This window comes from Microbulbifer agarilyticus, from assembly GCF_019800665.1.
Classification (GTDB): Bacteria; Pseudomonadota; Gammaproteobacteria; order Pseudomonadales; family Cellvibrionaceae; genus Microbulbifer; species Microbulbifer agarilyticus_C.
On record NZ_JAHVKO010000001.1, the window covers coordinates 979,175 to 1,036,845 of the forward strand.

Sequence of the window (57,671 nt, forward strand, 5' to 3'; positions counted from 1 at the left end):
CCACGGCAATGTGGAATCCACGACCTTCCTCACCGCCCACCAGCTGATCGATGGATACACGAAAGTCTTCGAACACAACCTCGGCGGTATCAATCGCGCGATAACAGGTCTTCTTGATTTTATTGATGGTGATGCCCGGCAGCAGATTACCTTCATCATCCTTGGTGCGGATGATCAGCATGGACATGCCCCGGTGACGCGGCTCGGCATCGGGATCGGTTTTTACCAAGAGCGCAAGGCAGTTACCGTTGAGAGCATTGGTGATCCACATTTTGCTGCCGTTCACCACATACTCGTCACCCTCGCGGCGCGCCACACAGCGAATAGATTGCAAATCGGTTCCGGCATTCGGTTCAGTGAGTGCAATACCACCGCGCAGCGTACCCTCGGCCATCAGCGGCAAATACTGCTGTTTTTGCTCTTCAGTACCGAAACGCTCGATTGCAGCGGCCATGATGAGATGTGAATTAAAGATACCGCCAGGTGCCATCCACGCTGCGGAAATTTTCTGCACGATGCGGGCGTAGGTCGATGCCGACAAAGAAAGCCCGCCGAACTCTTCGCCAATGGTGGCACCGAACAGGCCGAGCTCCTTCATGGTCTCTACCAATTCGTGCGGATACTCATCGGCCAGGTCTTTTTCCCGTGCAATGGGTGCGACATCATTGGCAACAAATTTATCAATGGTATCGAGGATCGCGGCCTCGTCTTCTGCACTCCAGCTCATCGCCGTCTCCTGAAACTATTCGCACTCAGTAATTTACTTTGTCTTCCATTTCCGCGCCGCGCTTCCAAACCAGCACCTTGCGGACAAAAGAGCACACCTCGGTTCCGTCTTGATTGAAACCACGGGTTCGCACGGTAACAATGCCCTGGGTTGGGCGAGACTTGGATGCGCGCTTTTCCAACACTTCCGATTCAGCGTAAAGTGTGTCGCCAACAAACAGTGGCGCAGACATGCGGATATCGTCCCAACCGAGATTGGCAATGGCTTTTTGGCTGATGTCGGTCACGCTCATACCCACCATCAGGGCCACGGTAAATGGGCTGCAGACGAGCGGCTTGCCAAATTCGGTACCTGCGGCGTATTCCTTATCGAAATGCGCAGGGTGGGTATTCATGGTCAGCAGCGTAAACCAAGTGTTATCGGTTTCGGTGATGGTGCGACCTGGGCGGTGTTCATAGGTATCACCCACGGTAAAGTCGTCAAAGAAACGTCCAAACGTTTCCCGGTACCGGTTTTCACCGACCTGTTTTACTTCTCCAGCCATAGCTATTTTCCTACTGCGATTCAGACTAATTCTTTATCGACGTCTGATCGGGCGATCAAACGACGAGCACTATCAACGATGGGCTGATCAACCATGCGGCCATCGACAACGACCGCGCCACCATTCGCCTGTTCAAAGGCATCTAGCATTTTTCGAGCAGTTGCCAGCGCTTCCTCAGAAGGCGCAAAAGCCCGGTGAATGGGATCAACTTGTGCGGGATGGATTGCCGCTTTAGCGGAGAATCCTAATGCGGAAACCCGGCGGGTTTCCTGCTCCAAACCCTCAGCATCCTGCACACTTAAATACGGAACATCGATGACTGGTAAACCGTGTAAGGCTGCAGTCACCACGATCTGCGAACGCGCCCACAGCAATGGTTCCCAGGAAAACTCGGCACCTATTTGCGCGGCGAAATCTGCGCCGCCAAACATAACCGCGTCCAAGTTGGGGGCCTGGCAAATCGCATCCAAGGACAACAGACCGGAGGCGCTTTCTATCAATGCGATCCAACGTACCTTGCCGGCAAGTACACTGTTGGCTTGGGGGATATCATTCTGTGATTCCGTCTTCGCCAGCATTAAGCGCGCAGGCAGTGTGCCCTGAGACAGGGCCACCAGATCGTCCCTGCCCGCTTCCGTGGCCACGGCATTAATACGCACGCAAAGACGCGCCAAACGCGCCGCGTCACAGCTTGCCAGAAACGCACATACCGCCGCGCGCGCATCCGCCTTGTTTGCAACCGGTACGGCATCTTCAAGATCGATACACACGACATCCGCCGAACTGGCGAGAGCCTTTTCAAATCTCTCCGGGCGATTGCCCGGTACGAACAGCAGGCTGCGAATATCAAACATTAGAAACGCTCCCAGCCGCGCAGCGGTTCGCGAATTTGATTGGCAGGCACCTGTGCGGCAAACGTATCGGCAATTTCCGCCCGGGTCGCAAACCAGACGCCATCCTGGGCGCGGGCATACTTCAGGAATTCATCGAGTGCACCGATACGTCCGGGCCGCCCGATGATTCGCAAATGCAGCCCCAGCGACATCATGCGCGTTTGCTCTGCACCTTCCTGCAACAGGGTATCCAGCGTGCGGCAGGCATAGTCGAGCCAGGCATCCGGGGTAAGTGACGGAGCCGTCCAGAATTTCATGTCGTTGGAATCAATGGCATAGGGCAACACCAACATCGGGTCGTCAGTGCCTTGGACCGGCGCCCAAAAAGGCGCGTCGGCACTATAGTCGTCCATGTGGTAATCGAAGCCCTCTTCCTGCAGCAGGCGACGGGTGTTGTCCGTGTGCAGGTAACGGCTCAACCAACCGCGGGGGCGCTGTCCGGTAGTCTCGGAAATGGAGGTAATGGCATCGCGGATAAAGGCTCTCTCCTCATCCTCGGCCATGGCAAACTGATGCTGCCAGCGATAACCATGGCTACAGACTTCGTGCGCGCCTTCGCGAATAAATTGGGCAATCTGCGGCGCCCGCTCAAGGGCTACCGCCGCCGCACAAAAAGTTGCCGGTACCTGGTAGCGCTCCAGCAGTGCCTGGATGCGCGGCCAACCCTCGCGAATACCGTACTCGTAATTACTTTCATTGGCGTGGGCACGAATGGGCTTACGCGGGGCAACCCCCAGCTCATCCACGGGCTCCGGGCCCCGGTCCCCATCGAGCAGCGTGCTCTCTGAGCCTTCCTCGACATTAACAACAATCGACAGTGCCAGCCGTGCATTGTCCGGCCACGCTACTTGCTTGCTCATACCCGATAATCTCTCACAAGCGGATCAGTGATATTCCTCACCGCCGGAGACATTCATCGCCTCTCCGGTGATGTAGGAAGCTTCGTCGGAACACAGGAAGGCACAGGCTTTGGCGATATCTTCCTGCAACCCCGGACGCCCCAGTGGAATACGCGCACGCATATCTTCCATGTAGCGGTCGTGCCCTTTCCCGGTGACTTCGGAAAAGTGCGCGTTTTGCCAGGCACCGAGGCCGGTAGTTACATGGTTCGGGCAGATGGTATTTACCGTAATCCCCTCGGGACCCAGCTCCTGGGCTGCAGAACGCGTGAGCCCGACCATTCCGTGTTTTGATGCGGTATAGGCAGCGGCATGGGCAAAGCCGGATTTGGAAGCCTGGCTGCCGATGTTGATGATTCGCCCACCGCGCCCCTGCCGCAACATGACTTCTGCGGCGTACTTGATGCCGAGAAACGTACCGCGCAGATTGACGCCCAGAACGGCATCCCACTTGTCTACAGCCATTTCAACGATGGGTTCCATCAGGTAGCCAATGCCGGCGTTGTTGACCCAGATATCCAGACTGCCGAAATGCCCGAGGGCAAATTCCGCTGCGGACTGCACTTCCTGGGGCTCCAGTACGTTGCAGGAAAAGGTGGCAACCTCACCGCCGGCATCGCGAATTTCACGGGCGATCTCTTCCATTTCCGCCGTGGTTCCAACCGCGTTTTCCGGCAGGTTCTCGCCCTGCCCGCGGCCGATATCCGTCAGTACCACTTTGACGCCTTCCGCTGCCAGGCGCCGCGCCATCGCTTCCCCCAGCCCCTTCCGGCGGCCGGCTCCCGTAATCACGGCAACTTTGCCTTTCAGCTCCGGATACTTGCCCATTGCTTCCATCTGCCACGCTCTCCGTTGTCTTTGATCAAATAGATTCGGTCAAAATGAATTGCGGGTTGTCGGCAAACTGCTGGAACTCCGCCGCAACGCGCTGCATCGTCTCGCTGGATACATCCGCCCCCAACTTTTCCATGCTGTTTACTTCGAGCAGTTCGACGTATTGGTACGGAGCGGGCGCGTCGGCACCGAGCAGGCCGGTGGTACGCAGTACAGAGAATTGATTGACCGATGCGAGATCGCGCACCGTGGGTAAATCGGTAGTGTTAGCCCACTGCTCGTAATCGGACGGGTTAACACCGGGTTTGAGGTTAAACAGCACAACGATCATGGTAGCCATGGCAGGCGCTCCGACGGTTAAGTGAATGTCACCAACATCCTATTCTTGAGATATTGTTATGTCAATATAACATTTGGTACGCCAGAGTCCCTGTAAAGCGTATTTCAAGCTTCCAAGAAAACGCCCTTTCGCACCGAGAAATCGAATCGCGAGGACCAAACTGAGAGCCCCAAACCGGGAGACCTAAAAAAGGGAATACGCCACCCACGGACAAACGCCGCCGCAGGTGCGACAAACAATACGATCAGGCCTTGGCGGCTAGTCCTTCTGCGAACTTGCGGTAGGCCACCGCCATTTCCTGCAAGGTCTCACTGATGGCATCTACGGCGTTGACCTTCTGCCACCAGGCGGAAAGCGCAGGAAACGCTGCGAGCGGTGCATCCACCCCCACTACCGGGGACAGCTCCTCCAGGTAGCGTATGGTGGGCGCCAACGCCAAATCGCCCAGGTTCAGCGCGCGCTCACTGCCAAAGTCCGCCATCAAGCGCTCACCTTTCGCCAGCTCAGCGTGGAGACCTTTTGCCATTTCCTCTCGGTCGACATTGCCACCGGACATCACCGCCCGAAACAGCGGGAACAAGGCATTCACCGCCAGATGCAGGTCTGCATAGCGCGCCAACATGCGCATTTGTGCACGTTCAACCGGCGATTCAGGGAGCAGCGCACTGCCACCGCTTACCGGTGTTTCCGCGAGAAATTCCATAATCGCCCAGCTCTCGGCAATCGTCTCCCCGCTTTCCAGCTCAAGAACCGGCAACTTGCCCAGCGGAAACCGCTCGTAAAAGGCCTCGGTGCGCAGCGGCACGGGCGGCGGCAACCCCTCAACAGGCAGGTTATCCAGCCGCGCCTGCATGCGCACACGCGTGGCGTAAGGAGAGTGCGGGAGGCTGAACAGCTTCATGGATGAGAGCTTCATGGGTGAGAGCTTCATGAGTGATTTCCTTGGGTGACTTCCTTGGGTAGCGCCTTGCTGGGTTCAATAAATGAGGTGCAAGCCATAGGCAGCGTTTGCCAGCAGCCCCAGCCAAATCAGATAGACAAATGGTCGACAGGAGGCGATGGAACCACGAATGGTCTGGTTGACAGAATCACTGCTATCACCGGCCATCAACTTGCCCCAGGCAGCGCCAAACGCCACCAGACGCATACGAATCAGCAAGCCACACAGCACCAGCAAGGCAAAAATACCCAGCTTGATCGCCAGCCAATCCGCCGCGAGGATGAAATTGGTTGCCAGTGCGTAGCCTGCGAGCCCCAACAGGCCCACGATCAGGACTACACGCAGGTAAAAGTCGAGACGGGTCAATACAGGAATAAAGGGTTTGCCGTGGGCGAAATGAAGGGTTGCGACCAGCGCAAACCACGCAAGACACAGCCCCCAGGCCAGCCACAGCCAGAACGGAGCCACTGCCCACTGGCCGGACATATACGCCAACTGCAGCCCAAGAGGCAGGATCAGTGGCATACAGAAGCGCGGGCCCTGGTCACACCCCATCATGATGGTAAGTGCCGTACTCCGCGCCTGCGGGGAAAGGTCCGACCGGGTGACGTAGCGACTTGCGTAAAAAGTGCCCAAATCACCACCAAGCCAATAAACAAAGCACAAGTTGTGCAGCAACTTTACAAACAGATAAGCACTCATAGGGATAGCTTCTTATTGGTTTTCCCTCACCATACCGCAAGAAAACCCCCGCGCATTGCTATAAGTCAAAACCCAGGGGCCGATGGATTGCTAACATCCTCCGATATGACGCCGTAAGCCGAACCATGAGCCCCGGCGTCCATCACAGGATGACAGTCACCTCCCAGCCACATTGCAGGTATTCGCTATGGAAACCACAACGAAAACAGCCAAAGAAATCTACCTGGAAGTGAAAGCCAACCCCGCCCGCAAACGCTTTGGTTTCGGCCGCAAGGCCGCTCTCGTGAATGTGGACCCACAAAAGGCCTATACACGCACCGACCTGTTCAAAACCGCGTATGAGACCGACCCCAACCAGATGCACTACACCAACGAACTGGCCAAAAGCTTTCGTGCCAAGGGCTGGCCGGTCATCTGGACCCATGTGGCCTATATGGAGTCCGGTGAAGATGCCGGCATCTGGGGCACGCGCACCGACACCCCGGACTCCCTGCAAAATATCAAATTCGACTCCACCCGCACCGAGTTCGACGACCGGCTGGAGATAGACCGCCAACGCGATGTCATCTACTGCAAAAAAATGCCCAGCGCCTTTTTTGAAACCCAGCTGCAATCCCTGCTGGTGTGGCATCAGGTCGACACCGTGATCATTACCGGTGGCTCCACTTCCGGGTGCATCCGCGCAACCGCGGTAGACAGCCTTTCCCGCGGTTACCGCACCATCGTTCCGGAAGAGTGTGTAGCGGACAAGCACGAGAGCTACCACTTCGCCAATCTCACCGACTTGTCGCTCAAGTATGCCGATGTGGTGGATGTGGCAGAGGTGTTCCAGTGGCTGGAAAACGGCAACAACGAATAAGCAATATCGAGGCTGACCATGCGATCCGACCCCGGCTTCTACGACTACTGGCCCTACCACGAAAGACCCAAACTGCGCTGGCCTAACGGAGCGCGCGTAGCGTTCTGGGTAGCGCCAAATATTGAGTTTTATGAGCTGAACCCGCCAGCAAACCCACACCGCAAAGCGTGGCCGCAACCCAGCCCTGCGGTGCCGGGATACAGCATTCGCGATTACGGCAACCGGGTCGGGCATATGCGGCAGATGGCCCTGCTGGACAAGTACGGGATTCGCGGCTCCATTTCGCTGTCTACGGCACTGTGCGATCACCATCCGGAAATCATCGATCTCTGCCGAGAGCGTAACTGGGAATTCTTCAGCCACGGGATTTACAACACCCGCTACACCTACGGCATGTCCAGCGAACAGGAACGGGACATGATTCGCGATTCGATGGAAACGATTCATCGGCACACCGGCCAGAAGTGCGCCGGATACCTGGCCCCAGCGCTCTCGCATTCGGAAGAAACCCTCGACCTGTTCGCGGAAACCGGCACAGAGCTGTTTGGCGATGAAGGCGGCTTTTACACCTGCGACCTGTTCCACGATGATCAGCCCACGCCAATCAACTTGCGCAGCGGCAAGCGCTTCGTGTCAATACCCTATTCGCTGGAAATGAACGACACCATTGCTTACGTGGTCAACAAAGTGGAACCCCGTCGCTACGGGCAGATGCTGCGAGATAATTTTGACCGTTTGTATCAGGAAGGTGCGGAGAGTGGCACCGTGATGTGCATCCCCACGCACAACTACCAGGTAAGCTGCCCCCACCGCCTGCGTGCCTTTGAAGAAGCGCTCGAATACATCACCGGCCGCTCCGACGTTTGGGTGACCACTGGTCGCGAAATTGCCGAATACTACCTGCAGAATTATTACGACACCGCGCGGGCAGACATCCAAGCAAAAAATGCGACTGCGGCTCGAGAGGTACAGCCATGAGCGGAGAAAAGGCCATGAGTGATACGAAAGCCCTGCCCCCAGAGCACCTCCAATACCCCGAGCGCCACTACGGCATGGACCACGATCTCTACTCCTGGGAAATGCTGACCAATCGCAAACCGGTACACTGGCAGCAGGGAAAACTGGCGCTGTGGGTCAACGTCAGCCTGCAGTTTTTTCCCCTCAATCAACGCGGCCTGCCATTTCCCCCGGCCGGCGGCATGACCATGCCCTACCCCGACCTGCGCCATTTTTCCCTGCGAGACTATGGCAACCGAGTCGGTATCTACCGCATTCTGCGCGCACTGGATAAATACAATATCAAGCCGACGTTTGCCGTGAACGGCGAACTGGTACAGCGTGCGCCATACCTGCTCCACCTGCTGCGCGAACGCGGTGACGAAGTGATCGCCCACGGCTGGAATATGGACAGCCCCCACTACGGCGGGCAATCGAAAGGCGTGGAAAAAGAATTGATCTCCCGCACTCTGAGCTCCTTGCGTAAAGCCAGTGGGCAGGAGGTTCGCGGCTGGCTGAGCCCCGGCAAAGTGCACAGCGAAAACACCCCCACCCTGCTAGCAGAACAGGGCGTTGAGTATTTTTGTGACTGGGTAAACGACGACATGCCCTTCCGCTTCAACACCAACAGCGGTGCGCTGTGGGCGATGCCTCTTTCAACAGAATTGGAAGACCAGTTCATCTTGCGCAACAACCTGCACTCCGAAACTTCCTACGCAGAACAAATGGAAGATGCGTGCCGTTTTCTACTTTCTGAAGCGCAGACCCAGGGTGGTCGCATTCTGGCTCTCAACATCCACCCGTGGATGTTGGGGCAACCTCATCGAATTGCGTATCTTGAACGCGCACTCGAATTTATTACCGCACAACCGGGCGTGTTTAGCGCTCCTGCACACACCCTTCTGCAGCAATGTGAACAGGCGATTGTGGAGCCGGCGTAACCGCTGGCTGGCATTTGATATCAAATGATATATCATTAGCGCTTTTCGCCGGGCAGAAGGTCTCGATGCTATGGATGCCATCAATACGCTTTTCAGCAAGCAGCAGTTAGAATCGCTGTCAGAAGAGTCGCATTCCCCCCTGTATTTCCAGCTTTACACGCTGCTTAAGAATGCCATTTTAAATGGAACCCTTGAGCACGGTGACCAAATGCCTACGGAACTGCAGTTGGCGGAATCCTTCAGCGTATCTCGTATTACCGCCAAGCGCGCCATGGATGAGCTGGCAGCAGAGAGCCTGGTGGAGCGCCGGCGCGGTAAAGGCACGCACGTCATTTATGAATATCAGCAACAGCCCGTAAAGGCCCCGCTGGTAGGCATGCTGCAAGAAATCGAAAGTATGGCGCGGCACTCCGAAGTTGAAGTACGCAGCTGCGAATTCCTTCAGCCCTCCGCCGAAATTCGCGAGGAGCTGGGCCTCGAAACCGGTGACACCGCACTGCTACTAGAACGTACCCGTTCTCGTGACGGAGCGCCCTTTGGTTACTACGTCAGCTGGACCGCGGGCTTGGGACAGAAAGTGACGGCCAAGCAGTTTGAGAAAACCCCGCGACTCGAAGTGTTCCGCAAGCAGGGCTTGGAAATTTCTCACGTAACCCAGACCCTGAGTGCCGAAGCCGCCACGCAGGAAAGCGCGCGTGAACTGGCAACCACCGTCGGCGCCCCACTGCTCAGCCTGACGCGACGCTCCTACGCAAAAGTGAATGGCCAGGAACAGCTGGTGGACCTGATGCACGTGCTTTACCACCCCGACCGCTTCCAGTACCAGATGGACCTGAAAGCGGACGAGTTCTAATCCCGGCGGGCTATGCCCTTCAGGCATAGCCCCAAATTACCGCACCCGGCCACTGCCCCCTGAAGTCTTGCAACTTTACCTGCCACTCTTTTTCACCCTGCACCCAGCGGTACTCCCGCAGCAGGCCATCGCGCAGTAGGTATTCGGAACCATTTTCATACTGGCCGCCGGAATAGCGATAGCGCTCAACCTGCTCGCTGCTACCCCCTACCGGATCCCCTACCGATCCCCCTGCCGATTCCTGCCCCAAGTACTCCAACCTACGACTGGAGACATCCGGCATAAACAGCTTGTCTCGCTGCCCCGGGTCCTGAATCCACGGCACTAGGATTTCCCCGCGCCCGCCAGCGGCGGCAAGCCCCGTAAGTAGCTGGCCCGCGAAGATCCGCATAAGGGGGAAGAAGTGCATTTCATCGGCAGGAAAGCTTTGCGCTGGTGAGCCCGGGCGGCGAAAACGATAGCGCGCGTTACTGGGCTTACCTTGATTACTGGGGTCGCTGCTGTAGGTCGCCACTGCGAGTGGTACGTCGCCACCCTCACACCATTTCAGCAGCCCCCGCATACCGCCGGATTTATCGATGCTTACGCAGGCACTTATGCGCAAAGACAGGGATGGCACCTCGCGCTCACTGGAGATTTCATAGCCGCTACCAGACTGTCGCAGCTGCCATGTCTCCGCAAGTGGTACCGGGTTGCCGTCGCATTGATATTCATAGCGCCCAGTTGCCAGAGAAGAAACGTCGTTCGGTATCATTCCACCGTGTCCGCAACGACTTGCAGTAAGTGATCCGTGGACTGATGCGCACGATCACGTAACAGGTGCGTATTGGAGGAAAGCATTTTGTTGACCGCAGCACGCGGGTGCAGCGCCGCCACCGTCAGCTCCCCATGCTGGCGCGTCATAATCGGCTTGTTGATGTTGCCGTCGAAGTGACGCTCACGCCACGGTTCCAACAGGGTAAATTCCCGCTCCAGGCTGGCAACAAGCCCACCATCGGTACCGGGCATTGCCGCAACCAGACAGATGCGGTTTTCCGCAGCCCGCGCGGCCATCAGTAGCGGCACGTTTTCGTCTTTTCTGCTGCCGCGACTCGCTCGCAGCGAGGGCGCCGCCAATACACAGTGCGCGCCCTTGAGCGCCGCCATACGGGATAGCTCTGGGTAAAAACAATCTTCCCCAACCAAAAGTGCAACCCGCCCCCAGGGCAAGTCAAACACCTGTAACACACTGCCCGCCGGCGCCAACCCCATGGCACAGCGATGCAATTGCGGCTGCACCAGCCTGCGCCCAGTTTCATCGAGCAGAATGCCGACGTGGTGCCAGCCGTGCACACCTTCTTCGATCACACTGGTACAGATGGCAACGCCGTTCTTACGGCTTACCTCTGCCAGGCGCTCTTCTGCCAAGCGGCACAACTGCATGGTGCGCGCCCAATCTTGTGCGGGATCCGCAACCGGGAAACACGCCGGCAATACGGCAAGCGCGACATTTTCCGGCAGATCCACAATCAGTTCTTCGGCGCGCTCTATCGCCTCTACACCAGTGCCCTGCGGGCTTATCAAGGCGATTTTTACTTCTTCCTTTGCATCACTCGAGGGCGTCAACGCACTCTGCTTGAGCCCCTCGTAAAGCGAAGACTGACGGCGGGCAAGCGCGCCCATGCTCAACCGCAGCCGGGCATCTCGATCGGGCAGCTCGGCCATCACCACTTGCTCAACACCCCGCTTGCCCTCAACCACTGGGCGCCCATCCACACCGACGACCTGGCTTTCGCCCGCGCCGTAGAGCAACGACTCGGGGATCGATGTCATTGCACTGACCTGTGCCAGCTCCTGCTCTGGTACCAGCGGCCCAACCTTGTTCGCCGCCACCATAAACAAGCGGTTCTCCGCCGCACGCGCCCGCACATGCAGGCTCGCTTCATCAAACGCAAACGAATTCAGGGAGTTGCACAGCAGATCAGCGCCGGCCAATGCCAGACGTCGCGCAGGCTCAAAGCTGATGCCGTCGCGACAGGCGATAAACCCGATTCTTCCGAGCTCCGTATCCACCAGTCCCGCCGCCCGGGTCGCGGGGGTAAAGAAGTCGTTCTCATGCCCCATCAAGCTCTGCTTGTCTGCCTCACCCAGCAGATCACCATCTGGGCCATAGAACAGCGAGGTCACGGTGATTACCGGCTTCTCTCCTTTCCTGTACTCACGCCGCAACGATACGTTGATCAGCACATAGCTCTTGTGCATCCGTGCGCGCTCCGCGATCGCCCGCAGGAACGGGCCATCCAGGTCCAACGCGTAATCCCAAGCCTGGTCCAGATCCTGATACCAGGAGATCCGGTTACAGAACTCCGGCAACACCATCAGTTTTGCCCCGTCCGCAGCCGCGCGATCAATCATGCGGATACAGGTGGCTAGGTTTTCATCAACATCCGTTCCGGTAGCAAATTGCAGTGCGGCGACCTTAGGCATAGTTCCCCCGGCATGGCTATTTCCCGGCAAAGTTATTCTCCGCCGGGACACTGGATAAATTCCTCTTTCGAGCCAATTGTACTATTGATATAACTTTATTACACTACCCCATCTAGACCGACTAATTTAGACCGGCTTTGAAGTAGCCATGTAGACTCATGGGCGGTCTCGTAATAAAAAGAAAACAGCTGGGAAAATCCGTCAACAGCGAGGCGCTGCACAATGGATACAACAAACCTGACCCCGAACCACCAGGCTTCCCGTTCCTGGCTTGGTGCCCAATTGGCAGCGGGCATTTCCCGCGGCAATTTTGCCACCTACCTGTTCGCCGTATTTATTTCCTCCGGGTATGCGGGAGCCCTTGCGGTGTTACAGCCCGGGCTACTCCACGTAATGGGCATTGCCCAGGACACCCAAGCCATGGTGACTGGTTACCTCAGTGCCATGCAGGAGCTTGTGTTCATTCTGCTGCTTGGCTCTGCGGGAGCACTGTCTGACCGTATCGGCCGCCGACCGGTCTACGTGTTCGGTCTCGCCCTCACCGGAATTGGCTTTGTCCTCTACCCCCACGCCAGTTCGATTACGCAGTTGTTCGCCTACCGTCTGCTGGTCGCCGTTGGCAGTGCCGCGATGATCGGAATGATGGTGACGGTGGTTGCCGACTACGCGAGCGAATCTTCCCGCGGCCGCGCCAATGGCCTGCAAGCCCTGGCCGCGACGCTGGGTGCCTTTATTCCCCCTATTCTCGCCAGCCTTCCGCAAGTCTTCAGTGGGCGCGGCATGGATGAACTGGCAGCGCAACAACTGACATTTGCCGTAGGCGGCGCACTGGGAATCGTCGCTGCGGTTGTGGCGCTGACCGGGCTGGCACCGAGAGTTATTCAGACTGCCTCTGCGGCCAGAGAGTCGCTGGTGCAAACACTGTTCGGCGGCCTCAAGGCTGCGCGCGATCCGCAGACTGCCCTTTCCTACGGTGCGGCTTTTATTTCCCGTGGCGACCTTGCGGTAACCGGAGCCTTTATCTCCCTTTGGCTGGTGCAATACGGCACGCGCGAACTCGGCATGACCGCCAGTGAGGCAATGTTTCAACTGGCGGTACCGCGGGTACTGGCAACCGTCGCCGGGGCCCTGCTGGGCTCGGTGATTATGGGGCGCATTGCGGACCGCACCTCGCGGGTAAACGCTGTCGCCCTGGCGTCCGGGCTCGCCGCGATTGTGTACAGTGCGGTATTCCTGATCCAGGACCCGACCGCCAACTGGGTGATCGGTCTGCTGTTTGTGATGGGTATTGCCGAAATCAGTGCTTTCGTCAGCAGTCAGGCACTGGTGGGCCAGCAGGCACCGGAAGCCTACCGCGGTGCGACCATTGGTTTCTTCGGCGTTGCCGGTGCATTTGGTATTTTACTCGGCACCTCTGGCGGCGGTGTTCTATTCGCGAAAGTTTCACCCAGCGCGCCCTTCGTGCTGTTCGGATTTCTCAATTTTACCGTTTGCATCTGGAGTATTTGGCTCAGCAAGCGGCTAACTCGTCAAACCACAACACCTGAGTCGTCGACCGTCTCTGCCGTTGCAACCAGCCAATAGAGAGCTATTGATATGGAAAACACTGAAAATCTGACAGAAGAATTTGTCGCCCATCTCGCCGGCGATGTAAATATCGACACCAGCGAAACCTTTGACGCGGTTATGACGACCCGCGATCGGATTTGGGAAAAGATTCAGAGCAGCCTGTCGCTGAAAGAAGACCTCCGCTGCGCGGACCTGCACAACTTCGACAACCTGAAGGGCGAACACATTGGCCGCATGCGCACTTTCACCGGCGACCAATCCCCGGTGGACTGGATCATCCACTCCAATATCGGCACGCCGCAGAATACGTTTACCAATATCCACCTGACCATCTATCTGGACGACTCGGTGGATGTACCCCATCTGGGTATGGCGTTTGGCACCCTGCCCGATGCGTTTTTCTATATTGACCCGATGCCACGCTACGAGCCGCTGAGCTACCCGGAGCATTTGCAGAAATACCTGACGCCCCTGAATGACATTTACATGAGCCTGCAGGCAGAACTTTTCGAGGCCGGCGTAAAGCCTTTTAATGCGGCAATGCCGTTTATCCGCGGTTCTCTGTCGCCTGTGGCACTGGCCGGTATCGTTCCGCTGGACTTCTACCGCGAAAAAGTGGAGCCGAAAATTTTCGCCTACGTAGATCACTGGCTGAAACTGGTTCACGAAGCAAAGGCGGTACAGGATGCGGAAACACGCGCGCAACTGAAACAGCGCGACGAATTAATCCGCCGCAATATCGTGCACCTTGACCCGGCCAACCCGATCGCCGAGCGACTGGTCGGCAAGCCGCTGGCAGATCGCCTGGTGCGCATTCTGTGTGCCGAAGAGCGCAGCGAATAACTTTCCTCGCCAAGAGCAGAAGCAAGACCAAGAGTAAGAGCAAGAGGCAAGCATGTCGGATTCATTGAGGCAGTTACTGGCCGGAGATCAGGTACTTTCCGTACCCGGGATCTATGATGGTCTGAGTGCCCGACTGGTGGAACAAGCCGGATTCAAGGCGGCCTTCCTGTCAGGGGCATGCTTGTCTTTCGCCCGTTTCGGTCGCCCGGATATGGGCATCGTCAGCGCCGCCGAGGTGGCAGAATCGGTCGCGGTGATTCGCGAACGCACGCCTATGCCGCTGATCGTGGATATCGATACCGGTTTTGGCAATGCGTTGAATGTTCAGCGTACCGTGACGACCTTTGAGCGCGCCGGCGCCTCTGCGCTGCAAATGGAAGATCAGCTGATGCCCAAGCGCTGCGGCCATATGCGTGGCAAGCAGGTCATCAGCCGACAGGAAATGGTGGGCAAGATTCACGCAGCGCTGGACGCGCGACACAGCGACGAGACTCTGGTTTTTGCCCGCACCGATGCCCTTGGGGTCAATGGGTTTGACGATGCGCTGGAGCGCGCGGAGCACTATCTGGAGGCTGGTGCCGATGCAATCTTTGTTGAGGCACCGGCAAATCTCGAACAAATGCAGATTATTGGCGAGCGTCTGGGCAGCCGAACGCCCCTTATCCATAACCTGGTGGAAGGTGGCCAATCCCCTGTCCAGTCGGCGGATGAACTGCAAGCGCTGAACTACCGCATCGCCCTGTTCCCTGCGTCACTGCTCCACCTGTTCATTCCTGCTGCACAAAAATTGCTGGCGCAGCTAGCTCACAGTGGCCACCTGAACGAACTGCGCAATCAGATGATTGATCTTGCCACAGTGAACGACCTGCTCGGCGCCGACGAGCTGCTGGCGGCGGGCAAAAAATATCAATACGAATAAAAAACGGTACGCAATTATGAGCCGTGACTACTCGCTTCCGGAACTTGCAAACTACATCGACGGTGCATTTTCCACACCGGCTATCGACCGCGAGCGCAGCTTGCACGATGCCAATACGGACAAACCCATTCAGGGACGCCGCAACTCCAACCGGGAACAGATTCAGGCCGCACTTGCCACCACCGACCGCATATACCAGGCAGGTACCTGGGAAGATACGTCTGCTGAGGAGCGCGCAGAGCACCTGGAAGCGATGGCGGTAGAACTAAGCAGTGCGGAATACGCAGAAACCATCAGTATCGCCGACAGCCTCACCTCGGGCGCGATAGTGCGCACCACCCGAAAAATGGCGCAGATGCTGCCGTTCGTATTCCGCGGCGCGGCTGCTTATCTGCGCGAAGGACATCTGGACAAACAAGTCCCCGGCCCGCGCGGCTCGGTAGACTATCTGCGCCGCCCATGGGGCCCCGCACTGCTGATTGCACCATGGAATGGCCCAACCGCGATCGGCTCTCACAAAGTAGCGAGTGCCCTCGCCGCGGGCGCGCCGTGTATTCTCAAACCTTCCGAGTTCACTCCGCATTCCGCCATCATGATGGCGCGCGCTGCAGATCGGGCAGGATTGCCCAAAGGTGTATTTCAGCTGACACTGGGAGATCGATCCGTCGGCGCTCAGCTGGTGGAAGACCCGCGCATCAAGGCCGTGTCCTTTACCGGTGGACTTGCCGGTGGGCGCGCCATCGCGCGTGCATGTGCAGACGACTTCGTACCAACGCAACTGGAGCTCGGCGGCAACAACCAGCTGGTTATATTTGCCGATGCCGACCTGGATCTCGCCGCTACCGGCATCGTTTACGGGATGACGAACCTCAATGGACAGTGGTGCCGTGCGCTTGGGCGCCTTCTGGTACACGAATCAGTGAAAGATCGCCTGCTGGATAAGGTTATGAGCCAGCTGGCGAATATTCGTATCGGCCACTCCCTCGATGAGGAAAGTGATATGGGGCCGCTGGTACACCGCGGTCACTTTGAGCAGGTGCAATCGGACATTGAGCGTTTGCGGAGTTGCGGTGGAGAAGTACTGACGGCGACACCCTTACCACAGCTGGACGGTAACTTTATTGCGCCGACCCTGATCGACGGTTGTCGCCCTGAGGATACCCGCGAGGAGATTTTTGGCCCCGTTGCCACAATTCACACATTCCGTGATGACAGCGAAGCACTCGCCCTGGCCAACGGCACCGACCTTGGTCTTGCCGGCTATGTCTATAGTGAGAATGAAGAAAAGGCCTTTGCGTTTGCGCGCAAGATGCGTACCGGTGGGGTCAAGATTAACGGCTACAGCCTGCTGAGTATCGGTGAGGGTACGCCGCGCGGCGCCTGGGGGCTGTCAGGGCTTGGTGAAGAGGGGCATGGGCAATCCATCGAATTCTTTACTGGAGCCCGGGTGGTTGGCCTTTCTCCGCAGGATCCACTGGGTGGGCGCTAATGCGCCCAACAGCATTAATCGACCAGCGCAATAAATGTCTGCTGCTCGGGCTGTGAAATTTCGATCACTGCCTTGGAGAATTTGGGCGGGCCAAACTTTGGCACATGTCCATTAGACAAGCCCACCGGCTCTTTCGGGATACCGATAAAATTCCGGTCCATTTCACCGTTTGCATTGTCGTCATGGTGGACACTAATTGCGAAGGCGCCATACGGCAGAGTCAATAACACTTCAAGCTGACCGTCTTGCAGGTTTTCCAGGCCGGCTTCTTGGGCATAAACTTTTGTGTCACCAAGAAAAGTGTCTTTGGAATCGTATACGGAGATATACAGCTTCCCGACTTGGGACTGGATATTGGCGATGGTGAGCTTTACGGCTGCGGTGTTCTCATCAATAGACTCACCAGAAACTTCAGCACCAGATTCTTCACCACCAGATACCTCAACAGAAACGTCTTCAGCGGCTTCTGTCGTTTCAGCAACAACCGCGCCGCCGTAGAGGGCGACAAGCCCGGCAAAACAACCACATAGGATTCGATTGATCATTACAGAGCTCTCCTTGGTGTAAAAGGAATATCGATTCAGGGGTTACATCAGCCACACACAGTTTGTCATTCACACGCCGATAAAACCAACACGCATCAACCAACCTCAGGTCAGTGGCGCGCCTTTTTCAACTTGCAATCGTCGCCAGGTATCCGCCCTGCCCCCGGTGGGCACATCAAGCATTGATCCTACCATGCTGCCAACTTCCATCAACGCAGTCAGGTCGATCCCCGTATCGAACCCCATCTGCTCAAGTAGCATAACCACATCTTCGCTGGCGGCATTACCGGTGGCGCCCGGGGCGAATGGACAACCCCCGATTCCGCCGATGGCGCTGTCAAACTTGCGCACACCCGCATCCAGTGCAGCGTAGATATTTCCGAGCGCCAACGCCCGGGTATCGTGAAAATGGCAGGCCAGACGCTGCGTCCCATATTCCCGTGCCAGCGCGCCCATCAAGCTGCGCACAGCCATCGGGTTGGCAGCACCAATGGTGTCTGCAATATTCACATCGTCCGCACCTAACTCGAATAGCCGCCCGGCAAGATCTATTACCTTACCCGGATCCGTAGCGCCCTCGAACGGACACTGCCAAGCCACAGCAATACACCCCACTGCACGGATACTGTCCGCCTGTGCTGCCTGGAAAATACCCTGCGCTTGTGCCAGTGAATCTTCAACAGACATGCGCACATTGCGCTGATTCATGGTCTCTGTGGCGCAGATCACCAGCACCACCGTGTTCGCACCGGCATCGCGGGCCAATTCATAACCCTTGGCATTGGGAATCAGCACCTGACGATCGACACCGGAGTCACCGGTAATTCCGGCGAGCACCTGATCGGTATGGGCCATCGCCGGTACCGCCTTTGGCGACACAAATGCCCCGGCTTCCACCGAGCGGACGCCGGCATTTAGCAAGCCTCGGATTATTTGCACCCGTTGCTCAACCCGCAGAACCCGCTGCTGATTCTGCAATCCGTCCCGCGGGCCCACGTCGTTGATCAGTACCTTTTCACGCATCGGTCAGCTCCGTTGTTTCCGACTCAAGCCGCATCGCCATCGTTTTTCAGTGCATCGATATCGGCCTGGGTATAGCCACACAGTTCACTCAGGATCTGATCCGTGTGCTCACCGATATGTGGTGCGGGCGAGAAGGTGTCCTCATGGGTTCGGGACAGTTTGATCGGATTCCCTGGCGCCTTGGTTTTCTTGCCATTGGGGTGCGCGATATCCACCACCATATTGCGATGCAACACCTGCGGATCGTTCAGTGCTCGCTCCAGGTTGTTAATCGGTGCACACGGTATGCGCTGCGCTTCCAGCTTTTCCAGCCATGCATCCGTGGTGTCAGTGGCAAAAATTTCCGCGAGTTTTTCGTCAATAAACGTTTTGTCAGCAAAGCGTCCCGGCTGCCCATCGTATTTTGGATCGTCAAACTCCGGCACCTGTACCACCGGCTTCAGGTTCTGCCAGAAATTATCGGTAATCACCGCGATAATCACGAAGCCATCGGACGTCGCGAAGCTGTTGTACGGCACGTGCACAAAATGCGCATTGCCGATCGGGTATGGATTTTTGCCGCTCAGGAAATGCATGGTGGCCATGTAATTCAGCATGGATATCTGGCAATCCACCATGGAAATATCTACATGCTGGCCCTCGCCGCTCGTAGCGCGCTCGGTAATCGCTGCCAGAATACCCATGACCGCGAACATGCCACCACCCAGGTCGCCAATGGGGATACCAGCGCGCACTGGGTTTGCCGGGTCTTCACCGGTAATCGACATACCGCCACCGTAGGCCTGTGCTACCTGGTCAAACGCCGGACGCTTGGCCCCCGGGCCGTCAGAGCCAAAGCCCGACACACAACAGGTGATGATGCGAGGATTAATTGCATTGAGTGAGGCGTAATCGATCCCCAGGCGCTCCGGAACACCGGGGCCAAAATTGCTGATAACCACATCCGCCTGCTTTACCAGATCATAAAAAATCTGACGGCCGCGCTCGCTCTTAAGGTTCAGCGCCACACTGCGCTTGTTGCGGTTCAGGGTCAGATAGTAAGCGCCAAACCCATCGATAGAGTTTTCGGGATCACCTGCAAGAAGTTTACGCGTACCCTCGCCCGCCAGCGGCTCAACTTTGATCAGGTCCGCACCCAGGTCAGCGAGCAACATCGCCCCATAGGGCCCAGAAAGCATATGGGTTAAATCCAATATACGAATGCCATTCAGCGCCTTGCCCATAGGACAACTCCTAAGACTATTCTAATGAGTACATAAAAGTAGCTAGGTTCGCCGTACCTTCCGATCCACTATGACTATCGCAATGCGATAGAGGTGAAGATTCTATGGATATGCGGAAGGTACGGGATTGCAGCTAGAGAGACTTGCCGGTTTCCGGATTCACTGGTGTTTTCCAGAAGAAAACCATCAACCCTATATAGGCAAGGAGAATAACGGAGGCCGTCACTGGGAACTCGTTATAGTAGACCCAGGGTTCCCGGAAAATTTCCCAAAGTACCATCTGCTCTGGTAAATACCAGAAAACGCCGCCTACGGCGATGGCGTAACGAATAGCCAGCCCTGCTTCTTTTTGCTTGAACTGTTTGGCAATAATGATCGCAGACCAAAGTACTACCAATGCGAAAGCCACATAATTCACCGGATGGTGTAGGCCGAGAATTCGTTCATCATTGACCGCCAACATCAAGGTGTACATGAACCAGTTGACGAAAAGTAATTCTGTAGCGGCAACGCGGGCATATTGAGGCTTGTAACCTTTTGTAGGTTTACCGGGGCGCAGCCCGAAAATCTTGCGGACCCAAAGAATCAGTCGGCAACGGATATCCTTGTTCATACCCATATAAATCATGAGCATAAAACAGAAGAGCGTACTGCTCTGTAAAAACACGTGCTCGCCCATAAAATAGGGCCTGGGTATGGAGGAATCACCCGCAAACAAGGCGGCGACATCGGATTTCAACAGGTACTCTGGACCAGATTCAGTCATCGCCAGGGCAAAGTTGTTTTCAGCCCCAATAAAGTGCAGATACATCTCAAACCAGAACACCCAGACAAGTGAGCCACCGACAAACCCCATCCAGGTGCCACGAACCTCGTTTTGTTCCAGCCCCTTCCATACCATGATCAAACCGAGCATACCAACCACAAACGCTACAGCGTAGGCGATCGTAGAAGGTATACCGGCGTAAATTAAGGTAACGAGGTACATATGGGCGACCATCTTTTCCAGAATAACCCAGCCCAAGGCGAGCACACCTAATGCAGGTGCACTATATAGTCGCGACTTCTCCAACGGCGGAGATTCAATTGCAGAGATGGTCATTGCAGTTACCTCTTGTAATTACTATCTATTTGTTTTTATACGGTATAAAGCTTGTTCTATTCCAATTTTTGGCTCGGAAATGACGCCCGCAATATACTTCCATGTCACGGGCGCATTCATGTTGCTTAGAACGTATAGCTCAATCGTAGACCGGCGGTTCGTGGGTCTGGCAAAAGCAGCTCTATGCCCTGTGGTGTGAAGGCAGCCCCGGGAAGATGCCCGTAATCCACATTGGTAAGCCCAGTCTTCACTTTGTCGTCATCCAATAGATTGTTCACGTAGAACACCAGATCGAAACTATCGAAGTTCAGGCCTCCCTGAAAATCCACCAGCCAGTATTCCGGCAACCAAGCGTTATTGCCACGATCGAGGTAACGTTCCGATTCATAGTTACCCAAAAGTTCCGTGAAATATCCGACGCCATTGGCAAACTCACCATCGTATCGAGCAGACAGCATGGACGCATGTTTAGCGGAATTTAAGAACTGTGTTCCGGAGTAGTCACCCTCGGCAGTGCCTGTCCACAATTTATCTAGCGTGCCCGGACGGCCCACATCGGCGATCGTATAGTCTTTTACCTCCGTATCGCTCAGTACATAGCTGGCAAGAAAGGTCCAGTTGATCGTCGGGCGATAGATGGCGCTTAGCTCAAGACCCTGCAATTCGCTTTTACCGGCATTGGTAACCACTGAATTTTGGGTGCCGGTATTTGGATCAAATACGAAGTGGGAAATCTGCTGATTCGTATAGTCATACAAATAAATCGCGCCGTTAAGCTGCAGCCGATTATCAAGAACATTACTCTTGAAGCCCGCCTCATAAACCGAAAGCTCTTCCGGCTTGTATTCACCTGTCGTGATGATGCCATCGCCATCTGCGGTAGACATACCGCCGGGTTTAAAGCCCTCCGAGAAGGACGCGTACACCATCAGGTTATCCAGTGCCTGCCAGTCCACACTTACCCGCGGTACGAAGGAACTATCAGTACGGGAATAGGTTTGGACGCCTGGATCGGTGGGCATGAAAGTGACCGGATCCAGGACCGGAATCCCCATCAGGCCATTAAACTGGGTACTCAATGGCACACTGCGGTAATCAATATCTTCTTCCAGATAACGCCCTTCTGCGGTCAGGCGCCAGTTATCCGCAATGTTGTAATTTAAGGCGAAGGCCAAAGAGAGGTGATCGGTATCGCGGGTCATGGGGATAGGCAACGGTGTCGGTGAGGTACTGTGATTCACCAACCCAAAACCGCCCATCCATTGATCGAGATAGGCATCCCAAAAGGTCTTGTCGACGCCTTCGCGTAGCCACCACTGTTGGTTCATCAACGTATCCATCGTTTCAGACCAATAGAGGGCGCTTGCCAACCAGTCGAGCTTGTCGGAACTGCCAGACAGGCGGAACTCCTGACTGAATTGAGCCGAGTCGAAACTGGTATTGCTATTCGCGTTCACCCCATACTGAGTGTATTCACCAGGAAAACCGGGTGGAATAAACATACCGGAACCAGGCCCGAGTGACTGCAACGTAAAGTTAGTGCGATCAAAATCCGACTGGGTGCGGGAGTCATTGTAGTTGGCTCCTGTGAGCGACAGGAACTCAAAACTATCCATCTCGAGTTTCAGTTCTAACGAAGTCCGCGCACCACGTACGGACGTGCCCGCAAAATCGCGACCGGTAAGCGGGTCAGGTGACAGGTCAATTTCACCTTCCGAAGCGCCACTCAACTCTCCCACAATAACCGCACCGCAGGCAGCTGAACCGCCAACGAGGTGGGCATACGGAGAAGACATCGCACAGTCGGCCTCGGTAGTACCAGTGCCCGCGATCGGTCGAATTTCTGCGTAAGGGCTGACGGAACCCAGAAGCGCAAAATCAAAGGGAGAGGAACCCGTATGTGAGACTGACTGTCGTTGGACAATTGGTCGCTGAGAATATTTAGCCTCGCTATATTCAGCACGCCAGTATGCGGAAAATTGTTCGTCAGGCGTCCAGTTCAACGCTGCGGCAACGCCATCAGAGTCTACGCTACCGAGGTCACCTGACGTATTGGGATTCTTGTAATAGCCGTCAAATTCTGTTTTAGCCACATTGAGTGAAGCGGCCAAAATACCCGGCACGATCGGCATGCTGCCGCTCGCCTGAATTTTACTATAGCCATGCTCGGTAGCATCCGCTGCAAAGCGAACTTCCGACTCTTCGCCGGGGCGCTTGGTAATATAATTCACGGCGCCAGAAAACGCTGAGCGACCATACACCGCACTTTGCGGCCCCTTTACAACCTCCACACGTTCCAGATCGAACAGGTCAAGATTAGGACCGTTGCCGCTACCTCCAGTGGTCATGGATTCGGACGATACATCAATTCCATCAATCAATAGCGCAACATTGGAACGGCCTCGGGAATTCGACAGCCCGCGCAGAGAAATTCGAGTATCGTTGGGCAACAGTCCGGTTTCGAAGTCCAGTCCAGCAGTGTACCGGGCAACGCCCTCAAGCGCCGAAATACCTTTTTCCTGCATCTGTACCCCGGTCAGCACGTCTACTGCCACCGGAACCGTTTGCAGAGACTCCTCCCGTTTCCGCGCAGTTACCACAACTTCCTCAATGGCGAAGTCGTCACCACGCGCGGCCTTTACCTGCCGAGTCTGCTCTGTGTCTGCCATGGCGCCTTGCACAGCGACGCAAGCGGCAACAGCGAGAGAGAGTTGATTACGATTGAACATAGCCCCTCCAGATCATTCTTTATTGTTTTACTGCTCGTTACCTGGCTAACCTGATACCGCTAGCGATTGGCCACTCCGAGACTACAAAAGACATCGTAATCCCGGCAAATGTTATTATGTTATACTTTTATATCTTTTCAAGTGTTTTCTGGAGTCATCGGGGCCGCTACACCCCACCTTACGCTATCTGAACACCACAAGCTCCAACAACGGAAAGCCATAAACACAAGCACCACATTGAACGTAGATTTCCTAGAACTGTTCTAGTAAAAAACCTTTACCCGTGATTTTGTCCTCAATGCCACACGCGCGAAGGGCATGCCAAACTGTCGCAATGTTGATCGGGATCAGGGGTTTCTGCAGCACATGCTCGAGGGTGGGGAAAAGATCCAGCGTTGAGAGATTGGTACCACACTGGATGATTGCGTCGACATCATCACCATCCACTTCGCGCACAGCGTCCAATACTTCCTGGATAGGCGTTTCGGCGATCGCAGTCGCCGAGGGGCGATTCATTCCCTTGACGTTCACTACTTCAAAGCCGATATCAGAGAAAAAGCGGCGTACGTTGTCGTCACCCACCTGCGGGTACGGCGTAATCACGGAAATGCGTTTGGCACCAAAGCAATTGAGCGCGTCTTTGGTAGCACCAGCACCGGTGGTCAGGCCGAGATCGCCAATCTGATCGCGGATCTCACGCTCAAAAGCGATATTCCCCTCAAGTCCACCCCAGAAGGTTTCCGCAGACATGCCCAGCATGATGTGGGAGATCTTCGCGGACAGGACGTTGCGAATCGAGACCGGAATTTCACCGCGCATAATGTCGAGAAAACGCTCAAACACCGTATTCTCATCATCACCACTGCGGCTCATTTCATCAGACCAGTTACGCAACTCGATCCAGAACCGCGATGGATGCCAGGTTACGCCATCCAGCCTAAGCTGCTGCAGGTCGTACTCGACGCCGGTATTGGTGGAAGGGATGATGACGCCGATTTGGGCGCGGCGGGCGATCTGATAATTATCCATAACGACTCCGGAAAAACCTTAACGGAGTTATACCGGTCGCCCGTGCTGACCGGCATGATAATTATCAAGAACCTTCTGCGACTGCCACTACCGGCACAGCTTCTTTGGCTCGCGGTGCGCGCAGCGCTATAGCGAACAGCAGCAACAGTCCCATCAGGGCCGTGCCAATGTAGTAAGGCGCATGAATACCGATACCCGCGAAGGCGGTACCGGTGATGGCTGTACCCATACCGCGGCCAAATGTGCCCAGGGCATTGTACAGTCCCATGACCGCGCCCCGGTTATCTGCCTGCGCCTCTTTTGAGGTGAGTGACTGCATGGAAGTCAGCACAAACGCCGCACCAATGCCCTGCCCCACCAGCGCAGCGGCGACTCCAGGGACGCTGGCGTAGCCACCAGCCACGGTAACCAGGATGGCTGAGATGCCGAACAGAATAGCTCCGGCACGCATCAGGCGGCGCTCACCAAAACGCCGGGACAGAGGCCCGATAAGCCCGCCCTGCACAATCACCATGGCAATGCCCGCTGCGATCAATACCGGCACCAGATCTTTGGGGCCATGGGCAATATCCGTGGCATCTGCCCAAATCGGAAAGATGGACTCAACGAACCCCGCAGCCAGGTTGTACACCGTCACCGCACCCAGCAACAGGCACAGGCCGCGCCGCTCGGCCACCCAGCCCAGTAGCTGCGAGAAGGATTGCGTCTGCTTATTGGATTTGGCGGCACCAGACAAACTTTCCTTGAGGAAAAATATCACCACCAGTAACGCGGACAGCGACAAACCCGCAGACACCATGGCCGGAAGCTGCAAGTTGGCATCTTCGAAGCTATCGCCGGCCAAATAACCACCCAGTGCAGGCCCTACGATAAAGCTGATACCAAAGGCCGCACCGAGCATGCCCATGGCTTTCGCGCGATCCTGATCGGTGGTGACATCCGCAACGTAGGCCTGGGCCACAGACAGGTTACCTGCCATCAGCCCGCTAAACAGTCGCGATATGGCAACCATCCAGACAGTTGTGGCAAAGCCCAGCAGCACGTAACCCAGAACCGCACCGGCCAGGCTGACCACCAAAATGGGCTTGCGTCCAAAGCGATCGCTCAAGCGACCCCATATGGGAGTGGAGAAAAACATGCCCACTACGTATAACGCCATACACAGCGTGGCAATACCGGGTGTGGCGCCGAGCTGTAGTGCATAGTACGCGAGGATGGGCAACATGATGGCAAAGCCAATCATGTCCAATAACACAATAGCTACCGCGATATACATGCCGCCTTGTCTCCCCGAAACCCTTGTTACTACTTGTGTCGCTACTTGTATTGCTATCGGTGTTGCGATCAGTGTTCTTCGAGCAGCCAGCCCATATTGTCGAACTTATCGTGAATACCGCAGCTGCGCAGCGCATGCCAGCAGGTGGCCACGTTGATAGGGAGCACCGGCTTTTGCAGCATTTTCTCCATGGCCGGGAACACACCTACCGTCGACAGATTGGTCCCCACCTGCACGATGGCATCCACATCGTCGCCATCAATTTCGCGCACGATATCCAATACATGCGGCTCCGGTACCAGAGCAATGGCATCGTGGGCATTGGCACAGCGCAGGCCAACGAGGTGTTTAATTTGATAACCCGCATCTTCAAAGAACAAGCGAACATTCTTGTCACCCACCGGCTGATACGGAGTAATGATCGACAAGGTCTTGCCCTTGCCTTCCGGCAAGCCCAGCGCCTCCAGCGCCGAGATAACCGCGTTCGCTCCGGTAGTGAGGCCCGTGTCTTCACCCACCAATTCCTGAATACGATCAACAAAGCCGTCATTACCCTTGATGCCACCCCAGAAGGTCTCCGCCGACATCCCCATCATCACGTGGTCAGGCTTACAGGTCATCAGGCTCTCGATGGAGTCACCAATGGTTTCACGCAAACGCTCAAGGAAGCGCATGAAATTGGCATCATCACTAAGATCCGGGTGGTCGATCATAAAGCGTGTGGTATGCCAGGTAACACCGCGCGGCAACAGGCGCTGGCAATCGTATTCCACCGAGGTATTGGTCGAGGGAATCACCACGCCAATTTTCGCGCGATGCCCGATGTAGTTATCGCGGTGGCCATTGCTCAGTTGGGATCTCTCCCGGGTTTTGGACAGATCGATTTTCTCAGGGAATGTCATCAGACTAAGCCTCGTATGCTTTATTGGACGGCCAAACTCTCGCGCACGCAATTGATCATGGAACGCTCCAGCAAAAAGGCCTTGGCCTTGTCCGGATCGGCGGCGGTTTCCATCAGCATCTGCTGGCGCTTGCGCTGGATATTCGGATCGCGCGCTTCCATCAGTTTTTTATTCTCGATGGTGTGGCGCTGCACAAACTGCACCGCCAACTCACGGCGCTGGCGATCGTACAGCGAGAACGCCGCATCCGCGTCAGCGCCCTCCTGAATGACCTTCTGGAGTTTTTCCGCGAGATTGAAGGCATCGTGCAGACCACCATTCATCCCCATACCACCCAGAGGATTATTGATATGGCAGGCATCGCCCACGAGTAGCGCGCGCCCTTGATAGTAGGTTTCGGCCACACGCTGGTTTACCGCATAGATACTGCGGTGATGCACATCATAATCTTCTTCCCGCGGATGCAGGCGCTTGAGGCGCGACTGCACAAACTCATCGGAAAGATAATAATTTTCTTCTGCCTCATTGGCGGGGAACACGGGTACCAGTACCCGCCAGAGTTTGTCGGTACGCAGGATTACACACCACTCTTCTGGGTCGGATACGTAATTCACATAGGAGAAGTCATCAAAGACCTCTTCGAATGGAAAGCTGGTGCTAACCACGAGGAACTTCTCATCGTAGGTGAAACCGGAGTAGCCGATCTCCGAGCGCTTGCGTACCACACTGCGCGCGCCTTCCGCACCGATAAGGTAGGAGCCAGCCAAACGCTGCTCACCCTGGGCCGTGCGTACAACCGCTGTCACGCCCCCATCGTCCTGCTCGTAGTCCACCAGCTCGCAACCAAAGCGTACTTCTGCGCAGGCATATTCTTTCAGCGCCTCGCAAATAAACCCAGTCAGTTCATACTGCTCCAACTGCAGGCGAAACGGAAAACGCGTATCTTCCTCGATCATGGACATATCGAAGGTGGCCACTTCACCGGTGGCACGATCGCGATACTGGTAGCGATCCGCACGCAGGCCGCGCTCGAGCATTTTCCCAATCACCCCTTCATCCAGGTCAGCAATCATTTCCAGTGACGGAGGATGAAAGGTGGATGCACGCAGGTCGACAGGCAACTTGTCGCATTTTTCCAGCAGCAGCACAGGAATGCCCTGCTTCGCCAGGGACAACGCCAGTACGCCGCCGCTCGGGCCGGCGCCAGCAATAATTACGGGAGACTGATTCGACATAATGACTCGCCAAATTCAATTATTGTTATCGATGATTCGCAGTAAAACGCTGCCATCTCCAGCTACCTAGGCTTGCTGTTCCGCCTGCTGGGAAGTGGGCAGCGACTGCAAAACGTCTTGCAAAGACATGACATCGGCATATTTTGCATGCATGTCAAACAGGTTGGCCTCGTGGGCTTCCGGGTTGCGATCCCCCACCGCTTCGCGCGGCACTACCACCGGGTAATCGTGCTGCAAACCGTCGACCACCGTCGCGCGCACACAGCCACTGGTAGTAAGACCGGTCACCACCAGGGAGTCCACCCCTTGCGTTTGCAACCAGGTGTCCAAAGAAGTCTTGAAGAAGCTACTGGCCCATTGCTTGGCGATCACCGGTTCATCATCTTGCGGCTGCAACCGTGGATCGACCTGCACCCATTCAGAATCAGGCGTCAGAACATTCAAGTGATTAATGCGATCGCGAAATACGCGCGCCTGTTGCTCGTGGTGATACACCACGGTGGTAAACACCACCGGCAAGCCAAGTGCGCGAAAACGCTCGAGCAGTTGAGAGTTCGCCTGTACCACATCCGGGCAATCGGTACCGAGGGGGCAACGGGCACTGGTGAAACCGACGATCATATCGACCAGTAACAGTGCAGGCCTGGCGCCCAGACCGAGATTTTTTCGCTCAAGATCCACTTGCAAGCCCCCTTGGCCAAGTTGGCGGAAGTAAAATCGGTCGCTCAGTGTTCTTCGACCACTTCCATAAAAAATCGGCGAAGTAATGTCGCCACCGCAGCAGGCTGCTGCTCGCATACATAGGTACCGGCATCTTGTGGCAAGGCCGATGCCATGCCGCGCGGTAACAGCTTCACGGTAGGCACCACTGCAGAACGCAGTTGATCTTGCCCGCCTGCAAACACCACAGCAGGACAATCAATGGCCGCCAGCTGTTCAGCTACCGCCTGTTCCGTGACCGCCTTGTAGGAGGCCTGGTAATACTCACCGCACGCGAACGCCGCAAGTGTTTCGCGCATACTCAGGGCCAAATCCGCTTGTGGGTCCTTGGCGCGCAGCCGCTGCCACATCGCCTGCCAGTGGCTGCCCTCTTCGTCTGCCGCAATGGTCTTGGCTGCCAGCGGCAGCGCCTGTTTCTGGGCCTCGGATAACAGTGTCGGGCCACTCAGCGCTATCGCGCGCACAAATTCCGGATATTGAAAGGCCAACTGCACCGCGATAGCGGCGCCGGTGTGATGGCCAAATACCAGTGCGGGGCGATCAAATGTTGTGCTCACCGCCTGATAGATCGCTTCCGCAAACCCCGCGATCGAAATACTCCCTGCCAGTCCGTCACTTTCCCCAAACCCGGGAGTATCCACTGCGACCACAAAAAATGTGTCCGACAGTAGCGGCATCAAGCGCTCGTACATTGCCGATGAGCTGGGGGTCTGATGTAGCAACAGCAACAGCGGCAAATGCGCACTGCCGCAGTAGCGGTAATGGATTTGCCCCGCCGCGTAGTCGAGATAACCTCTGCGGACTGTCCCTGTGGAACTCACCATTAGCGCGGCAGACTCCCAACATCCGCGCTGATCCATTTCATCTCGGTGAATTCCTCAGTGCTGTAGTGACCACCACTGCGTCCAACACCTGAGAGACCGACACCACCAATAGGCGCCAGTGCATTACTCTGGAATGCGTGCATGCCGATGTGTACCGCACCAGAAGCAATACGCCGCGCGGCATGCAGTCCCCATTGCAGGTTATTCGTCAGCACTGCTGCGGAGAGCCCGTAGTCACAGTCGTTCGCAATGGCGATCGCCTGCTCCAGGTCTTCGGCCTGCACCACGCTGGCAACCGGGCCGAAACTTTCCTCGCGCCAAGCGCGACTGGTACGCGGAGGATCAAGCAGTACCGTGGGTTTCACCACCAGCCCCTGCAGTACCTCACCACCAGTCAACAAGCCCGCGCCACCATCGATGGCTTCCTTAACGTGCTCGAGTACTTTTTCCACCGCGCGACCGTTGATCAGCGGCCCATATACGGTTTTTTCATCACGCAAGTCGCCAAGATGCAGCGATTCTGCCTCGGCCTTTAACGCGGCGATAAATGGCTCATAAACTTCTTTGGCCACCACAATGCGCGAGTTGGCCATACAAATTTGGCCACTATGGGTAAAAATACCCTGCGCGGCGATCTTCGCGGCTTCGACGGGGTCGGCGTCCTGCAACACCAGCAGCGCACTTTTGCCCCCGAGTTCCAGCTGCATGCGTCGCATTTGTTTCAGCCCGGCCTGCCCTACTGCAATGCCGGTATTGGTCGACCCGGTAAGCGCAATACAGCGTACGCCGGGGTGATTCACCAGCTCGGAGCCACATTCCGCACCAAACCCGGTAACGATGTTCACTGCTTCTGATGGCACGCCGGCATCCCACAGCAGGCGACCAAACGCGAGTGCCGTTAATGGGGTTTCTTCCGAGGGCTTAACAACCAGGCTGTTGCCCGCCGCCAGCGGAAAGGCACACATTTTTGTCAGTAACGACAGAGGTGCGTTATACGGGGACACCACACCGACCACCCCCAGTGGCTCGCGAAAAACCATGGAGATTCGGTGCGGATCATCATTCGGAAAAGTTTCACCATAGAGGCGGCGTGCCTCACCTGCAGCGGTACGCAACAAGTCGACGGTATAGGAAATCTCGCCGCGAGCCTTGGTAATCGTCGAGCCGCTTTCGTCAATCAGCGTATCCAGAAAGCGCGCCTCGCCTTCCGCGGCGACGAGTTCCGCCGCACGCAACAGGGCGGCTTCTCGCTGGGCTGGCCGCAGGCGGAACCAGGCATCGAACCCGCGAGCGGCGGCCGCGACCGCGTCATCTACATCCTTGGCCCCAGCGCGCGGCACATGGCCCAAGACTTCATCGCTGGCGGGCGCGGTTACCGCAAAAGTGGTGCCATTCGCGGAGGGAACTTCTGCCCCGCCGATCAGCATGTCGTAATTCTGCATAGTGGCCCCGCTCAGGCTGGCTGCGCGGAAGACTTTTCGCCGACACCGAACAGACTTTGCTCAGCGCCTTCTACTTCCATCTGCGCCGCCATCAAGCGGCCACGCTCTGCAGGGAATGCCTGCACAATACCCATCGTCATTTCGCGCAGATAGCGCGCCGGGTCACTCATGGTTCCGGAGGTGCCGCTGGCTTTGAGTGCATTAGCTGCCACCTGGAAGCCCGCCTCCGCAACAACGCCCTTACACAGTCGCCACTGCTTCACAACTTCATGCTTATCGGCGATCGGTGGCTCACTGGTTTCAAGCTCTAACTGGCGGCGCAGCCACAACAGTGAGGTTTGCACATCGACCATCATTTTGCCGATCAGCTCCTGCTGGTATGGCGCGGTGCCAATTGGCTTGCCGGTGTCGGCAAATTTTTTCTCGGTCAGGTGCTTCAGTACATTCTGATACGCGGAATGTGCGGAACCGGCATAACCGCATACCGCAGCCATCTGGTTGCCTACAAAACTACCGCGGCTCATTTGCATACAGCGGGTAAAGGCGCCGGGAATAGCAAGGGACTTGTCGTCTGGTACAAAGTAATCTTCCAGAACAATACCGCCAGAGCTGGTGCCGCGCATGCCGATTGCGTCCCAGGGGGCACGTGGGCGTACACCTTCACCATCGCGATCCACAAAAAATGTACACAGGCCCTCTGCGGTGTCATAACCTTCCAGACTCGCGGTCACCAGGTATTTATCCGCTACTCCGGTGCCGGTACCGAAGGACTTGACCCCATTCAGCAGATAGCCGCCTTCCACCTTGCGCGCCTTGGTGCTGATGGTAACGGCAGCCTTTTCCGACTTGACAGATTCGCTAGCGAAGTTTGCGAACCAGAATCCGTCCCGCCCCATTCCGTGCAATACCTGCTCGGCAAAGTTGCGAACCTGTACAGATTCCTCTTCGTTGAACAGGCCAGCTTCCAGTGCCTCGATGGCGAGGAGTCCGCGGGAAGCAGCACTGCAATGAAAAAAGAACGCCAGCGCGGTCGATGGGCATGCTGAGCCCAACGCGAAGCAGGCCGCAGCCATATCGCGCAACCCGCCGCCCAGACCGCCGTATTCGGTGGGAATGATCAACCCCAGCAATCCGGCTTCGCTGAATTGCTTGACGTGCGGCATATGAAACTGGGCGTTGGCGTCGACTTCACGTGCGGCCTCGCGCACCGCGGGCAATACAGACTCGACCACTTCGGCACGCGCACGCTCTGCCTCAGTCATACCTTCCAGTAGAATTTCACCTGTCAGCTTCATCGACATTCCCTACCCCAATTATTCTTATTCACTCAACGCATGCGCACTCAAATGAACGTGCGCACGCTACCCTCTTAATGCAAAACCCGGCTTTCGATTATTCGCTCAGGCGATTAATCGACAGCTTTCAGTAATCCGCGCAGTGCTTCACTGCTTTCGGCGCCAATCAATCCGGTGATCTGATTCCAAACCTTGTCTACGTCTGGATCGAAAACGATTTCTCGATTGCGACGGTCACGCTCAGCGAGCGCCGCGCTGTCTACCGCCTCCAGAGCCTTCTCACTAACGCCTTTCTCCAGCATGGCAAACCAGTGATCCAGATAGGCATCGACAGCACCGTCAATTTTGGCAAATGCTTCCTTGGTGGCACGCTGTACCAGCATCCATGGAGACATAATCGCCAGCTGGCGAATATCCAGGTGTGCAGCACTCATACCTTCCATACTGCGGGTAGCGGTACAGGTTTCTGTCAGCGGGGTGTAAACCTCATCCATGTAGGCAAGGTTTGCACCGAGATCCAGGCGCGGCACAAGATCCAGGTGGAATGCACAGTGCTCACCAGCACCGACGGAATCCAACGTAAAATGCGGTACCGCACTCTCGCTCGGAGTGAAGGCGAACAGCATATGGGAGTCGAGACCAATCTGCGGAACGACCAAGGCGCAGGTCACCACTTTTTGTAGCGGACCGCCCTCGTAGAGACGCACCTCGCCAACCTTGCCTTGGGCCATCGGCATATGACTTTCGAGTGTCAGATATGGGCCGTTATCGGCGCCATAAACTTCCTTAAGGCCGAGCGTTTCGATTAGTCGGTCGCGTGTTTTATTGGCCAGAGACTCAGGCAAAGACGTTGCGCTCATAGGTGACTCCGAAGAAAGATGCCGTTGATAGGATAAGATTTTGGGCAAGCCGGCACGGTGTCACATTGATATTTCTCAATAAGACACCGTGCCATGTAGAAGTGATTAATCTGCGGTAATTGGGCCACACAAATTCCAGGGTCGATTGACCACAAGATCGGTATTTCGGGAGACCTCTTTATTTTCCGCGGCAGCCGGATACAAAGTCACCTCCAGGATCGGCTGTTGATCCGCCACGCGATAAAGTTCCGGTTGGCTCAACAAACCATCAAAAGCACGCTCTTGCCACGGTGTGAGCACAGTAAAATCTCGCTGCAACGCAGTTGCAAACCCGGCCCCCAACGGTGAAGCAATGGCACCCACTAGCAAATTAATACGGTTTTCTGCCGAGCGTTCCAGCAGCCCGGCACGCAACTCCCAAGCGCCGAGGGGCTCCAGCGAAACTACAGCCGTATCGACGCCGGCCATCGCCAACAAGCGGAAGGTCTCTGGATACAGACTGTCATCAGACGTGACCGCCGCCAACCGGCCAAACGGCAAAACAATATTGTCAAAACGATCGACGGGTGCCGACCATTCGAAACGCGCGCTGCGATGCACCTGGCCCTGACTGAACACAACACCACCCGCACCAATCACAACGGCGCAATAGCGATCCTGTCCGTCTTCGCAACGCATTGGTAACGCAGTGGAGATATAACTCTCTTCACTGCAACACAGGCGCAGTGTCTCGATCACTTCGCCAGAAAAATCCAGCGCAGCAGGAAGATCTGCCGCGATCGCAGCCGCACCCATTAATGGCGGCACCGCCACCAGCTGGGCACCAGCTTCAATCGCTTTGCGTGCCGAATCCGCCGCTTCCCGCAGGCCGTCGCGCCCATCGGCTGTAAGATTAATAACCGCAGCCTCCATGGAATCAGCCCCCGACCACTCGGGGTACGTTTGCGCATTCGGATTTTCGCCAATGGACTGGTACAAATCTGGGCGGCGACTGGCAAAAATATCTGTTCCGTCTGGGCGACGTTTGTCATCCGCCTGCGCGGGCTGAATGTCCGCGTAGATCACCTCTTCCCTGTCGAGGGATGCACAAGCCAGGACGGTGCCATCGGGTGCTACGATTTGGCTCTCACCTGCCCCGTGTAGGAATTTCTGCGGAATACCCGTGGCTTCACTGACCGGGACCAGAATGGCCTCGGGCACGAGCGGGCCCACTTTGTTCGCCGCAACGATAAACACATGATTCTCTGGCGCGCGCACCGGGACATGCAAAGATCCCTCATCGCTGGCAAACGAATTCAGGCTATTGCAAAGCACCTGCGCGCCGCGCAATGCGAGCGTGCGCGGTGGCTCGTTAATAACACCATCCATGCAGGAATAGAGACCAAAACGCCCCAGCGGCGTTTCAACCACAGGGCCCGGCTCTTTGGCGGGCTCGAGAAAATCATTTTCATGGCCGATATAAATCTGTTTGGTATTGTCGGCGATCAGTTCGCCCTCCGGCGAGTACATCAGGCTCGACCCGGTTATAGTGCCATCCTCCCGGCGCACGGTGCAGTTGACCACAACGTAGATTTCCAGGCTGCGCGCCTTTGCGGCCACCGCCTGCAAGAAGTCACCATCCAGAGTGACGGACACTTCAGCGCAATGCTCCTGGCCGTCATACCAGGAGAGGTGGTTACAGAACTCGGGCAGCACCACCAAATCCGGGCGAACTTCCGCAGCCTGATCCAGCATCCGCAACACTGTACTCAGGTTCTCACCAACGTCAGTCCCCACATGGAACTGCACGGCTGCGACACGAATGGATTTATTGTTCATTTTACGACCTGCCTTTGCGAATGCTCATCTCCCGATTCGACGGGAGTCTGGTTACCAATCAATCAGCGCCTTACAAGCAACTTGCAGTAGATTCGTTCAGTAGTTACGTGCGGTGGGGCTCGCAGTAGGCTACCGGAAAGAATCTACCAGCTAACGGCTACTAACCTACTACCAATTGTTATAAAACTCTATCATTATATCATTTCAAACCAAATCCAAATAATATCGACAGATCCAACAAAGTATCACTGTTCGTATCAGCACCAATGTTGATCTAACCGTTATAACGAGGCACCGCCATGGCTAACCAGCAGGAACACCGGTTTTTAGGGCTCAAGCTAGAGAATGATGTCTCCCGCTCCAATGTGCTCACCTTCTACTTCGCGTGTCTGGCGACCATCATGTTCGCCTCCTTCATCCCCCAGAGCCAACCCTTCCTGCTCACAGAGTTCCTCAATATTCCCCCGGAACGCCACGGTATGGTGAGTGGGCTGCTCAATTTCTGGGCGGAGATTGTGATTATCATCTCGGTCGCCATATTCGGCCCCCTCTCCGACCGCTTCGGCCGCCGCCCTATCACCGGGTTCGGCTTCCTGGTGATGTCTGCTGGTATTGCGCTTTACCCCCACGCCGAGAATGTCACCGAGTTACTGGTCGTTCGGCTGGGCTATTCCGTGGGGCTGGCCGCCGTGACGACCACCATCGTTGCCCTCATTGCCGACTATGTGCGCAATGAAAGCCGAGGCCGTGCAACCGGCCTGCAGGGCGTAATGAATGGCGTGGGCGCAATGATCTGTGTGTTTTTGCTGCTGCAATTACCGGCGATCCTGCAAAACAGCGGCGCGACCGCCCAGGAAGCTGGCATCCAGACCTACGGCCTGGTAGCCATCGTCTCGTTTGTCACCGGTGTTTTGATGCTGATTGGATTGAAGCCCGGCAGCAGCCAGGCCGAACCGAGTGAGCACAGTGAAAGCTTGATCAGCATCACCCGCAACGGCCTGCGCGCGGCGCGCGACCCGAGCATCGCGCTCGCCTACGGCGCCTCGTTTGTAGCGCGCGGCAACCTGATGATTGTCGGGACCTTTTTCACATTGTGGGTCACCAATTACGGCACTGCCGAGCTGGGTATGAGCCGGGCCGAAGCATTGGCCCGCGCAGGCATGATTGTGGGCATCGCCCAGGGCTGCGCATTACTGACGGCCCCGGTGTTCGGCATACTCGCCGACAAAATCTCGCGCATTCGTGCCCTGATCATCGCACTGCTGATTTCCGCAATCGGCTACGGCTCAACCATTTTCATTACCGACCCCTTTACCACCGGCATGATTATCTGCGCCGCGCTGATTGGCCTCGGTGAAATTGGCTGCATTATTACCAGCGGCGTACTGGTGGCCCAACAGGCGCCGCAATCGCACCGCGGCGCGGTGATTGGTTTCTTCACCCTATCCGGCGCGGTGGGCATTCTGGTTGCGAGCGTGGCTGGCGGTTACCTGTTCGATACCTGGCGCGCATCCGGGCCATTTGTGTTCTTCGCCGGTGTTGCCCTACTCGTTTTGTGCTGGGCCATCGCCTTGGAAAAGCGCTTGGAAAAACGCCTGGTAACATCCGAGCAACCGTTAACTCCGGCTGGTGACATACCTGCTTAACACGCTATCTAGTCAAGCCATAAATCCCAATAAAAAAGCCCGCATCTGCGGGCTTTTTTATCCTGTGAGAAGAGTAATCAACACAACCCGCTACGCGGGTGGTGCGTCATACCCGGCAAACAAATCACGCTTGCTAAAACCTGCAGTAAGAAAGCGCCAGAATGCCTTGCGCCCGGTTAGCCATGCCACCCGGCTACCGGATTTTTGTGCATTCAATACACCACGCACCAAATACGGGGTAACCGTCTCCACCGTATCCCCGAGGATATTCAGGATCTTGCGGGTCTTCTGCCACTCAGGCGAAGCAAGGTCGTAATCTCCAACCAATAGATCCGTCACTACAATACCGGGACTCAAAGTATTTACCTGCACGTCGGTGCCCTTGACCTCTTTCTGCAGTGAAGTGGTCAGGTAATTGAGCGCGCGCTTGGTCGCTCCGTAGGCCGCCATACCGGTGTTGGTTTGGCCGGTACTACCAAAACCTTCCATGTTCCAGATTTGCCCGTGGCCTTGTTTCAACATCCCCGCCAGCGCAACCTTACAGGCCAACAGCAGGCCGGTCAGATTGGTGTCGACGATCGCACGCAAATCTTGCGCAGACTGTTCATGCAGCGGCTTCCGCACAATGCTCATACCGGCATTGTTAATCCAGATATCCACCGCACCCTGGCTATTGGCGAAATCCCAGAGCTTGGCCAGATCGGCCTCAGAAGTGATATCACAGGCAATTCCCGCTACCGCGTCCTTGCCATGCTGGCTTTGCAACTCAGCAATCACGCTATCTACCTTGCTCTGGCCACGCGCACTGATAATTACGCGGCACCCGCTTGCCAAAAAGTTTTCCGCGAGCCCTCGCCCTATTCCTCGGGTACTACCGGTTATGACCACAGTCTTCATCGAGTCACTCCTGTTTTCGTTGTCAGGGAAACGTTGATGCGCCGGTGACAGAGTTGGCCGCCGCCTTTTTTTGAGTTATTGTTATATCATTATCACGTTTAACGCAACTTTTGCTGTAAGCAGCGTGGCGTAAGCAGAGCAAACTTTTACTGAGATAGATCCGGAATGGCCGAACGATTTCCCGATGAAAGCAACTCCACGGCGACGAGCTACCCAACTTTCCCCATAGGCTCCGTGGGCTATAACCTGATGATGATGCGCGGTACCTGGCACGACCAAGTCGAGCTGTTTCATCTAGACGGCCGCCCACTGGAAGATGACACCGCAGCCGGCAGTGGCACACCGGGACCAAGCCCATTCGACAATCTGGTCTACCTCGACTTTGACGGGCACCGCCTGCAACTGACCAATGTGCACTTCCGCGGACGCGAGCCCACCGCCAAAACCTTTACCGGCCAGCTGCGCGACAACCTGCTGGTGTTTGATCCGCTCGGCCCCGGTGCTTACGAAAATGTCGGCGTCTCCGGCGGTGTCGGCATCCTGACCTTCAATGCGCTCAGACTGGATCCAGCCTGCGAGGTCTATATGGAACCCGATTTCATTATGCTCACCGCCCCAGGCCAACGGGTTCGCCATACCGTTCTGTACCGTGAAGGTGTCGCCACCCGCACGCTTACTGCGCGCGGTGTACGGCTTTCGCCAACCTGCGATCAACGTCATGAACTCGATCCAAGAGGCAAGGCCGGCCCGGTTCACGAAGAGCCCTTCAGCGCATCTATCTGGAAACACCTCGCCTGATCCAATGACATCGCCGGTAGTACGAATAATTCGTGCACCGGTTGATAAATATCATCCCTAAAATTTCATCGCCTTTTTATCCTGCATGGAACTTCCACAGTTTTGCGCTGTGGCAGACCATCAAAATAAAAGTGATTTTGGAGCACTGAATGCAGGGGTATCGGATTTGGGAATGCCTGGTATGCGGCTGGGTTTACGATGAATTAAAAGGCGCACCCGAGGATGGCATACCACCAAAAACCCGCTGGGAAGATGTCCCCGATGACTGGCTATGCCCGGAGTGCGGTGTAGGCAAGAGCGACTTTGAGATGATCGAAGTCCATACGCAGCCTTCAAGTACCGCAACCAGTACCGCAGCTAGTACCGCAACCCAGAACGATAGCCCGAAAACTCAAGAAGCAGCCGGGTCCAATGTAGAATTGGCTACTTTTGCCAACATCGATTACGCGCGCAAACCCATCATCGTTATTGGCACTGGACTTGCGGGCTATCAACTGGCGAAAGAACTGCGCAAGCATGACGCCAGCACACCCCTCATTATGATTACCGCGGATGATGGAAACAGCTATTCAAAACCGCAGTTAAGTACCGCATTCCAAAAACGCCGCTCACCGGAGCAGCTGGTCAGCTACAGTGCCCGCGAAATGGCTGAGACGCTTCAGGCCAACATCCTGACCTTCTCGAAGGTAAGCGCGATCGACACCGATGCCCACACGGTGACAATCGATAGCGGGCGACAGCAGTCTCACCAGACCTACGACAAACTGGTGCTCGCACTGGGCTCAGAGCCAATTCATGCCCCGGTAGCAGGCAACGCCGCCGGTTGCGCACTCCATATCAATGACTTGCAAGATTTTCAGCGTTTTTACACCGCGGCCAGCGGTGCAAAATCGGCGCTGGTGATCGGCGGTGGCCTGATTGGCTGCGAATATGCGAACGATCTCGTTCAGTCCGGCTTCGAAGTGCACGTGGTTGAGCCGCAATCTCAGGTGCTCGGTAATTTGCTGCCGCCCGATGCCAGTGCACTGGTACAGACAACGCTGAGCCAGGCGGGAGTTAACTTCCACCTTGGCACCACCGTCAAGTCACTCGATTATCGCGGTTCCGGTGTGCAGGCGGAGCTTGAGAATGGCGCTCATATTCAAGTTGACCGAGTGATCAGTGCGATTGGCGTGCGCCCCAGAGTTGAACTGGCGCAACAGTGCGGCATTCCCAGCAACCGCGGCATACTGACCGACCGCTTGCTGGCCACAGAAATCGAAGATGTCTACGCGCTGGGCGACTGCGCCGAGGTAGATGGCCACAACCTCTGCTATGTGGCACCGCTACTCGCTTCCGCGCAGGCGCTGGCGCGGACTCTGGCCGGCACACCGACACCGGTGTTCTATGACAGCATGCCGGTCAACGTCAAAACCACACTCTGCCCGGTGATTACCTCACCCCCACCGCGTGAGACGGTGGGCGACTGGCATTACACACGCGCGGACAACCAGGGCGTCGCAGCCCGTTTTACCAGCCCCAACGGGGAGCTTCTAGGTTTTGCACTGGCCGGGGACGCCTGCCAGCAAGTCACCGAATTCAGTGAACAGGCGCCACCAATCATGCAGAATTGATTTTTGCCAAGGCGGGCACACACCCGTAGATTAGGATGGCATGAATATCCGCCAAAACGAGTCCCAAATGGGTAGTAAAGGCGCACACAACCGGTAACCGACTATGAGTAACGAAAAGAAGCCCAGTAACTGGCAGCAAGCGATTGAAGGTGAATGGCACGGCCTACCCTCGTTGTTTGAAGCGGACGGCACCCATGTGGGTTACAACAAGGTAAGCCGAGCCAGTGAGCACGAAAATGGCCGCACCACCTATTGGATGAACACTCAGTTCGATGCAACCGGACCGCTGAACGATCGGTTTGAAATCGGTTCACCGTTTCGCTTTGGGGTAATCGATTCCGATATGGACCGGATCTATACCGGCCCGGACTTTTTTGGCAGTGGCCGCCCCTACGGGCTTTTGGTCGATTCCAATTATTTTTCCCCGGGCTGGAACGTCAACCTGCGCACCATGAACCACGTGGTTCCGGACCTCGGCATGCAGGTTTACTCCTCACAGCTGTTCGAGGGCGACACGCTGGTTGGGGTATTTAATGGACTGTATGTGGTAACCCACGATCACGACACCAACCCCACCACCCAGAAACGTGTCACAGCCTTCCTGGAGCAGGAAAAAGTGAACGGCAAGCGTCCGTTTAACTTGCCAGTAAAACATGCGGGCAAATTTACCGGCCGCTTTGAGGTGTACAACGATAAACAGGAGCTGGTGGGCCACAACGACGTTGTCATTCACCACAACCCCCTCAATCTTCTGCACTCCGAGCAGACGATCGAAATTAGCGGCGTGGTCAATGCCAGCTGGAAAACCATGCGCACGCGCAACGGTAACCACCACCAGTATCACGGCCCAGACATGTACGGTAACGGTATGTCTTATGGACGCTACCTCTACTCCGTGCGCCACGTCTACGGTGAAGCGTTCAAGTTGTGGTCGCGGGAAACGCAAATCGACGAAGATTACACCTTCGTTTGTGCCTGGCAGTTTATGCAGTCTCAGAAAGAAAAATACACCACCTTCGGCGTACTGCGCTGGGAAGAAGGTGACCTGAAACTGGGAGCGAACTATGTCGACTGAAGCAGAACTGTTGGCCCCGGCCAATGCCGATATCGCGGAACAGCACCACAAAATTGAACCGCTGAACCTGCGTCAGGTTTTCGGCCAGTTTGCCACTGGCGTAACCATTGTCACCACCGGTGGCGAATCCGGTGAAGCCGTGGGTATGACGGTAAGCAGCTTCAACACCGTATCCCTCGATCCGCCCCTGATATTGTGGTGCATCGACAAGAAAACCGGCTGCTTCGATGCGTTCAACCAGTGTGAGCACTTTGCCATTCATGTGCTGAGCGACCAGCAAGACAACCTATCGAGCCTGTTCGCTCGCCGCGGCGTGGACAAGTTTTCCGAGCTGGATTACCACATGAGCGCCCAAGGTGTACCGTTGCTGCATGAATACTGCGCGCGACTGCAATGCACGCTGACTGCGCGCCACGAAGGTGGTGATCACCTGATTATGGTAGGCCGGGTCGACGCCATGCATACCCAAGACCGCGCTCCGCTGCTATTTCATCGCGGCGCTTACGCACGGATCGCCTAACGATTTCTTCATCGCTTGATTTACGTTCTCAATCTTGTAGATCCTTGCCGGCAGTTTACTGCCGGCTTTTTTATGCACGCGATAAAGTGGCCGATCAGGCGACCACTTCCGGCTGAGGCTCTGCGTACTGAAAGCCTTTGGGCAAACCCGCGTCCGGCACAAACCCAAACAGCGGCTCGTCCGGCAGGCCTTGCGCGAGTACTTCCCGCGCCACCATCAATCGGTCGACATCCACCCCGGTCGAATACCCCATCGCCTCCAGCAAGAACACCAGGTCCTCGGTAACAATATTGCCACTGGCACCCGGGGCAAACGGGCAACCACCAATGCCGCCCATGGAGGCATCCACGGTGGTTATACCGGCTTCCACCGCGGCCAATACATTGGCCAGCCCCTGACCACGTGTATTGTGTAAATGGATTCCATTCAAGGCATCCCGGCCGAGGTTAGACCAGACCAGCTGGATTAAACGGCGCACCTGCACCGGGTTTCCGTAACCGGTGGTATCCGACAGGCCTACCTCATCACAGCCGGCTTCCATCAATCCTTCTCCCAGACGCAGCACCGCCTCTTCCGCTACCGGCCCTTCTAGCGTGCAGCCAAAGCAGGTGGAAAGACTGCCCTCAAAACTCGGACGCTGCTCCGCTGGCAACTGGTCCAACTGCGCACGAATTTGACGCACTTCGTCCAGTACTTGCTGATGCGTTTTGCGCAGATTTTTCAGGCTGTGGGTTTCACTGACCGATAGCGGGATCGTTAACTTGTGTGCACCCGCCGCGATTGCATTCTGTGCACCGCGCGCGTTGGGCACCAACACCGCCACCGTCAGGCCCGGCAGGGTTCTGGCGTAGCGCACAATTTCGGCGGTATCCGCCAACTGCGGCAACAGCTTTGCCGGCACAAAGGACCCAACCTCGATCTCCCGCAACCCCGCATTGGCGAGCGCGGCAATCCAGCGTTTCTTGTCTTCGGTTGCCATGATGGCGCTGATACTTTGTAAGCCGTCACGCGGCCCTACTTCGCTGATTTCAATCTGTTTGCCGCTCACGCCCGCCCCTCTCTGGTTACTCATCTTTTCATTCGAATTGCTACGCGACGCGCCCACTACGTGCGCACGCCAACTTGACCTAATGATATATTATTATAACATATACCCTATTGGCGATATAAACCGACGCATTCAGTGGAGAAGCCCTCATGGCGCAACAGGAACAGTTACCCCTCGCCGGCATCAAGGTTGTCGAGTTCACGCACATGGTGATGGGACCGGCCGCAGGAGGCATCCTCGCAGATCTCGGCGCAGAGGTAACCAAGGTCGAGCCTTGCCAGGGCGACAATACCCGTCGCCTGCGTGGCTCCGGAGCCGGCTACTTCGCCATGTACAACCGCAACAAACGCAGCCTGGCGTTGGACCTCAAGTCCAAAGAAGGCAAAGACATCGCCCTGCGCCTGGTGGATGAAGCCGATGTGGTCATCGAGAACTTCCGCCACGGCGCCATGGATCGCCTGGGCCTTGGCTACGCTGACCTGAGCGCACGTAACCCGCGCCTGATCTACTGCTCCCTGAAAGGCTTCCTTAGCGGGCCCTACGAACACCGCACCGCACTGGACGAAGTGACGCAAATGATGGGCGGCCTCGCCTACATGACCGGCCTGCCCGACCGCCCACTACGCGCCGGCACCTCGGTAGTGGACATTACCGGGGGCATGTTCGGTGTCATCGCTATTCTGTCGGCGCTGCAGCAGCGCCAGACCAGCGGGCGCGGCCAGCAGGTAACCAGTTCTCTGTTTGAAACAACCGCGTATCTGGTAGGCCAGCACATGGCTCAGCAAGCGGTCACCGGTGAAGAACCGCCGCCCATGTCGGTGCGCCGCAGCGCCTGGTCCGTGTACGACATTTTCCTGAGCAAAGAGAACGAACGCGTATTTGTCGGCGTGGTGAGTGACACCCTGTGGCGGGCGTTCTGTGACGAATTTGACCTGGACGAGCTGGCGAATGACCAATCTCTGGGCAGCAATGCCGGGCGCGTGGCCGCCCGCGAGCGCCTTATCCCGCAAATCAGCGCCCTGTTTGCCAGCCTGTCCAAAAGTGAAATGATGGCACGCCTCGACCGCGCAGGTATCCCCTTCGCCCCTATCAATAAACCCGCAGACCTGTTTGATGACCCCCAGCTCAACAGCACTGGGGGCCTAATCCCAGTCACTCTGGAAAACGGCACAGAGACCCGACTGCCGGCGCTGCCGGTGGAATTCGGGGGCCAGCGCCTGGGCCTGCGCCGGGATCTGCCGGAAATCGGCGAACACAGTGTAGAAGTGGCGCGTTCCCTGGGGCTGACCGATGAGCAAATCGATGCGCTGATCGAGCAGGGCCTGCTACTAGGTAATCACTGCACTGAAGCCGCAAACTGACCGCTGTGGACGTAGACAGGCTCGCTTGTTGGGTTTAGGCTGCTGAAATAAGAATTATCAGGAAGGATCACGGTGCCTAATCCCGCTTTGAAACCGCCGGAAACGTTTTTCCATTCCAGACTATTCCGCGGCCTTGGTAACGAGGAACTCGCGGACCTCACCGCTATATGTCAGCGCCGGCGCATCTCCGCCGGTGAACAGCTCATTAAGCAGCACAGTACTGCGCAAAATGTATACGTCGTGGTCTCCGGCACCCTCATGATTGAGCGACTTTCCCGCTCGGGCCGCAGGCAGGTAATCGCCTTTGCCTACTCCGGAGACTACATCGGCTTTACCAATACGGAAGAATACGAATACAGCGTGGTCTCCCTACGCGAAACGGAGTTGCAGTCCTTTGTCCGCCGCGAGTTTCTCGCACTCGTCGATCAGTCTTCCACGCTGAAGGCCAATGCCCGCCAAATCGGCGGTAATGTGCTGGCGCAGACGCTCGATCAGCTGTTCGCGCTGGGACAAAAAAAGGCCCACGAGCGCCTGTGCTTTTTACTGGCGCAGATCCGACGGCGTCAGTGCGGCACGCAAAACGCTGATATCGAATTGATTATGAGCCGTCAGGATATCGCCGACTATCTCGGCTTGACCATCGAAACCGTCAGCCGCGCCTTTGCCCGCCTCAAGTCCATGAAGCTGATCGAAATCGTGAGCGCCCACCGCATTCGCATTCTCGATCACGCCATCCTGGAAGAACTCGCCAGCGTTCACTAATTCCCGTCTACCGATCGATGCAAAAAGCGGGCGCCTTCGAGGCGTTCGCTGTGCAACCTACACAAGTTGATAATTGTCATGGGCAATGCCTCGGGCGCCGCTAGACTATCGGAAATCCTCGCAAATTGCGGAGTTCCCAATGGCCGACGCAGCTCGACAGGCACCGCCGGCGTGGAACGCAGTCGGGCGCCATGGTGTGTTTCCGAAAGCAAACCACGATGAAGTAGCCCGGTTCAATTTTCTTACGAACCTGAATATTCACCTCGCCTCGCAGGTACTGCCAGGTGTACGCAAAGCCTATGATCATCGGGTAGAGCAAGGTGCGGTACCGACCACGCGACGCGAAGTGGGTGAACTACTCAAGCGCGAACCGCTGTATCAATTCTGGAGTTCGTTGCGCCGCAACACCATGGAGATGCGCCAGCAAAACAGCCGCGCTATGGTGTTCCGCCAGCTGCCGGCCTTAATTGATCAGGCCAGCACCCTGAATAAAGACAGCCAATCGCTGCAGTTAAATCCTGAGGTCAAAGTACCCCGCTACATCAGCGCCGTGGATATTCACTGTATGCCGGGCGGTTATCACACCGAGTATTGCGAAGATGACATCGCAGCCGGAGCCAACTACGACAGCGGTATTTTCGTGACCACTGCTGGCATGCTGGGTCGCTACAGCGATGGCGGCGGCCAGGCACTGGTGGAATGGCTGCGGGAACAGGCAGAAAAAGGTTTCCGCCCACGGCGTATTCTCGATATCGGCTGTACCGTTGGACACAACATTGTGCCGCTGGCCCAGGCATTCCCGGATACCGAAATCGTCGCCATTGATGTGGCCGCGCCGATGCTGCGCTATGCCAATGCACGAGCCAAATCCCTCGGCGTAAACAACATCTTGTTCCGTCAGGAAAACGCTGAAGCGATCGAAGCGGAAGACGGTAGCTTTGATCTGATCATTACCTGCATGTTCCTGCACGAGACTTCCAGCCGCGCACTACCGCGCATTCTGGCGGAGACCCACCGACTGCTGGCCGATGGCGGCAAAGTGGTGCACATCGAGCAACCGCAGTTCACTCCGGACATGCCTCCCTACGAGCAATTCATGCGCGACTGGGATACCCGCAACAACAACGAGCCCTTCTGGGGCACCCTGCACGATATGGACCTGTTCGAGGCTATCGAACAGGCTGGATTCGCGCGGGAAAATATTGCCACGCTGGGGCTGTACGCGGTGGTTGATGAAGAGCTGTTCCCGAGTGCGGCAAAAGCAGAAAGTGACACCGAAGACTATGGCCGCAAACCAGCCTGGCACGCGTACATCGCGAGTAAGTAGTCGAAATGTATATCAACGGAAATCCGGAGTAAGGGCATGACGCTAGATCCGATCACCATGGCGGGCAACAAAGCCCGCGGCAAGCGCCCGACATATTTCAAGGATTCGGATACCGATCGCCTGCTGTCTATTCTGATGGCGATTGCCGGCGAGCTGGCGGTGACGCGCGAGCGTATGGACACCTTGGAACGCCTGCTCGAAGAGCGCGGCCTGCTTAGTCGCGAGTCCATTGAGGGGTACACGCCGGACTCCGATGCCGCGCAGGCCCGCGGCCTGTGGCATCAGGATTTTATCGCCAGGATTTTGCGCGTGATCCAGCAGGAAATGGAGCAATTCGATGAAGATAAAAGTGCGCGTCAGCAGGCGCGTGAAGAAGCCGTCAGTGCGACCACCGAGCTGGATGAACTTATCGAGGAGCTGGCTAACAGCTGAGTATTTAATACTCCTTTTAACACTCCTTTTATTGTTCCATTTATTACTCCTCTTTTTACTTCTGGGGCCAGCGAAAATCGGCTTTGCGTCGAGCCAAAAAAGCGGCGCAACCTTCCGCAAAATCGTTTCCGGAAAAGGCCTCGTCGAATGCACGCTTAAGCGCATCGGCCCCTTCTTTGCCTTTCTCCGGCTCATCACCAGAGCCTCCAGCAAGAAAACCCAGAGTAGCCTTGGTCCAGCGCACGGAATACTGGGAATTCTCGATCAACGCCCGCGCTAGCTCTCGCGCCTTATCCTCCAGCGCATCCCCTTCTGCTACATGCTGTACCAGGCCTATCTGCAGCGCACGGGCCGCGTCCACGGGCAACCCGGTAAGCAGCATCTCGCGCGCATTACCGTCGCCCACCGCACGCACCAAGCGGCGTGTATCTTCAATGCTATAGAGGATGCCGAGCTTGGCCGGGGTAATGGCAAAGGTTGCCGCAGTATCGGCAATACGCAGGTCACAGGCCAACGCCAGGCCACAGCCACCGCCATAACAGGCACCGCGAACCAGCGCGATTGTTGGCCGGCTCAGACGCTGCAACTTCAACTGCACTGCCTGGATCAGGGCATTCTGCTGGCGCATCACCGCGGGATCTGACATCGCCTGCGACAGCTCGGCGATATTGGCACCCGCACAAAAGGCCCGGGATCCCGCACCGCTGATCAATACCGCGCGAACCTGGTCATTCTGCTCAACTTGATCAAGCACACTGGCGAGCTGCTGCCACATTGCCACGGTCATGGCATTACGCTGGTCTGGGTTTACCAGTGTGATGCGGGCCAGTCCGTCATCCAACCGCATTTCAACACGCGGCGTGTCGGTGGTATTCCCCTCGCTTTGTTGTGCAGTTACTTCACTTGTCATGCTTTCTCTCCTGCTTCGCAGCAGTGTTATGCGGTAACCGCAAGATCATGTTCTGCCAGCCACTCCTGCAGCGCCACGGAGATCGCCAGCAACGCCGCCTCCGACCCTGCGGCCCCGATTACCTGCAGGCCAAACGGCAAGCCTTCTGCGGAGTCCCCGAGCGGGATACTGACTGCCGGTAACCCCGCCATATTTGCCACGCTGGTCAGGTTCGCCTGGTTGACCGGCACGGCCTGCTCAAATGGAAACGCCGTTTGCGGCGCAGTGGGGGTCAACAGAAAATCGACATTCTGTAATTGCTGTCGCAGCCAGTCTCCGGCCGCCTGCACCTTGTCCGAGGCCTGCACCAGTTCCGGCGCAGAGCGCTCTGCCCCCCACTGCATCAGCCCGCGCAGCTGTTCAGAAAACAATTGCGGCTGCCGCTGGCGTTCGGCAGAAAAGGTGACGTTCGCTTCCGCCTCGCACAGCAAAAGCCCGGCACGGCGAATCGCGGAAAAATCGATGGCGGAAAAGTTTAACGGCACATGCCCGGCGCCCGGCAAGCGTTTGGCCAGATCACGAAAAGCTTCGCTGATCCCCTCCTCTACGCCAACCCCTGCGCAGTCTTCCAGCACCGCCCAGCGCACACTGCCTAAATCGGTTCTGCGCGCTGGCGGTACCTGATTATTCGCGGTGCCATTCAGGATTGGCCACAGTTCGCGCAGATCCCGTGCCGACCTCGCCAGCGGGCCCACGGTATCCAGTTGCCGGCACAAACGGGTAACGCCTACCGTTGTCAGGCTCTCCCGGCCGGGTTTAAGACCGGCGACGCCGCAATAGCTCGCCGGGATACGCACCGAACCCATGGTGTCGGTACCGAGGGCGAAGGCACACAGGCCTGCCGCTACTGCCGCGCCCGAGCCGCCACTGGAGCCACCCGGCGTATAGCCGGCCCGCAGCGGGTTTTCACAGCGGCCCCAGTGCGGGTTGTCGTTGGTCGCACCCAACGCAACCTCATGCATATTCAGCTTGCCGAGAATAATCACACCGGCCGCACGCAGGCGCGCCACTACCGGGGCATCTTCCCGTGCCAGCGGTGCCGTATCGCCATAACCGAGACCATTGGAGGTGGGCATACCGGCAACATCGATATTGTCTTTCACCGCACAGGTCAGCCCGTCAAACATCGATAAGGGCTTACCCATACGCCTACGCACATCTGCCTCGCGTGCGGCATTCATGGCGCCTTCGCGATCAATATGCAGGAAGGCATTGATGCCCTGCTGGCTGTCGGCAATGGCCGCGAGCGTGCGCGCGGTGAGCGCCTGGCTACTCAGATCACCGCGCTGCAGACACGCCGCCAGTGCGGTTGCATCCTTGGCAAGAATTTCATCACTGATCGCACGATGTTGCTTACGAGACATGGCTTTTTTCCAGAAAAGAATACGCACAGAGTTACCCAAACCGGCGATCAAGTAAACGTAGGGGCTTCTGCCGGCGGTCAATCTCGGTCCAGCGCGCGGTTTCTCCCGCGGACACTATCTCAACGCCCACTTCCAGGCCGAGCTTGAGCTTTAGCAACGCAGCACACTGATCGGCAATTGCCGGGTGCCCTGCGACCGGGTCGGAGACTTCCACCATCACCGTCAACGTTTCCCGCCCGCTATCATCGCGCTCGGCAATGCAGACGTATTCACCGGTAAAGCTCGACAGCTCTGCCAGCATGCCGCCGATACCGTGCGGATAGACGTTGATGCCGCGCAGCTTGACCATGTTGTCGGAGCGCCCGAGGAATCCGCGGATACGGCGGAACGGCATCTGGAACGGATTTTCACCAACAATTTCCGAGGTGATATCGCAGGTATTGAAGCGGATCACCGGATAGATATCGTCCTTATACAGGCAGGTCACTACCATGTTGCCGGTGTCACCCGGTGTTACGGGCTTATCGCTATCCACGTCCAGCAGCTCCAGGTACTGGGCGTCTTCCCACACGTAAAGACCATCTTGGTCTGGCCCTTCGGCGGCGACACAGCCGGTATCGGCAACGCCATACCAGTCGTACAGTTTCGCACCGCCCCAAGCTTCGCTCAGCGCCGCACGTGTCTCCTGCCCGAGGTGTCCGATAATCATATCCACGGGTATATCTTTGCCCGGCTGAATCCCCTGCTCTTCCGCCACACTGGCGAGTTTTTTTATGTAATCCGCAAACCCCACCAGTACATTGACGCCAAAGTCCTGCATCAATTGCACCTGCTGGGCAGAGCGTGTCTCGAGGCCGGTACCGGAGGAAAGAAACAGTGCATTGGTATAACGGGTTACCGCTTCACGGATATAGTGGCCGCCGTTAATCATGCCGTGCCCATAGGTGGACTGCACAGTAGCGCCGGGCTTCAGCCCCATAAAGCGGTAGGAGCGCGCCACCAGCATGGCCTGGATCTCGCGCCCGCGCGGTCCGAAAATAATTGGCTGAGGTCTGCCGGTGGTGCCGCTGGTGGTATGGAAAACCACAGGCGGGCGCTCCTCCGGGGCCAGCCCTTCGAGCCCGCTGAAATCGCCGATCGGCGGAAATTTTTCGACGCTTTGCATAATGTCGGACTTGGAAAAGACCGGCAGCTTTTCAATATCGTCGAGGCTCTGAATATCCTCTCGTTTAATACCCGCATCGCCCCACAGGCGCTGGTAAAACGGAATTTCCCAGCCGCGCGCCATCAATTTGAGAAAGCGCTGGTTCTGCAGCTCACGTAGTTCTTCACGCGACATTCCCTGATAACGCTCTAGAAAGGCATCCCCCAGTGGGTAATCCGCAAGCGCCTGCTGGACATCAAAGCTTTCAAAATAGCTTGGGTAAGGCATAACTGGTTTGCACTCTCTTTTACTAGTTACTGGCTTTTACTGGTTACTGGCTTTAATTGGTTACAGAAACAGACTGCCGCTCGGGCGTCAGCAGCCCGGTCAATTGGGTAATAGATTGCAGCTGATCCAGCCGCGCTATCTTCGCGAGGATTTGTCCGGCCTGATCTGTGTCCATGGAATTACGTGCAGACGCCAGGCAGTTAACAAACTTTTCCTGCTGTCGCTTGCGACTCAAGGGACTGTCCGGGTGGCCGAGGATGCTGGCCATCTCCCGCCGGTATTCAGTGCCATCTTTCAAACGAACGATTACTGTCTGCGGCGCCAGCGCATTTGGGTCCTCACTGGCGGACGCGCACATGCGTACACGTTGTGCCAGTGCCAGACGCGCTGGATCTGCCAGCGCATCGCGATCAAATGCCTGCACGCCGACATCGCCGGTCAGCAACAAAGTTGCGGCTACATAACCGATACACAAGCGGGCGTAATTCACGCTCATGTCGGGCTGCGCCGGGCGATCCACCAGGCGTCGCACCAACGGCGGTGCTTCTATCTGGACAGACTCAATATCATCTGCGGCAAAGCCATGCTCACTACGCAGTTGCATCAGCGCATCGAGCGTTCCGTGTGCGGCGCGGCCCGTGGGAAACGGTTTGTGGCTTACCCGGCCGATTTGCCATTCACGCCCTAATTTTGCAAAGGCGCTCTGGGCGTGGCCGTCGGATTCCATAATGGAGAAGTAGCCGTAATCACCACTGAGAAAATTCGCCGGTCCGATCAAGCCGAAACCTGCCATGTCCACCGCGGTAATCGCATTGCGCGCGTTGAACGCGACTTGCATTGGCAACACAGCCACACCCTCGGTATGCGCCTGCATGGTGCCACCGGTCTGACTGTAGGCAATGGACATCGCCTGCTGAATCTGCGCGCGGTCGTAGCCGCGCAAGCGCGCGATCCCCGCCGCTGCGCCAATGCACCCGGCGGTACCCGGACGGAAGAATCGCATGGGTTTATCGGCGCTCATTCCGAGTACCGTGGCCACGTCGACCGCCAATGCCAACGATAACAACAGCGCTCGCCCATCGGCATTACGCGCTTCTGCCTCTGCCATCAGTGCGGAGAGAATCACTGCCATGGGATGCACTACCGCATCTTCATGGACACAGTCGAATTCCTGACAGTGGATTTGATAGGCGTTGACCATCGCCGCATGCATGACCGGCAGGCGAACCCGTGTACCCCAGACCGTCGCAGATTTACCCTCGTCTGCGCAGCCCCATCCCCTCGCGGTTTCGAGCAACTGTGCCGCATAGGGAATTCTTGAGCCGCTAATGCCAACACCGATGGAGTCCAGCAAAAATATCTTGCAGGCTTCTATTGCCGCAGCATCCAAATCTTCAAACTGGCTCTCGGCAACATGCTCCACCAGCCGCTGCTCGTAGCTGGTCACTGGGACTCCCCCAATCCACGCAGGGCCGTAAACAGAGAATTCAGGTCGTCCTGTCCACTCAGGTTCAACGCTACTTCCAGAACATCTTCCGTGGTTTCCGTGCCGACGCCAGCTGCAGCGAACAACGTACGAGCCTTATCGATAATATCTTCACTAGTGAGCGGCCATTCCGGGTCTCCCCAGGCATCGGGTGATGCCATTTCCCATTCGCTGCCATCTTGCAGAACCACTCGCACCGTCGCACCAAAATGCGCGGGATATGCGCGCTGATGTGTCTCAGTCACGTGCAGGGTGACTTTATCGCGCAGCTCCGCCACATCAGGCCGAGCTAGAGTTTCTTCACCAAAGTGCTCAATCGCCGGCGCGCCAAACAGTATTGTCACCGCAGCGCAGTGCTGGAGGCTGAAGCGCGCCTGCGCCGATGATTCTGGGTGTTTGCGGTCGCAAAACATCAACGCGTCGCCGAAGGTGCTGATATGCAACTCGCGCACGTCTTCAGCTGACACCTCACCCAGAGCTCGGACGGCATCGATCGTCGGGTGGGTGTGGCGGCAAGCCGGCCACGGTTTGAAGCTGCACTGAAACAGCAGCCATGCCTCTGATGCCTGATCAATAACTGCCAGCGGCATCGCCTGCGAGGAGGTTGCGGCGAAGAACCCCTGAGTCCCTTCGAGCAGACTGGCCGGCCCACGTAGTTCACTGGAAGCGAGTAGCGCAGCCTGTACACCGGCATGCGCTGCGCCGGCGTTGTGCAGATGCTTGGTCTCTACCGCCTCATGGCGCATTTGCCAAAAGCCACCGGTACGACTCCCCGCGTTGGCAAGGGCCCACACGGTTTGTTCGTGATTAAGCTCCAACAGATGTGCGGCAGCAGCAGCTGCCCCGAAACTGCCACAGGTAGAGGTGCTGTGGTAAAGCGCATAGTGATCGCGCCCGAGTGCCCGACCAATACGGATCATCACTTCATAGCCGACCACAATGGATGACAGCAGCGCACGGGGGCTCGCTTCCACCATTTCGGCAACTGCCAACGCGGCAGGAATAATTACCGGCCCGGGGTGCAGGGTTGATGTACGGTGCAGGTCATCCATCTCGGACACACTGCCAAGTGCACCGTGAAACTGCACCGCGTCTTGCCAGCAACTGTCACTACCGTTCAAATTCCAGTTTTTGCCGGAAGCGCCCCACTCTGCGAGATAGCCCTGGAGCTTCCCTGCCAGCTCGCTGCGCGCGCCGTACACACTGCAACCAAGCCAGTCCAGCAAATGCAGTTGTGCACGTTCCAAGGTCGCATCGTCGATTTCCCGATCCAGCAGCGATACCAGCTGCTCCAACAGAGTCATGGGTTGATTCACGGCAATACTCCTTCCACACAATCTTCAAAGGGGGCAAATGCCCAGGCGTGCTTTTTGCGACGCGTATTTTCAAACTGATCGATCAGCTTCCGCTGCTGCAGGGTAAGCGCGATGGGGTCGAGGCCATTCAACAGCATGTGACGCGCCCCCTCTTCCAGCGCGAATTCAAGTTCGCTGTCACCACACACAATGCGGCAACGATTAAGGTCAATTTCCACCAGATTATTTTGCGGATCTTCCTGCACCCGCTCGGCGAGATCTCGGATAACCTCTTCCTCGAGGCACACCGGTAAAATGCCGTTGCGGATGCAGTTGGTGTGAAAGATGGCCCCGAATCCACTGGCGATCACCGCGCGAATGCCGTACTCCGCCAGTGCCCAAACCGCATGTTCGCGCGAGGACCCACAACCAAAATTGTCACCGCTCAGCAAGATCGATGTATTGCGATACTCGGGTCGGTTGAGAACGAATGATGGATTTTGCTCGCGGCCGCCGGGCAAGGTGTAGCGCCAGCCGGCGAACAAACCTTCACCCAGTCCCTGCTTGGATACGCGTTTCATTTCCCGCGATGGGATAATGGCGTCGGTGTCGATATTCCGTCGCAACAATGGCGCGGCGACACCTGTGTGAACCGTAAATGCTTTCATGATGCCAGTGACTCACTCTCTGCCAGCATTTCTGCCGAGATAAATGACCCGGCAATGGCCGATGCGGCGACGGTTGCAGGGCTTGCCAGATGTGTGCGGGTATTCGGCCCCTGACGCCCCTCAAAATTTCGGTTGGTTGTAGAAATCACGCGCTGGTGCGCGCCAAAGGTTTCTCCGCCGGCGTAAAAACACATGGAGCAACCAGAGTCCCGCCATTCAAACCCTGCATCGGTAAAGATCTGATCCAGCCCTTCTTGTTCGGCGGCCTTTTTGACCCGGCGAGAGCCGGGCACAACGACACCGCGCACACCGGGCGCAATGCTCCGCCCCTTAACCACGGCGGCAGCGGCCTGCAGATCACTTAGGCGGCTGTTAGTGCAGGAACCGATAAAAGCGGCATCAACCGAGATGTCGGCAATATGTTTGCCTGGTGCTAAATCTTGATATGCGAGAGCCCGCTGCGCGGATTCACGCCGGTGATCTTCCGCAAAGGTATCCGGATAGGGAATCGATTCGCCGATGCTCACAACCTGTTCCGGACTGGTACCCCAGGTCACTGCCGGCTGAATGGTGGACGCATCCACATGCAGTTCACGGTCGAAGCGCGCGGCTTCATCACTGTGCAGAGAGCGCCAGTGTTCGACGGCATCCCGCCAGTGTTCACCCTTGGGGGCGAAGTCACGCCCGTGGAAGTACGCCTCGACTTTTTCGTCAGGCGCGATCACCGCAGTAAACGCAGAAAACTCGACCGCCATGTTGCACAGGGTGAAGCGGGCCTCCACTTCCAAATCCCGCACGGTGGAACCGGCAAACTCCACGGCGTAACCCGCCCCTCCATTTGCACCGAAGCGTGCAATCAGGTTCAGGACCAAGTCCTTCGCGGTCACACCAGCCTGCAGTGCGCCATCAATGACCACGCGCATATTTTTTGGCTTGCGCACACGCAAGGTGCCCGTCGCCATCGCATGCTCGGCTTCGCTGGACCCTATCCCCCAGGCCAAAGCACCAATCGCGCCCTGGGTGCAGGTGTGGCTGTCTGGACAAACCAGTGTCAGCCCCGGTAGAACCAACCCCTGCTCTGGGGAAATGACATGTACAATTCCCTGATTGGGATCATCGACATCAAATAAACGAATGTTCGCGGCACGCGTCTCGTTGCGAGTTGCGGTAATAAAGTCTGTCCCCGAGGGCATCAGCGTTGCATCGCCGCGCCCGGGAAAGGTATCGACGATATGGTCCATGGTGCAAAACACTTTGCGCGCATCACGCACGCCATAACCGGCCGCGTGCAGGCTTTGCAACGCAATGGAGCCGGTGCGCTCGTGCAGGAAAACCCGATCCAGATAGAGCAACGTCTCCCCATTGTCGAGCTCGCACACGGCGTGCTCCGACCACAACTTGTCAAATAGCGTGGTCGCCCCCGAAATCGCCCCCGGTGTCGTCATTGCCCCTACCCTCCTGTACCCTCGGGTCAGATAAGATCTTTTCTCTCCGTATTTGATATATTATTATAACATTAGGACTTTGAGAATAGTGATTTGCGCTAATGACTGACACCACCTCCACGCCAACATTGGGCCCATGCAGCCTGGCCACCCTCGCGAGCAGTGACGCGGCGCGCCTGGTCGACGACTATTGCAGCCACCTGCACTGCCATGTGCTAGCGAGCGATACGCTCACTGAGTCCATGGCCGAGCAGTGGCAGTGCGCGGGACTCGCGGGAGCGACCTACTGGGTACTTGGAAATGCTAACGGCCGTGCGTGGCTGCGTATCGTCGACGATGCAGGCGCAGAGCCAGCCAAGCCCCTGCAACGCGCTGGCTGGATGGCGATGGAGATACTTGTAGAGGACGTGGACAGTCTGGCAGAAACCTTGGAAGGATCTTCCTTTGAGCAGTTGCGTCCGGTCGCGAACCTGGAACTGAGCGATAAGATCCGTGCGGTACAGGTCCAGGGAGCAAACGGGGAACTGCTGTATCTCACGCAAATCTCTGGTGAGGTACCGCCCTTCCAGCTGCCAACCGCCAGCTGCGCCGTCGACCATCTCTTTATTCCGGTACTGGCCAGCAGCAACCGGTCCGAGTCACTGGCCGGCTACGAATCTCTTGCCGAGCACAGTGGCCTTTCGTTCGATACACGCGTAACGGTCATCAACCAGCTACGCGGGCTGCCGATGGAAAGCCAACACCCACTTGCCACCCTGCAACTGGCGGACAGCAGCCTGATCGAAATTGATCAGCTGGAACAGCTCACTACTCCCATCAAAAGCACGCAGACGCTGGGTGGCGGTATCGCAATGGTGACTTTTTACATCGACCAAATTCCGCAACAGTTCACCACATACCAGCACCGGCAGGCACCGTACAACGGGCACCGAAGCTGTACTGTGTATGGATATGACGGTGAAAGAATTGAGTTGATAGAACGCTGACCCACCAGCACTGAAGCACAACATCAAAAATAAGTAACAAGAGAAGCTCATGCCCTACCGCAGCATCCGAGGACGTATTCGCTACACCAGCCACAAGCCCGAGCGCTTTGGTGAAGAACGCGGCCGCGAGTACTTCAGCATCACCCAGCAGGCCGATGGCACGGATGTGCTGCAAGCGCACTGTGAAATCGACGACGCGCCCAGCGTTACCCGCGATATCGTGCAGGCACTCCGCCACAGCGACTCTGCCCCGCTCGATTGCTCGGTGCGGCTGACCGTTGGTGACAAATTTGAGGGCACCGGATGGTTCCGCTTCACCGATAAACTGGCGGAGTGCGAAACCTTCAACCAGCGCGATGGACGCATCACCCAGCGCATGGAGCTAGAGGCCCCCGTACAGTGGATGCAGTGCCACCCGATTGCCGGCGACGGCCTGCTGATGCGCCTTTACGACCTGTCCCAGGGGCCCGGCAAGCAACACTTCCCAAACATGATGTTGTCATCGCCAGATCATCGCGGTGCAACCGGCCCAATGCTGTTCAAGATGGGGTTCTCGTTGGTGTATGTGGGGGAAACAGAAATCACTGTCGAGGCAGGTACTTTTCACGCGCGGCATTTTCAGGTGACCGATACCGCAGCCGACCTGCCCGAAGAGCACCCGCCGTACAACGTTTGGGTCACGGCAGACGACGACTATATTCTGCTACGTGCAGAGGTGGGCGGGTATATGCAGACCCATTACGAGCTTGCTGAGCTCGACTATTTCGCCGCTCAGGACGGCAAAACCGAAGCCAGCAAACCCGCGGTGGAAACCCCAGCCTGAGCACCTCCACGCTAACGAGCCCCACCGCGATGTTGAACCGGCGCTACTCCTGCAGCGCCGGTGCTTCCACTTCTCCCTGAACCAGCTTAACCAGATATTCAGGCGCGATCATGGTGCAATAATGTGTGCCCATAAAGCTGTCGGGAACCGGCATAAAACGTCGGTACTCCACGTGCAAACCCTTGATGCGCAGCTTTAAGGTATCCCCCTCACTGTAGGCCACCTGATAAATTTCAGGACGCAACCAAAACGGGCCGATCGACACACTCTCCTCATCGTCCGCCGCAATCCGCTCCCGCGGCACTGCAATCGCCTCACCCCGCTCTGCCAGTACCTGATAAACATCGTCCAGCATTTGCGCCTGCCAGTCGTGACACGCGCGATCTTCTTCCGCAATAGTGAAGTTTTCGCTAGCAGGCTGCGCCGTGAGAATGCGCTCGGCCGTTTTCATCTTGCAGGCAATCGAAACCGGGAAGTCTGCGGATTCACCGTTGGCGAGCTGATAGCCCGCGTACTGATGCGTCGTCAGCGGCTGCGCCAGTGGTTTGGATTTCTTAAAGGTCGTCCAGTAACTGCCCTCCCCATACAGGACATTCTCTACGGCCAGGTCTGTACCGGCGATAAACTGCTGCACCCGCGCACAGAAAGCGTCATCGGTTACCAGGGGATAGGTGCCACCCTCTTTCGCATACGCGTCGATAGAGGCTCCATAAACGAGGCCAACAAACATCAGAAAAAGAGGTGCTTTCACGCTGTTTACCTTCAATAAAGGTTTAGATCAGGATTGCTCGCAGAGTACGTGCCCGCGGCAAGTTCAGATCATGGATACCCCAACTCAGGTTCCCGCGAATTGACAAAAATCAATCCCCACAACAAAGTGGCCAGCTAATCTCGAATCTAGATTTTT

The 57,671-nt window shown here is 56.7% G+C and carries 54 protein-coding genes (1 of these 54 cut by a window edge); 19 read left to right on the plus strand and 35 right to left on the minus strand.

Going from position 1 to position 57,671, the window contains the following annotated elements:
• The 8 genes from KUV22_RS04040 to KUV22_RS04075 form a co-directional block, all read right to left on the minus strand.
• A protein-coding gene (locus tag KUV22_RS04040; protein WP_222228586.1) for an acyl-CoA dehydrogenase family protein crosses the window boundary here: on the minus strand, positions 1 to 727 show its 5' portion. The gene continues 443 nt to the left of window position 1, outside the view; only the first 727 of its 1,170 coding nucleotides appear in the window; the start codon lies at positions 725 to 727; its stop codon lies off the left edge, out of view.
• 25 nt (positions 728 to 752) lie between these two features.
• A complete protein-coding gene (locus KUV22_RS04045) occupies positions 753 to 1,271 on the minus strand; it encodes a MaoC family dehydratase (RefSeq protein ID WP_010130715.1) in 519 nt (172 codons plus the stop codon).
• Between the two features lie 20 nt (positions 1,272 to 1,291).
• Positions 1,292 to 2,125, minus strand: coding sequence for an HpcH/HpaI aldolase/citrate lyase family protein (locus KUV22_RS04050; protein ID WP_222228588.1), 834 nt, complete (start codon positions 2,123 to 2,125; stop codon positions 1,292 to 1,294).
• Entirely contained in the window at positions 2,125 to 3,024 is a 900-nt protein-coding gene (locus tag KUV22_RS04055; protein WP_222228590.1) for a polysaccharide deacetylase family protein, read from the minus strand. The genes KUV22_RS04050 and KUV22_RS04055 overlap by 1 nt, the downstream gene beginning before the upstream one ends.
• A 24-nt stretch (positions 3,025 to 3,048) precedes the next feature.
• On the minus strand, positions 3,049 to 3,900 hold the full coding sequence (locus KUV22_RS04060) for an SDR family NAD(P)-dependent oxidoreductase (protein WP_222228592.1): 852 nt from the start codon (positions 3,898 to 3,900) through the stop codon (positions 3,049 to 3,051).
• A 25-nt stretch (positions 3,901 to 3,925) separates the two neighbouring features.
• Entirely contained in the window at positions 3,926 to 4,237 is a 312-nt protein-coding gene (locus KUV22_RS04065) for an REDY-like protein HapK (RefSeq protein WP_222228594.1), read from the minus strand.
• Positions 4,238 to 4,481: 244 nt separating this feature from the next.
• Complete coding sequence (locus KUV22_RS04070) at positions 4,482 to 5,168, minus strand: glutathione S-transferase family protein (protein ID WP_222228595.1); 687 nt, start codon at positions 5,166 to 5,168, stop codon at positions 4,482 to 4,484.
• Positions 5,169 to 5,213: 45 nt separating this feature from the next.
• Positions 5,214 to 5,879: a hypothetical protein gene (locus tag KUV22_RS04075; protein WP_222228596.1), complete on the minus strand. Its 666-nt coding sequence runs from the start codon at positions 5,877 to 5,879 to the stop codon at positions 5,214 to 5,216.
• A 187-nt stretch (positions 5,880 to 6,066) separates the two neighbouring features.
• Here KUV22_RS04075 and KUV22_RS04080 point away from each other — a divergent pair, with 187 nt between their 5' ends.
• The 4 genes from KUV22_RS04080 to KUV22_RS04095 all read left to right on the plus strand — a co-directional run bounded on the left by KUV22_RS04080 (position 6,067) and on the right by KUV22_RS04095 (position 9,528).
• Complete coding sequence (locus KUV22_RS04080) at positions 6,067 to 6,738, plus strand: isochorismatase family protein (protein ID WP_029249727.1); 672 nt, start codon at positions 6,067 to 6,069, stop codon at positions 6,736 to 6,738.
• A gap of 18 nt (positions 6,739 to 6,756) precedes the next feature.
• A complete protein-coding gene (locus KUV22_RS04085; RefSeq protein WP_222228597.1) occupies positions 6,757 to 7,716 on the plus strand; it encodes a polysaccharide deacetylase family protein in 960 nt (319 codons plus the stop codon).
• Positions 7,717 to 7,730: 14 nt separating this feature from the next.
• Positions 7,731 to 8,675: a polysaccharide deacetylase family protein gene (locus tag KUV22_RS04090; RefSeq protein ID WP_261319096.1), complete on the plus strand. Its 945-nt coding sequence runs from the start codon at positions 7,731 to 7,733 to the stop codon at positions 8,673 to 8,675.
• A 70-nt stretch (positions 8,676 to 8,745) separates the two neighbouring features.
• Positions 8,746 to 9,528: a GntR family transcriptional regulator gene (locus KUV22_RS04095; protein WP_222228599.1), complete on the plus strand. Its 783-nt coding sequence runs from the start codon at positions 8,746 to 8,748 to the stop codon at positions 9,526 to 9,528.
• Positions 9,529 to 9,547: 19 nt separating this feature from the next.
• Here KUV22_RS04095 and KUV22_RS04100 read toward each other — a convergent pair whose 3' ends face one another.
• Entirely contained in the window at positions 9,548 to 10,282 is a 735-nt protein-coding gene (locus tag KUV22_RS04100) for a hypothetical protein (protein WP_222228600.1), read from the minus strand.
• A complete protein-coding gene (locus KUV22_RS04105; RefSeq protein WP_222228601.1) occupies positions 10,279 to 11,994 on the minus strand; it encodes a carbon-nitrogen hydrolase family protein in 1,716 nt (571 codons plus the stop codon). The genes KUV22_RS04100 and KUV22_RS04105 overlap by 4 nt, the downstream gene beginning before the upstream one ends.
• A gap of 222 nt (positions 11,995 to 12,216) precedes the next feature.
• On the opposite strand from KUV22_RS04105, the gene KUV22_RS04110 reads away from it, so the two are divergent.
• The 4 genes from KUV22_RS04110 to KUV22_RS04125 are packed head-to-tail and all read left to right on the plus strand — an operon-like array spanning position 12,217 to position 16,814.
• Positions 12,217 to 13,578: an MFS transporter gene (locus KUV22_RS04110; protein ID WP_222228602.1), complete on the plus strand. Its 1,362-nt coding sequence runs from the start codon at positions 12,217 to 12,219 to the stop codon at positions 13,576 to 13,578.
• A 12-nt stretch (positions 13,579 to 13,590) separates the two neighbouring features.
• On the plus strand, positions 13,591 to 14,406 hold the full coding sequence (locus KUV22_RS04115; protein ID WP_222228603.1) for a hypothetical protein: 816 nt from the start codon (positions 13,591 to 13,593) through the stop codon (positions 14,404 to 14,406).
• Positions 14,407 to 14,458: 52 nt separating this feature from the next.
• Positions 14,459 to 15,325, plus strand: a complete 867-nt coding sequence (locus KUV22_RS04120; protein ID WP_010130698.1) for an isocitrate lyase/PEP mutase family protein — start codon at positions 14,459 to 14,461, stop codon at positions 15,323 to 15,325.
• A 16-nt stretch (positions 15,326 to 15,341) separates the two neighbouring features.
• Positions 15,342 to 16,814 carry an aldehyde dehydrogenase family protein gene (locus KUV22_RS04125; RefSeq protein ID WP_222228605.1) on the plus strand — a complete coding sequence of 491 codons (1,473 nt, stop codon included), beginning with the start codon at positions 15,342 to 15,344 and terminating at the stop codon, positions 16,812 to 16,814.
• A gap of 14 nt (positions 16,815 to 16,828) precedes the next feature.
• Here the strand turns inward: KUV22_RS04125 and KUV22_RS04130 are convergent, their stop codons facing one another.
• The 15 genes from KUV22_RS04130 to KUV22_RS04200 form a co-directional block, all read right to left on the minus strand.
• Positions 16,829 to 17,359: a DUF2141 domain-containing protein gene (locus KUV22_RS04130; RefSeq protein WP_222228607.1), complete on the minus strand. Its 531-nt coding sequence runs from the start codon at positions 17,357 to 17,359 to the stop codon at positions 16,829 to 16,831.
• Between the two features lie 105 nt (positions 17,360 to 17,464).
• The gene (locus KUV22_RS04135; protein ID WP_222228609.1) at positions 17,465 to 18,382 is read right to left on the minus strand and encodes a hydroxymethylglutaryl-CoA lyase; all 918 of its coding nucleotides are present in this window, start codon (positions 18,380 to 18,382) and stop codon (positions 17,465 to 17,467) included.
• A 23-nt stretch (positions 18,383 to 18,405) separates the two neighbouring features.
• Positions 18,406 to 19,605, minus strand: coding sequence for a CaiB/BaiF CoA transferase family protein (locus KUV22_RS04140; RefSeq protein ID WP_222228611.1), 1,200 nt, complete (start codon positions 19,603 to 19,605; stop codon positions 18,406 to 18,408).
• Between the two features lie 133 nt (positions 19,606 to 19,738).
• Positions 19,739 to 20,707 (minus strand): hypothetical protein, encoded by a 969-nt coding sequence (locus tag KUV22_RS04145; RefSeq protein WP_222228613.1) that lies wholly within the window; start codon positions 20,705 to 20,707, stop codon positions 19,739 to 19,741.
• 125 nt (positions 20,708 to 20,832) lie between these two features.
• Positions 20,833 to 23,436, minus strand: a complete 2,604-nt coding sequence (locus tag KUV22_RS04150) for a TonB-dependent receptor (protein WP_222228615.1) — start codon at positions 23,434 to 23,436, stop codon at positions 20,833 to 20,835.
• A gap of 252 nt (positions 23,437 to 23,688) precedes the next feature.
• Positions 23,689 to 24,465 carry a maleate cis-trans isomerase family protein gene (locus KUV22_RS04155; protein ID WP_222228617.1) on the minus strand — a complete coding sequence of 259 codons (777 nt, stop codon included), beginning with the start codon at positions 24,463 to 24,465 and terminating at the stop codon, positions 23,689 to 23,691.
• Between the two features lie 64 nt (positions 24,466 to 24,529).
• Positions 24,530 to 25,741: an MFS transporter gene (locus KUV22_RS04160; protein ID WP_222228619.1), complete on the minus strand. Its 1,212-nt coding sequence runs from the start codon at positions 25,739 to 25,741 to the stop codon at positions 24,530 to 24,532.
• A 68-nt stretch (positions 25,742 to 25,809) separates the two neighbouring features.
• On the minus strand, positions 25,810 to 26,643 hold the full coding sequence (locus KUV22_RS04165; protein ID WP_222228621.1) for a maleate cis-trans isomerase family protein: 834 nt from the start codon (positions 26,641 to 26,643) through the stop codon (positions 25,810 to 25,812).
• Positions 26,644 to 26,663: 20 nt separating this feature from the next.
• Positions 26,664 to 27,878, minus strand: coding sequence for an FAD-dependent oxidoreductase (locus KUV22_RS04170; RefSeq protein WP_222228623.1), 1,215 nt, complete (start codon positions 27,876 to 27,878; stop codon positions 26,664 to 26,666).
• 66 nt (positions 27,879 to 27,944) lie between these two features.
• Positions 27,945 to 28,559 (minus strand): isochorismatase family protein, encoded by a 615-nt coding sequence (locus KUV22_RS04175; protein ID WP_222228626.1) that lies wholly within the window; start codon positions 28,557 to 28,559, stop codon positions 27,945 to 27,947.
• Between the two features lie 44 nt (positions 28,560 to 28,603).
• Positions 28,604 to 29,458 carry an alpha/beta fold hydrolase gene (locus tag KUV22_RS04180; RefSeq protein ID WP_222228628.1) on the minus strand — a complete coding sequence of 285 codons (855 nt, stop codon included), beginning with the start codon at positions 29,456 to 29,458 and terminating at the stop codon, positions 28,604 to 28,606.
• Positions 29,422 to 30,864 (minus strand): aldehyde dehydrogenase family protein, encoded by a 1,443-nt coding sequence (locus KUV22_RS04185; protein WP_261319098.1) that lies wholly within the window; start codon positions 30,862 to 30,864, stop codon positions 29,422 to 29,424. The genes KUV22_RS04180 and KUV22_RS04185 overlap by 37 nt, the downstream gene beginning before the upstream one ends.
• Positions 30,865 to 30,875: 11 nt before the next feature.
• Positions 30,876 to 32,159 carry an acyl-CoA dehydrogenase family protein gene (locus tag KUV22_RS04190; RefSeq protein ID WP_222228630.1) on the minus strand — a complete coding sequence of 428 codons (1,284 nt, stop codon included), beginning with the start codon at positions 32,157 to 32,159 and terminating at the stop codon, positions 30,876 to 30,878.
• A 113-nt stretch (positions 32,160 to 32,272) separates the two neighbouring features.
• A complete protein-coding gene (locus KUV22_RS04195; protein ID WP_222228632.1) occupies positions 32,273 to 33,019 on the minus strand; it encodes a hypothetical protein in 747 nt (248 codons plus the stop codon).
• 105 nt (positions 33,020 to 33,124) lie between these two features.
• Positions 33,125 to 34,837, minus strand: coding sequence for a nitrilase-related carbon-nitrogen hydrolase (locus KUV22_RS04200; RefSeq protein WP_222228634.1), 1,713 nt, complete (start codon positions 34,835 to 34,837; stop codon positions 33,125 to 33,127).
• 299 nt (positions 34,838 to 35,136) lie between these two features.
• Here KUV22_RS04200 and KUV22_RS04205 point away from each other — a divergent pair, with 299 nt between their 5' ends.
• Complete coding sequence (locus KUV22_RS04205; protein WP_222228636.1) at positions 35,137 to 36,483, plus strand: MFS transporter; 1,347 nt, start codon at positions 35,137 to 35,139, stop codon at positions 36,481 to 36,483.
• A 90-nt stretch (positions 36,484 to 36,573) separates the two neighbouring features.
• Here the strand turns inward: KUV22_RS04205 and KUV22_RS04210 are convergent, their stop codons facing one another.
• Complete coding sequence (locus KUV22_RS04210) at positions 36,574 to 37,380, minus strand: SDR family NAD(P)-dependent oxidoreductase (RefSeq protein ID WP_261319100.1); 807 nt, start codon at positions 37,378 to 37,380, stop codon at positions 36,574 to 36,576.
• Positions 37,381 to 37,545: 165 nt separating this feature from the next.
• On the opposite strand from KUV22_RS04210, the gene KUV22_RS04215 reads away from it, so the two are divergent.
• The 4 genes from KUV22_RS04215 (at position 37,546) to KUV22_RS04230 (ending at position 41,386) form a co-directional block, all read left to right on the plus strand.
• The gene (locus KUV22_RS04215) at positions 37,546 to 38,178 is read left to right on the plus strand and encodes a hypothetical protein (protein WP_222228638.1); all 633 of its coding nucleotides are present in this window, start codon (positions 37,546 to 37,548) and stop codon (positions 38,176 to 38,178) included.
• A 149-nt stretch (positions 38,179 to 38,327) separates the two neighbouring features.
• Positions 38,328 to 39,791, plus strand: a complete 1,464-nt coding sequence (locus KUV22_RS04220) for an FAD-dependent oxidoreductase (RefSeq protein WP_222228640.1) — start codon at positions 38,328 to 38,330, stop codon at positions 39,789 to 39,791.
• A gap of 103 nt (positions 39,792 to 39,894) precedes the next feature.
• Positions 39,895 to 40,866 (plus strand): hypothetical protein, encoded by a 972-nt coding sequence (locus KUV22_RS04225; RefSeq protein ID WP_222228642.1) that lies wholly within the window; start codon positions 39,895 to 39,897, stop codon positions 40,864 to 40,866.
• Entirely contained in the window at positions 40,856 to 41,386 is a 531-nt protein-coding gene (locus tag KUV22_RS04230; RefSeq protein ID WP_222228644.1) for a flavin reductase family protein, read from the plus strand. Before KUV22_RS04225 ends, KUV22_RS04230 begins: the two co-directional genes overlap by 11 nt.
• Before the next feature lie 94 nt (positions 41,387 to 41,480).
• Here the strand turns inward: KUV22_RS04230 and KUV22_RS04235 are convergent, their stop codons facing one another.
• Positions 41,481 to 42,458 (minus strand): hydroxymethylglutaryl-CoA lyase, encoded by a 978-nt coding sequence (locus KUV22_RS04235; protein WP_261319101.1) that lies wholly within the window; start codon positions 42,456 to 42,458, stop codon positions 41,481 to 41,483.
• A 125-nt stretch (positions 42,459 to 42,583) separates the two neighbouring features.
• On the opposite strand from KUV22_RS04235, the gene KUV22_RS04240 reads away from it, so the two are divergent.
• The 4 genes from KUV22_RS04240 to KUV22_RS04255 all read left to right on the plus strand — a co-directional run bounded on the left by KUV22_RS04240 (position 42,584) and on the right by KUV22_RS04255 (position 46,316).
• Positions 42,584 to 43,795 (plus strand): CaiB/BaiF CoA transferase family protein, encoded by a 1,212-nt coding sequence (locus KUV22_RS04240; RefSeq protein ID WP_222228646.1) that lies wholly within the window; start codon positions 42,584 to 42,586, stop codon positions 43,793 to 43,795.
• Between the two features lie 72 nt (positions 43,796 to 43,867).
• Positions 43,868 to 44,557, plus strand: a complete 690-nt coding sequence (locus KUV22_RS04245; protein ID WP_222228648.1) for a Crp/Fnr family transcriptional regulator — start codon at positions 43,868 to 43,870, stop codon at positions 44,555 to 44,557.
• 139 nt (positions 44,558 to 44,696) lie between these two features.
• Positions 44,697 to 45,884, plus strand: a complete 1,188-nt coding sequence (locus KUV22_RS04250) for a class I SAM-dependent methyltransferase (protein ID WP_222228650.1) — start codon at positions 44,697 to 44,699, stop codon at positions 45,882 to 45,884.
• 36 nt (positions 45,885 to 45,920) lie between these two features.
• On the plus strand, positions 45,921 to 46,316 hold the full coding sequence (locus KUV22_RS04255) for a hypothetical protein (protein ID WP_222228652.1): 396 nt from the start codon (positions 45,921 to 45,923) through the stop codon (positions 46,314 to 46,316).
• Positions 46,317 to 46,371: 55 nt separating this feature from the next.
• On the opposite strand, the gene KUV22_RS04260 is transcribed toward KUV22_RS04255, so the two are convergent.
• The 7 genes from KUV22_RS04260 to leuC are packed head-to-tail and all read right to left on the minus strand — an operon-like array spanning position 46,372 to position 54,955.
• Positions 46,372 to 47,226, minus strand: coding sequence for an enoyl-CoA hydratase/isomerase family protein (locus KUV22_RS04260; protein ID WP_222228654.1), 855 nt, complete (start codon positions 47,224 to 47,226; stop codon positions 46,372 to 46,374).
• A gap of 26 nt (positions 47,227 to 47,252) precedes the next feature.
• Positions 47,253 to 48,629: an amidase gene (locus KUV22_RS04265; protein ID WP_222228656.1), complete on the minus strand. Its 1,377-nt coding sequence runs from the start codon at positions 48,627 to 48,629 to the stop codon at positions 47,253 to 47,255.
• A gap of 31 nt (positions 48,630 to 48,660) precedes the next feature.
• Positions 48,661 to 50,061 carry a phenylacetate--CoA ligase family protein gene (locus KUV22_RS04270; protein ID WP_222228657.1) on the minus strand — a complete coding sequence of 467 codons (1,401 nt, stop codon included), beginning with the start codon at positions 50,059 to 50,061 and terminating at the stop codon, positions 48,661 to 48,663.
• A gap of 52 nt (positions 50,062 to 50,113) precedes the next feature.
• Positions 50,114 to 51,508 carry an MmgE/PrpD family protein gene (locus KUV22_RS04275; RefSeq protein WP_222228658.1) on the minus strand — a complete coding sequence of 465 codons (1,395 nt, stop codon included), beginning with the start codon at positions 51,506 to 51,508 and terminating at the stop codon, positions 50,114 to 50,116.
• Positions 51,505 to 52,863 (minus strand): MmgE/PrpD family protein, encoded by a 1,359-nt coding sequence (locus tag KUV22_RS04280; RefSeq protein WP_222228659.1) that lies wholly within the window; start codon positions 52,861 to 52,863, stop codon positions 51,505 to 51,507. Before KUV22_RS04280 ends, KUV22_RS04275 begins: the two co-directional genes overlap by 4 nt.
• Entirely contained in the window at positions 52,860 to 53,510 is a 651-nt protein-coding gene (leuD, locus tag KUV22_RS04285; protein ID WP_222228661.1) for a 3-isopropylmalate dehydratase small subunit, read from the minus strand. Before leuD ends, KUV22_RS04280 begins: the two co-directional genes overlap by 4 nt.
• Positions 53,507 to 54,955, minus strand: a complete 1,449-nt coding sequence (leuC, locus tag KUV22_RS04290; RefSeq protein WP_222228663.1) for a 3-isopropylmalate dehydratase large subunit — start codon at positions 54,953 to 54,955, stop codon at positions 53,507 to 53,509. The genes leuD and leuC overlap by 4 nt, the downstream gene beginning before the upstream one ends.
• 101 nt (positions 54,956 to 55,056) lie before the next feature.
• On the opposite strand from leuC, the gene KUV22_RS04295 reads away from it, so the two are divergent.
• Together KUV22_RS04295 and KUV22_RS04300 are read left to right on the plus strand one after the other, a co-directional pair.
• Entirely contained in the window at positions 55,057 to 55,941 is an 885-nt protein-coding gene (locus KUV22_RS04295) for a hypothetical protein (RefSeq protein ID WP_222228665.1), read from the plus strand.
• A gap of 49 nt (positions 55,942 to 55,990) precedes the next feature.
• Positions 55,991 to 56,764, plus strand: a complete 774-nt coding sequence (locus tag KUV22_RS04300; protein WP_222228667.1) for a DUF3108 domain-containing protein — start codon at positions 55,991 to 55,993, stop codon at positions 56,762 to 56,764.
• A gap of 43 nt (positions 56,765 to 56,807) precedes the next feature.
• On the opposite strand, the gene KUV22_RS04305 is transcribed toward KUV22_RS04300, so the two are convergent.
• Positions 56,808 to 57,515: a hypothetical protein gene (locus tag KUV22_RS04305; RefSeq protein WP_222228669.1), complete on the minus strand. Its 708-nt coding sequence runs from the start codon at positions 57,513 to 57,515 to the stop codon at positions 56,808 to 56,810.
• Positions 57,516 to 57,671: the final 156 nt, after the last annotated feature.

Bases quoted from the DNA above. Each gene is read 5' to 3' on its own strand.
- KUV22_RS04230 (WP_222228644.1), top strand. From the start codon at position 40,856: ATGTCGACTGAAGCAGAACTGTTGGCCCCGGCCAATGCCGATATCGCG.
- KUV22_RS04115 (WP_222228603.1), top strand. From the start codon at position 13,591: ATGGAAAACACTGAAAATCTGACAGAAGAATTTGTCGCCCATCTCGCC.
- KUV22_RS04160 (WP_222228619.1), bottom strand. From the start codon at position 25,741: ATGTATATCGCGGTAGCTATTGTGTTATTGGACATGATTGGCTTTGCC.
- KUV22_RS04125 (WP_222228605.1), top strand. From the start codon at position 15,342: ATGAGCCGTGACTACTCGCTTCCGGAACTTGCAAACTACATCGACGGT.
- KUV22_RS04260 (WP_222228654.1), bottom strand. From the start codon at position 47,226: ATGACAAGTGAAGTAACTGCACAACAAAGCGAGGGGAATACCACCGAC.
- KUV22_RS04055 (WP_222228590.1), bottom strand. From the start codon at position 3,024: ATGAGCAAGCAAGTAGCGTGGCCGGACAATGCACGGCTGGCACTGTCG.
- KUV22_RS04165 (WP_222228621.1), bottom strand. From the start codon at position 26,643: ATGACATTCCCTGAGAAAATCGATCTGTCCAAAACCCGGGAGAGATCC.
- KUV22_RS04300 (WP_222228667.1), top strand. From the start codon at position 55,991: ATGCCCTACCGCAGCATCCGAGGACGTATTCGCTACACCAGCCACAAG.
- KUV22_RS04185 (WP_261319098.1), bottom strand. From the start codon at position 30,864: ATGCAGAATTACGACATGCTGATCGGCGGGGCAGAAGTTCCCTCCGCG.
- KUV22_RS04170 (WP_222228623.1), bottom strand. From the start codon at position 27,878: ATGTCGAATCAGTCTCCCGTAATTATTGCTGGCGCCGGCCCGAGCGGC.
- KUV22_RS04150 (WP_222228615.1), bottom strand. From the start codon at position 23,436: ATGTTCAATCGTAATCAACTCTCTCTCGCTGTTGCCGCTTGCGTCGCT.
- KUV22_RS04145 (WP_222228613.1), bottom strand. From the start codon at position 20,707: ATGACCATCTCTGCAATTGAATCTCCGCCGTTGGAGAAGTCGCGACTA.
- KUV22_RS04240 (WP_222228646.1), top strand. From the start codon at position 42,584: ATGGCGCAACAGGAACAGTTACCCCTCGCCGGCATCAAGGTTGTCGAG.
- KUV22_RS04070 (WP_222228595.1), bottom strand. From the start codon at position 5,168: ATGAAGCTCTCACCCATGAAGCTCTCATCCATGAAGCTGTTCAGCCTC.
- KUV22_RS04255 (WP_222228652.1), top strand. From the start codon at position 45,921: ATGACGCTAGATCCGATCACCATGGCGGGCAACAAAGCCCGCGGCAAG.
- KUV22_RS04065 (WP_222228594.1), bottom strand. From the start codon at position 4,237: ATGGCTACCATGATCGTTGTGCTGTTTAACCTCAAACCCGGTGTTAAC.
- KUV22_RS04085 (WP_222228597.1), top strand. From the start codon at position 6,757: ATGCGATCCGACCCCGGCTTCTACGACTACTGGCCCTACCACGAAAGA.
- leuD (WP_222228661.1), bottom strand. From the start codon at position 53,510: ATGAAAGCATTTACGGTTCACACAGGTGTCGCCGCGCCATTGTTGCGA.
- KUV22_RS04220 (WP_222228640.1), top strand. From the start codon at position 38,328: ATGCAGGGGTATCGGATTTGGGAATGCCTGGTATGCGGCTGGGTTTAC.
- KUV22_RS04120 (WP_010130698.1), top strand. From the start codon at position 14,459: ATGTCGGATTCATTGAGGCAGTTACTGGCCGGAGATCAGGTACTTTCC.
- KUV22_RS04295 (WP_222228665.1), top strand. From the start codon at position 55,057: ATGACTGACACCACCTCCACGCCAACATTGGGCCCATGCAGCCTGGCC.
- KUV22_RS04250 (WP_222228650.1), top strand. From the start codon at position 44,697: ATGGCCGACGCAGCTCGACAGGCACCGCCGGCGTGGAACGCAGTCGGG.
- KUV22_RS04235 (WP_261319101.1), bottom strand. From the start codon at position 42,458: ATGAGTAACCAGAGAGGGGCGGGCGTGAGCGGCAAACAGATTGAAATC.
- KUV22_RS04135 (WP_222228609.1), bottom strand. From the start codon at position 18,382: ATGCGTGAAAAGGTACTGATCAACGACGTGGGCCCGCGGGACGGATTG.
- KUV22_RS04180 (WP_222228628.1), bottom strand. From the start codon at position 29,458: ATGGATCAGCGCGGATGTTGGGAGTCTGCCGCGCTAATGGTGAGTTCC.
- KUV22_RS04190 (WP_222228630.1), bottom strand. From the start codon at position 32,159: ATGAAGCTGACAGGTGAAATTCTACTGGAAGGTATGACTGAGGCAGAG.
- KUV22_RS04045 (WP_010130715.1), bottom strand. From the start codon at position 1,271: ATGGCTGGAGAAGTAAAACAGGTCGGTGAAAACCGGTACCGGGAAACG.
- KUV22_RS04195 (WP_222228632.1), bottom strand. From the start codon at position 33,019: ATGAGCGCAACGTCTTTGCCTGAGTCTCTGGCCAATAAAACACGCGAC.
- KUV22_RS04090 (WP_261319096.1), top strand. From the start codon at position 7,731: ATGAGTGATACGAAAGCCCTGCCCCCAGAGCACCTCCAATACCCCGAG.
- KUV22_RS04105 (WP_222228601.1), bottom strand. From the start codon at position 11,994: ATGCCTAAGGTCGCCGCACTGCAATTTGCTACCGGAACGGATGTTGAT.
- KUV22_RS04075 (WP_222228596.1), bottom strand. From the start codon at position 5,879: ATGAGTGCTTATCTGTTTGTAAAGTTGCTGCACAACTTGTGCTTTGTT.
- KUV22_RS04205 (WP_222228636.1), top strand. From the start codon at position 35,137: ATGGCTAACCAGCAGGAACACCGGTTTTTAGGGCTCAAGCTAGAGAAT.
- KUV22_RS04095 (WP_222228599.1), top strand. From the start codon at position 8,746: ATGGATGCCATCAATACGCTTTTCAGCAAGCAGCAGTTAGAATCGCTG.
- KUV22_RS04080 (WP_029249727.1), top strand. From the start codon at position 6,067: ATGGAAACCACAACGAAAACAGCCAAAGAAATCTACCTGGAAGTGAAA.
- KUV22_RS04225 (WP_222228642.1), top strand. From the start codon at position 39,895: ATGAGTAACGAAAAGAAGCCCAGTAACTGGCAGCAAGCGATTGAAGGT.
- KUV22_RS04110 (WP_222228602.1), top strand. From the start codon at position 12,217: ATGGATACAACAAACCTGACCCCGAACCACCAGGCTTCCCGTTCCTGG.
- KUV22_RS04130 (WP_222228607.1), bottom strand. From the start codon at position 17,359: ATGATCAATCGAATCCTATGTGGTTGTTTTGCCGGGCTTGTCGCCCTC.
- KUV22_RS04270 (WP_222228657.1), bottom strand. From the start codon at position 50,061: ATGCCTTACCCAAGCTATTTTGAAAGCTTTGATGTCCAGCAGGCGCTT.
- KUV22_RS04210 (WP_261319100.1), bottom strand. From the start codon at position 37,380: ATGAAGACTGTGGTCATAACCGGTAGTACCCGAGGAATAGGGCGAGGG.
- KUV22_RS04060 (WP_222228592.1), bottom strand. From the start codon at position 3,900: ATGGAAGCAATGGGCAAGTATCCGGAGCTGAAAGGCAAAGTTGCCGTG.
- KUV22_RS04100 (WP_222228600.1), bottom strand. From the start codon at position 10,282: ATGATACCGAACGACGTTTCTTCTCTGGCAACTGGGCGCTATGAATAT.
- KUV22_RS04155 (WP_222228617.1), bottom strand. From the start codon at position 24,465: ATGGATAATTATCAGATCGCCCGCCGCGCCCAAATCGGCGTCATCATC.
- KUV22_RS04265 (WP_222228656.1), bottom strand. From the start codon at position 48,629: ATGTCTCGTAAGCAACATCGTGCGATCAGTGATGAAATTCTTGCCAAG.
- leuC (WP_222228663.1), bottom strand. From the start codon at position 54,955: ATGACGACACCGGGGGCGATTTCGGGGGCGACCACGCTATTTGACAAG.
- KUV22_RS04140 (WP_222228611.1), bottom strand. From the start codon at position 19,605: ATGGGCAAGGCGCTGAATGGCATTCGTATATTGGATTTAACCCATATG.
- KUV22_RS04215 (WP_222228638.1), top strand. From the start codon at position 37,546: ATGGCCGAACGATTTCCCGATGAAAGCAACTCCACGGCGACGAGCTAC.
- KUV22_RS04200 (WP_222228634.1), bottom strand. From the start codon at position 34,837: ATGAACAATAAATCCATTCGTGTCGCAGCCGTGCAGTTCCATGTGGGG.
- KUV22_RS04050 (WP_222228588.1), bottom strand. From the start codon at position 2,125: ATGTTTGATATTCGCAGCCTGCTGTTCGTACCGGGCAATCGCCCGGAG.